This is a genomic window from Virgibacillus salarius (genome assembly GCF_039521925.1).
Lineage (GTDB): Bacteria > Bacillota > Bacilli > Bacillales > Amphibacillaceae > Virgibacillus > Virgibacillus salarius.
This window is the reverse complement of the sequence record NZ_BAAACY010000019.1, coordinates 1-57,355: the sequence shown is the minus strand read 5'-3', so window position 1 is coordinate 57,355 and position 57,355 is coordinate 1. Positions and strand designations below refer to the sequence as shown.

Genomic DNA, 57,355 nt, shown 5'->3' with positions numbered 1-57,355 from the left:
AATCCAGGAAAGCGCCCGTTAGCGAAAGATTATAAGTGTATTTCTAGCTGAAACTAAAGCCCCTTTACCAGAAGACTTGAGTTCAAGATAATCACAAAGTGTTATTTGATGGTCATAAAATACTTTGTTCTTTGTTAAGCAAAGCAAAAAGTGTGGGAATTGAATTATCATATTGTTTAAGTTCTGTTATTGTTTCCTTTACTTGAGTAGTTCCTAACTTTTGTTCTTCTTCATCTGAACATCCCATTCTCAAAGACCGTTTTAAATTGTATTCAAGCCACCCCAATTTACCTAAATACCCAGCTTCTAAGACCAGGATCCAATCTGCTTGAAGTTCCCCATAGTTATTTTTATAACCCTCTAAGAATGCCAAAAATCTATCTTCAATTATGTTTTGAGACCCATTATCAGACCAATATACTGCGGTTTCTATTAAGTCTTGCACGGGATTTATATAACCAGCTGACTCCCAATCAATTATCATTGGTCTACCTTGGTTCCACATAACATTCTTAGGATCTAAATTCCTGTGACTAATAACTGTTTCTTTTGATAAAATTTCAGTAGCTTTTTTTGACTTAGTATCCCATTCATAAAGTTTATCGATGTTTTCTTTCAATAACCCCACCCACTCAGAACTGGCTTCTTGACCTTCTTTCAAATAAATATACCAATCTTTCAAATGACCATTATTTATTCCACCATACTCAATATCAAGGTCTTCAAAGTTTGTTTTATGGATATTTGCAAGGATTGAGCCCATTTTTTTACTATGGATGGTCTTTAATCTCTATGGTGTTTAGACTCCGACCTTCAATCCAATCAAACACCATATAGAATTGATTATTTACTTCATTAACAAATTTACCATTAATAATATTGGCTGGGCGTGCAGGTATGTTGTTAGAAACACGATTCGTAATTTTTTCAGAGTTTATATAGTTCGTCATTGCACCAGGTCTTTTAATTATTTCGGGGTTCAATAATTTCACTGCATATTTTCCATTTGTTGTTTTTATTTGATACATCTTGTGTAAGAGTCCTCCAGAAATTGGTTCAGGAGGACTGACTATTTCCCCCAAGTTAGCATTATTACATATCCGTATAATTGGATGATCACTTTCACTACCACTCATCTTTTAATCCACCTTTTAAATGTCTACCAATAGAAAAGGACATCAGCCTATTATAGAAATGCGCCCTTTTGTGAAATAATTTAATTACGTTCTTGACGTTGATACCAAGCTACTGCGTTTCGTTCAATTTCTAATACTAGCTGTTCCTTCCCTTTTATGTATGATGCAATATCGTAGGGAAATTGTTGAGACAGTTCCTTTTTTAAGTCTCCGTATTCTTTCACAACATCTTGATTAGCCCGTAGATAATCTCTAAATGCTAGATGACGTTCAATTTCCGGATTGCCTAATTCATAAATGTGCACATGATGAGTTCGATTATCTCCTCCTTTTTGGAAGTATCGTCGTCCTGATATCCCGTTTTCCCCATTTGGTTCATAACCGATAGAGATCATTGCTGAATTATACTCATCGATCCGATGAATGTCTTTAACTACAGGCATCATATCAATTATAGGCTTTGCCTTTAGACCGTTTACAGCGGTACTGCCAATGTGATGAATTTTAATTATTTCAGGACCGAATATACCATGTAATTTTTTTGCTTCGTTTTCAAACATCGAATTCCAATACTCATCATATGGCTTTACTTCAATTTTTCTCATTCAGATCCTCCCTTTTGATTGCCTGTAAAATGGTTAATTATCATTGTAATAATCCATGAACAATGTGCATTTGTAATTTCTACTTTCTAAGTTTAATACCCCTTTTCTTCTTCTAGTGATAGGTAAGCTTTTGAAATTATCGCCGACTTTTCCCCCACTTCACACCGTACGTGTGACTTTCATCGCATACGGCGTTCCAACTAACCAATTCATTCAATATTTTTCTGATACGGAGAGTTGCTTTATATCTTCGATTGTTAGTCCATCATAACCAGCCGTCTTATTGCCAGTATTTCGTTTATTACGAAAAGCTAATCGAATGTTTTCATCAGATTGCATTAAATCTATTAGTCAATAAAAATTTTGACCATTAACACTTTGAGCATATAAAGCATCGAAATGGTATTGCATATTATAATATTCGTTGTGTCTCAGTTTCTTTCGCTTTAACAAGCGGTGGCTCCTTTAAGAGCTGAACCTCTATTAGTCTTACAAGAACCTTATTAATGATGAAGAACTGTCTTACATGGTTGAATAAACCTTTTATTAGTCTAGTGGCTATCCCTCCACGTTCGTTTCATCAAGAGTAAGCTCTCCACGTTATCAGCTTACAACGTTGAATTATGTCTATTCTAGGCCCGTACATTCAGAAGTTCGTCAGCAATATACTTTCTTATTATATTTCACTGCATTCTCACCATATCTGTTCAACCCAAGCACCATGATTTACACCACCCCATCGGGTAGGCTTTCGTCGGCTGGACTGTTACTGTAAATTCTTGCGCCTATTAACCGAGCTTATAACACACAATTTCTTACTAAACAGCGTGCTATTCGACGCAGGGGAAGCCTTTCAGAGCGTTACCTCCTCATTCGACTCCTCGACATAATCCTTCAGTAAAAAAAAAGTATAACTGCCTGACTTTATCGAAATTGTGTAACTACACTTCATTTGAGTCAGAAACGTTTCGCACTCGACAATATGGCCCAATTCTAGCACAACTTTGTTCCGTTATTGCGCCCAATTTCTTTATAAGCATTTTACAACCTGGTGCTATTCTTCCTCTTTCTCCGTTATTAATTGTGCAATAGCCTCACACTTTTTCATTGCCCACATGTAATGATTAGAGGTGTTTGCTGCAAAATAACTGTATAAATTGCTTGTTTTTGTCCACTTATAGTATTTTTTAGTCATGATTTCTTCATTGGTATGTAATTCAATTAATTTCATCACTCTCTTATGGCTTAACCTCAGCTTTTTTATAGCTTGATTTATTGTTACATCTTGGTAGTTTTCTTGAATTTGTGAGTTAAGGTGCCTGATATTTCGCCATTTATAACCAGGTGCAGGCATAAAAGGTATATCACCATCCATACCTTCTCGATACCATCTCTCAAGCATTGCATGCCATTCATACAAATGCATTAATACATCACGAAAATTCTTGTCTCTTTCCCCAGTTTCAACAGATATCTTCCTCTTTCTGCTAGGTACCGATTCAATAATATCTATCTAACAATAATTTAAAATTATTCTCACTGTTTAGTACAAGAATATCCTTTTCCTTTTTAGCTGCCATAGTAATTCCTCCCTTTGTATCTCTGAAATTTTAACTTTTACCAAAATAGTTGTTCAACATAATGGCCCTTATATATGACTCTGGCGCCAAATCCTTATTCCAGAAAGACACCCGTTAGTTGATTGAATTATTTTTATATTATAAAATCTATCCAATAATCATTAGACCAACCTCTGAGCCGAGACCTGTTTCCCAAAAAAATAAAAATATTACCATAAAGAGGAACCAAAAAATTCTCCAAGCCTTAGTGGGGCGTACAAATTGAATGAAATAAAAAATAACCCAGACGACAAACGAAAGCACCATTGCCAAATACATATAGGAAGGTATTCCCCCCTCACTCATTCCAGCCCCAAACGAGGCTAATGCATTAAGTGACATTAATAAGAGCAAAATAATAAAATTATATATATGAAATGCCTTCTTACCCAACCGTATCACTCCTAATAGCTAATTTTTTGTCCTTTTTCTATTTCTTATTCCACTAAAATGCCCAGTTAGCACAATATCTCTACCCTTCAATAATAATATAATATTCAAATTATTTTATTTAAGGTTCCCACAAAAAGCGATCAAATTTAATGGATCACCTTGTTTAACTAAAGCACCAGATAGTTGAATAGCGTAGAACCTATTGCATATTAAAAAGTGCTACTATTCAATTTAATTGTAGCATTAATCATCATTTTCCTTTTACTTATTTTAGTAATTCTTCTTTAAGACTTATATTTTCACTAACTAAATCAGTAAGCGTCAAATAATTCCCGTCTTCTTTTAGTTTAGTCAACGTTAAAGTAATTTACTAGCTCGCTAACTTGGTCGTGTATATTCTCTAATAAACGGTCTCCAAAATTGACATCTTTTTTAATTGTACTTTGAATGTCTAACATCATACGAGCGGCAAAAAGCAGCTTCAGACATCGAAAACTAAGGCCTCTCGGCGTGTGGTTAGCGTGGACGATGAAACTCTGGCGATCTTAAAGAAATGGTGTAGCAAGCAAATACAGCGCTATCTGACGTTAGAACTTACCACTCCTTTTCAATCTGATGATAAACAGCTCGTCTTTACGGTCTATAATCAGTTAAAACATGAAATGGATTACTGCCGACTGGCTTACTTGAATGAAAAGCTGAAGCGGATTTATCAAAAGAACCCGGAACTGCCACAAATAAAAATTCACGCCTTCCGGCAAACACATGCCAGTTTGTTGTTTGCAGCTGGTGCTTCTATCAAAGATGTACAATCCCGGATCGGCCACACCGATATTAAAACCACGATGGATATTTACACTCATGTGACCGATGAAGCGAAGGAGAAAACAGCAAAGAGGTTCCAGAAATACATGGTTTTAGCCTGGGTATTCAATTCCCAATTCGGACATGAAAAAGCCCTCTCTGCTTTATAAGAGCAAAGAGGGCAAACCCTTGGTATATAAGGTTTCTTAACGTTTTGAGAACTGAGGTGCACGACGTGCTTTTTTAAGACCGTATTTCTTACGCTCTTTCATACGAGCATCACGAGTTAGGTAGCCTTCTGTTTTAAGAGATCCACGATATTCTGGATCAGCTTCAAGAAGCGCACGTGCGATTCCGTGACGGATAGCACCAGCTTGACCAGTAAAACCTCCACCATGAACGTTAACAATAACGTCATAAGTACCTTGAGTTTCAGTAGCCACTAGCGGCTGATTTAAAATTAAAATTTGTGTTTCGTATGGGAAATAATCTGATGCGTTACGTCCGTTAATTGTAACATTACCTGTACCAGGTACTAAACGTACGCGTGCAGTTGATTTTTTACGACGACCTGTGCCATAGTATTGTACTTGTGCCAAAATGTTTACCTCCTTTTAGTTACCCACGAAGCTCGTAAACTTCCGGTTTTTGTGCTTGATGAGTGTGTTCAGATCCTCTGAATACGTGTAATTTTTTACCCATTTTACGTCCTAGAGAGCCTTTAGGAAGCATTCCTTTAACAGCAAGCTCTAGCATTTGCTCAGGATATTTCGTACGCATTTCGTATGCAGTACGCTCTTTAAGTCCACCAGGGTGGTTTGTATGGCGATAGTAAATTTTATCTGTAATTTTCTTACCACTTAATTCTACTTTTTCTGCGTTAATGATAATCACATGGTCACCAGTGTCTGCATGTGGTGTGTAAGTTGGCTTATGCTTTCCACGAAGGATCGCAGCAACTTCACTCGCTAAGCGTCCTAAACGCTTGCCTTCTGCATCAACAACTAGCCATTTGCGTTCAATATTATTTTCATTTGCCATGAAAGTTGTGCGCATGAATGTTTCCCTCCATATTTTAAAAAAATCAATTTCAATATTCATTCGTCTATTTCAACATAATTAGTTTCCGGGGCTAATCATGGTTTAGAAATAAAATGCCATAGATCATAATACACCAAATGATAGGATTTTGTCAAGAGCTGATGCATATGATTTGCATTTTCTCCGACAATCCGCTTACCTTTTTTCATCATACCTAACATTCCATAAATAGAGGCCTTCTGAGGGCACGGTTTCTCCAACAAGCCTTCTATCCCTCTTCGCCAATAAATCCATGATATCAGCCGGCTGACGCCTTCCTTGACCTATATCTAAAAGGACACCTACGATAATTCGGACCATATTATATAAAAAACCACTCCCGCGAAAGATAAACTCAATTTCCGAGCCTTTCTTTTCACAACTCACCTGATAAAGCGTCCGCTCTTTTGTTCCTTTGGTAGTAGCTTTAGCAGAGGAAAAAGTTGTAAAATCATGGGTCCCCTCTAGATAATCACAAGCCGCTTGAATGGACCTAATATCTAATTCATAAGGAAAATAATATGCATAATTCCGTTTAAATACATCCGGTTCACTTTCATGCCAAACATAATATCGATATTCTTTTTCAATTACATCATAGCGTGCATGAAATGAATCATCTGCATATTCGACTTCTTTAACATATAGATCATTCGGAAGTAAGGTATTTAAGGCCTGCTTCCAGTTATATAGAGGAATATCATAAGCTGAGTCAAAATGAATGATTTGACCCTTCGCATGAACACCTGTATCTGTTCTTCCAGAAGCTTGAATACGAATGTACTCCCCTTTATGCATTTTAGTTAAAGCTGTCTCTAACGCCCCTTGTACGGTTCGTTTCTTAGGCTGTATCTGAAAGCCTGAAAACTGTGATCCGTCATAATTAATAATGCACTTAAGTCTTACCATACTGTAGCAGCCTTCCTTTGAAAGATAGATATTATCGTAGTAACGGAAATTCTATCCTTCCAATTATAATAATTAATTTCGTGTAATAAATAATCCGATTATAATACAAAGAAATAAGATATAGATGAACACATCACGTTTCGCAATTTTTAATTCACGAAGCTTTGTGCGCCCCTCTCCACCTTGATATCCTCTTGCTTCCATAGCCATTGCCAGTTCTTCTGCGCGCTTGAAAGCACTGACAAATAATGGAACAAGCAAAGGTACGACAGCTTTTATCCTTTCTTTTACAGGTCCTGTTTTAAAATCAACACCTCTTGAAGCCTGCGCCTTCGATATCTTTTCTGTTTCCTGTAGTAGAGTGGGGATGAATCGTAGTGAAATAGACATCATTAATGCTAATTCATGCACAGGAAACTTCACTTTCTTTAAAGGACGTAGCATATCCTCAATCGCGTCCGTGATCTCAATTGGTGTCGTGGTTAGGGTTAATAGAGAGGTTACTAAAATAAGTAAAAAGAACCTCATCGATATCGCAAATCCTTGAATTAACCCACCAGTATAAATAGTAAGCGTAAATATTTCCAATACAGGCTTGCCCTCTTTCGTGACAATCATATGGAGAATAAACGTAAAGATAATAAGAAACCATACGGGCGTTAACCCTTTTAATATAAACTTAATCGGGACTTTGGATGAAATTAAACTAGCTAAGGCAAAAGCTGTTAATATCCCATAACTCCAAACATTATTGGCAAAAAACACAATGAAAACATAAATAAATATTATCGAAATCTTTGTCCGTGGATCTAACTTATGAATGATAGAATTTCCCGGGACATACTGACCAATAACCAAAGCATTATTCATGTAGGGTTCCCCCTTTTAACGAACGCTTCATTTGCAAACCAAGTTGTTGCACAGTTTGCCTAGTATAGGGGATATGGATACCAAATTTCTTTTCATAGTTATCAAGAAATTGTACCATTTCTGGAACGTCTAACTGTACATTCTGTAATGCCTCTTTTTGGACAAATACTTCCTCAGGCTTCCCTTCCATATATTTGGTTCCCTTATTAAGAATAATGACATGATCAGCGTATTTTACTGCATCCTCCATACTATGTGTTACTAAAATTGTCGTAAGTGCTTGCTCATGATGCCTGGTATAGAACATTTCCATGATTTCCTTCTGTCCACGTGGATCTAATCCAGCAGTAGGCTCGTCCAATACAAGTACTTCAGGCTTTGTTGCTAATACACCAGCTATTGCCACCCGCCTCATTTGGCCACCGCTTAAGTCAAACGGAGAACGGTTCAAGAAATCTTCCGTTAAACCAACAGCTGATAGAACTTCTGGAATTCTGTCTTGTATTTCTCTATCCCCAACACCAAAATTTCGCGGACCAAAGCCAATATCCTTCGCTACCGTTTCCTCAAATAGTTGATGCTCCGGATATTGAAATACAACACCTACACGACTTCTAAGCTCTTTCATTAATTTAGGTTTTTCTTCTGCGCTTAAATGATAATCTCCTATCCATACGTCACCTTCAGTTGGTCTGATTAGTCCATTTAAATGTTGGATTAATGTTGATTTTCCAGAACCAGTATGTCCGATAATTGCTACAAAAGAACCAGAAGGGATATGAAAATCTAAATGGTCAATTGCTTTATGTGCGAACGGTGTATGCTGTTGATATACGTAGCTTACGTTCTTGAATGTAATATCCATAAGTCCTCCAGCAGTTCTTCATGATTTAGTGGCTCCTGTGTAACGGGAATGGCCTCTGCTTTTAATACATCAGCTAACCTAGATACAAACGGAACATCCAATCCAATCTTACGCAATGCTTCCTTCTTTGAAAAAATTTCTCTCGGCACACCCTCCGCCCAAATCTGTCCATCATTCATTACAATGGCACGATCAGCTTGAATGACTTCTTGTAAGTCATGGGTGATCGTAAGTAATGTGACCTCTTTTACCTTCTGTACGCCAGCTATTGTCTTCATAATTTCGTTTCGCCCTTTTGGATCAAGCATTGCTGTCGCTTCATCTAAAATTATAACCTTTGGGGAAATGGCTAGAACACTTGCAATCGCTACACGCTGTTTTTGTCCACCAGATAATCGATGTGGTTCTGTAATTCGATAATCCTCCATACCTACAGCGCTTAAGACATCATCCAAGCGCTTAAGCATTTCTTCTCGAGGTAATCCTCTATTTTCCATGCCAAAGGCTACATCGTCCTGAACCGTCGTTCCCACAAACTGGTTATCTGGATTTTGAAAAACCATTCCAACATCTTTCCGTACATCCCATACAGATTCCGAATTTACCTGCTTGTCATCTATGAAAATTTCACCCTCTTGCGGAAACAATAAACCATTCATTAATTTAGCGATCGTGGATTTACCTGAACCATTATGACCAATTATGGCAACCCACTCATTTTCATAGATTGTAAACGAACAATTCTTTAGTACCCAAGGCTGCTCATCTCCATATCGAAAAGATACATTTCTAAACTCGATTAACTTCTTACTCATCATTGTTCCTCCATCTAAACTCACCCGGGGTGTATTCTTTCCTCTAATGAACATGTCTCAGCTTCGTTCTTTAGCTGATTGATTAAGGCTTTACGATGCAATTCGTATGTTAGACGAATGATCTTTCCTTTCCTTTTTCCTTCTACAAAAAAAGGGCTTGGATGCACCTCGTAGAAGAGATTCAGTCCTGCCCTTGTCGGATGTGGTTACATTAAACTAGTTCAATAATTGCCATTTCTGCTCCGTCACCTTGACGAGCACCCAATTTAAGAACACGAGTGTATCCACCTTGACGGTCTTCGTAACGTGGAGCCACATCATCGAAAAGTTTTTGAATCACATTTTCGTTTTCGTTAGCTTCCTTGTTATATAGAAATGATGCTGCTTGCCGGCGAGCATGAAGATCCCCACGCTTACCTAAAGTAATCATTTTTTCTACGATGGATCTTAGCTCCTTCGCTTTTGCTTCTGTTGTTTCAATCCGTTCATGAATAATTAAGTCAGAAGCAAGGTTACGAAGCAACGCCATACGATGATCGGTTGTACGACCTAATTTTCTAGCCATGGACTATCCCTCCCTTTCATGATGACTAATGACTTATTTAAAATACGATCAACTGAAAAAAGCTACGTCCAGATCATACTGCACTTTTGATTTTATCAGTCATCATCTCGTAAGCCTAGGCCAAGGTCATTAAGTTTTACTTTTACCTCTTCTAATGACTTGCGACCAAGATTACGTACTTTCATCATATCTTCTTCAGATTTATTTGAAAGCTCTTGAACTGTATTGATACCAGCACGTTTTAAGCAGTTATAAGATCGAACAGATAGATCAAGTTCTTCGATGGTCATTTCCATCACTTTTTCTTTTTGATCTTCTTCTTTTTCGACCATAATCTCTGCGTTCTGCGCTTCATCTGTTAAGCCTACAAAAATGTTTAGATGCTCCGTAAAGACTTTCGCGCCTAAAGAAACAGCTTCTTCAGGTCGAATACTTCCGTCAGTCCATACATCCATTGTTAATTTATCAAAATTAGCTACTTGCCCTACACGTGTATTCTCTACTTGATACGTAACACGTGACACTGGAGTAAAAATTGAATCAATTGGTATGATACCAATTGGTTGGTCATCTCTTTTGTTAGCATCAGCGGGACGATAGCCACGTCCACGTTCTGCTGTAATCTTCATATGCAAGCTGCCTTTGCTATTTAACGTTGCAATTGGCAAATCCGGATTTAATACTTCTACATCACTATCGAATGTTAGGTCTGCAGCCGTAACTTTTCCTTCTCCCTGCACATCAATCTCTAATGTTTTCTCTTCATCAGAGTAAATCTTTAGAGCTAGTTTCTTCAGATTCAAAATAATCGTTGTCACATCTTCAACAACACCTTCGATTGTTGAAAATTCATGTAGCGCTCCATCAATTTGAACTGATGTAACAGCAGCACCTGGAAGTGAGGATAGTAGGATACGACGCAAGGAGTTTCCTAGAGTGGTACCATATCCACGTTCGAGCGGTTCGACTACGAATTTTCCAAATGTAGCATCATCGCTGATTTCTACCGTTTCAATTTTTGGTTTTTCAATTTCGATCATTCAATAAAACCCTCCTTTAAAACGTCGAAACCCCGGTTAGACCAGCTGTCTAACCGAAATTCCTCAAATAGGCAGTTGGCGTTTCTGCACTACCTGTAGTTCTTTCGTATGTTCTTGTCTCTCGGATGCTGTTCGCTAAAGGAGATATACTCCTTTACACTTTTAGCTATCATAACCCATTATAGACAGGGTGACAAATTATATACGGTATAATTATACACGACGACGTTTTGGTGGGCGACAACCGTTGTGAGGAACTGGAGTTACGTCCTTAATTGCAGTAACTTCCAATCCTGCTGCTTGAAGTGAACGGATAGCTGCTTCACGGCCAGCTCCAGGTCCTTTAACCGTTACTTCAAGTGTTTTCATGCCATTGTCAATTGCAGACTTAGCAGCAGTTTCAGCTGCCATTTGTGCAGCAAAAGGTGTAGATTTACGTGAGCCTTTAAAGCCAAGTGCACCAGCTGAACTCCATCCAAGAGAGTTACCTTGTGTGTCCGTAATCGTTACAATTGTGTTGTTGAACGTTGAACGGATATGTGCAATACCTGACTCAATATTCTTTTTCACACGACGTTTACGTGTATTAGTTTTACGTGCCATAGATTATACCTCCTTTTCGTTATTTCTTCTTATTAGCGATCGTACGACGTGGTCCTTTACGTGTACGTGAATTATTTTTTGTTTTCTGTCCACGAACAGGAAGCCCACGACGATGACGGATACCGCGATAAGAGCCGATTTCGATTAGGCGTTTAATATTAAGGGATACTTCACGACGAAGGTCACCTTCAATTGTATATTCGTCCGTTGCTTTACGGATTCTTCCTAATTCATCCTCTGTAAGGTCGCGTACGCGTGTGTCTTCGGAAACGCCTGCTTCTTTAAGGATATTTTGTGCAGTGTTTTTTCCAATACCATAAATATAGGTTAGTGAAATAACTACACGTTTATCACGTGGAATATCAATACCTGCAATACGTGCCATAGCTTTCAAACACCTCCAATTTCTTAACCTTGTTTTTGCTTATGCTTCGGATTTTCACAAATTACCATTACTTTACCATTTCGTTTAATAACTTTACATTTTTCACAAATGGGTTTTACTGATGCTCTTACTTTCATCATCTTTACCTCCTTTAATGGAGCAGAGCTTATTTATAACGGTACGTAATTCGTCCTCTAGTTAAATCATACGGAGAAAGTTCAACCGTTACTTTATCGCCAGGAAGAATGCGAATAAAATGCATACGAATTTTACCAGAAACATGGGCTAATACTGTATGACCATTTTCCAATTCTACATTAAACATCGCATTTGGCAACGTTTCTGTTACGGTTCCTTCCACTTCAATTACATCGTCTTTCGCCATCGTGTTGATCTCCCTTCTTCAAATCAGTCACAACTTCATTGACAAATTTAGCTATGGCAAATCGTAATTTACCATTTGTGACACGACCAGTTTCTAGAAGGCTGTTTTGGACTTCTGGAGAAATATAATCCATTCTTTCAATATGATGCAGATTCTTTTTCTTTGGTCGATCATATTTACGTTTTTCCCCATCTGCAAGCAAGACATACTTTTCATCGATAATTTTAATTACTAATGCGTATTGACCCGCTTCACGTCCTTGCATAATACGAACAACTTGACCTATTAGCGGAATCGAATCATCTTCGTTCAACAACGATCACCTTCACTTAGGCTATAGTTTATATGGCTACCTTTTAGATGATGTCCCAAAGGTCCGGTAAAGACGTATTATCGAACTTCTTCGTACTCTTTATCCACCCTTAGAACAACTAAAAATAGGAAAAAGGTTTACTCACTTTTCATCCTGTGTCACTTTATTATGAAGTAATACACGTTTATGCGTATGTTACTCTCGACTAATTATAACTTTTAACAATTAGAATTGCATCCCTCGTGCGCTTAAATACAGTTAAGATGCTTATTTTTCAATTTTTGACTGAATATCTTGAAATACTTCATCAATATCCTTATCTCCATTGACAGTTACAAGATATCCTCTATCCTCGTAAAAATCCAATAACGGTTTGGTTTGCTCCATATTTACAGATAAACGAGTTTTCACCGTATCGGCTTTATCATCATCACGTTGGATTAATTGTGAACCATCCTTATCACAGACCCCATCTTCCTTAGGCGGGTTATAAACTACATGATAAGTTGCTCCGCATGTCGGACAAATTCTACGACCAGTTAGACGCTCCACTAATTTTTCTTCCGGTACATCTACATGAAGTACGTAATCAATGGATTGATCCATATCTTGCAATAAGTCCTGTAAGGCTTCTGCTTGAGCGATTGTCCTTGGAAAACCATCTAATAGAAAGCCATTCTTACAATCATCCTTACCCAAGCGTTCTCTGACAATCCCAATCGTAACTTCATCTGGAACAAGTTCGCCTTGATCCATATATTCTTTTGCTTTCTTTCCTAGGTCTGTTCCCTCTTTAATAGCTAAACGGAACATATCTCCTGTTGAAATATGAGGGATGTTATATTTTTCATTTATTTTCTCAGCCTGCGTACCTTTACCAGCACCTGGCAGACCCATTAAAATCAAGTTCAACAATTTTCCCCTCGCTCTCATTGTCAGCAAAAATTACTTTATAAACCCTTTGTAGTGACGCTTTACCAACTGACTTTCCAATTGTTTCATCGTTTGCAGGGCAACACCTACAACGATAAGTAAGCTTGTGCCGCCAATTTGTATAGACGCAGGTAGATCGGCTATTCCACCTAGGGCGATTGGTAGTACAGATACAGCTGCTAAAAACAGCGCGCCTACGAATGTTAAACGATATAAGACTCTTGTCAAATACGTTTCCGTATTCTTACCAGGACGAATGCCCGGAATGTAGCCACCTTGTTTTTGTAAATTCTCAGCCATTTGTTCAGGATTCACTTGAACAAATGTATAGAAATAAGTGAAAGCAATAATTAATGCTACATAAATAACCATACCTGTTGGCTGCGTATAATCGAATATACGTTGAATTGTTGCTGCAATCTGATTACCTTCAAAGAAACTGGCAACCGTACTAGGTGCCATGATAAATGCAATCGCGAAAATGACTGGAATTACCCCAGCAGCATTTACTTTTAACGGTAAATGTGTAGAGTGCCCGCCAACTGGAGAGCGATTTACAAGTTTTTTGGCATATTGTATAGGTATTTTTCGCAATGCCTGTTGAATGAAAATTACTCCAACTGTCACTGCTACAACTACCAAAGCAATTAAGGCAACAATAACAATGTTAATAAACAAATCATCACCAGGATTTATAAAATACTGGCTGTATAATTGTTTAATTCCATTCGGTACTGCTGCTACGATACCTGCAAAAATAATGATGGAAATTCCGTTACCTACTCCATTCGCAGTGATTTGTTCACCTAACCACATCAGGAATGCAGTTCCACTTGTTAACACAATAGCAATAACAAGAAACTTCATTATTCCAGGGTCAGCAATTAGCAAACCACCTGCCATCGCATTAAAGCCAATAGACATTGCAATTGCTTGGATAAACGCAAGGACAATCGTACCGTAACGCGTAACCTGCGCTAATTTCTTTCGGCCTGCATCCCCTTGCTTTTTCCATTCAGCAAATTTGGGTACAACATCCATCTGCAATAATTGCATAATAATTGATGCCGTAATATAAGGCATAATTCCCATGGCAAAAATGGAGAAGTTTTGTAAGGCTCCCCCACCAAATGTATTCAGAAATCCAAATACGTTTTGCTGGTTCATCAATTGATCGATTGCTAGCTTATCTGTAAATGGCACAGGAATAAATGTGCCTAGACGGAAGACAACCAACATCAATAATGTGAAAATTATTTTCCGCCTAATGTCACCTACGCGCATAAAATTGGAGATTGTACGGAACATTAAATCACCTCTGTTTTACCGCCCGCTGCCTCTATTGCTTCTTTCGCTGAAGCAGAGAACTTGTGAGCTTTTACTGTTAGTTTCTTTTCGATAGCACCATTGCCAAGTACTTTAATACCGGCTTTAAGTTTGCTTACGACACCTTCTTCCAGTAATAGCTCAGGTGTAATTTCTGTGCCGTCTTCAAAACGATTTAAAGTATCCAGGTTTACAATTGCAAATTCTTTACGGTGAATGTTTGTAAATCCTCGTTTTGGCAGACGTTGAAATAGTGGCATTTGACCACCTTCAAAGCCCGGACGAGTTCCACCGCCAGAACGTGCTTTTTGACCTTTATGTCCACGACCGGATGTTTTACCGTTACCTGATGACATACCACGACCTACACGATTACGATTTTTACGTGTACCTTCTGCAGCCTTCAATTCATGAAGTTTCATGCGAGCACCTCCTCTTTACGCTAATTTCGTATTTAAACTTCTTTAACCGCTATTAAATGAGATACTTTATTAACCATACCACGAAGAGCTGGCGTATCTTCATGAACAACAGATTGACGAATTTTTTTAAGTCCTAGTGCTTGAACAGTTTTCTTTTGACCTTCTGTTCCACCAATAACACTGCGCGTGAGGGTGATTTCTAGTTTTTTAGACATAACAGTTCCCTCCTTATCCTAACAGTTCTTCTACAGACTTCCCGCGTAGTTTTGCTACGTCTTCTGCACGCTTCAAGTTTGTTAGTCCATTCAATGTTGCACGAATCATATTAATTGGTGTATTTGAACCTAGTGATTTAGTTAGTATATCACCTACACCAGCAAGTTCCAAGATGGCACGAACTGGGCCACCAGAGATAACTCCTGTACCTTCTGCAGCTGGTTTTAATAATACATTACCAGAACCAAATTGACCATGAATTTCATGCGGAATTGTGGTTCCAACGATCGGTACTGTAATTAAATTTTTCTTAGCATCGTCAACTGCTTTTTTAATTGCTTCTGGTACCTCTTGCGCTTTTCCTGTACCAAAACCTACATGACCATTCTTATCTCCGACTACAACTAGAGCTGCGAAACGGAAACGACGTCCACCCTTTACAACTTTTGCAACACGGTTGACCGTAACAACGCGTTCTTCTAGATCTAATTTGTTCGGATCAATGTTTTTACTCATGTATGTCCCTCCTTTATCGATTAAAATTCAAGACCTGCTTCTCTTGCAGCGTCTGCTAAAGCCTTCACACGACCATGATAAAGGTAGCCTCCGCGATCAAATACAACCGATTTGTAACCTTTATCCTGAGCACGTTTAGCGATCATTTCTCCGACCTGCTTTGCTGCTTCTACATTACTTGTAGATTCAACATTAATTTCGTTGTCTTTCGTTGAAGCACTTGCAACAGTAGATCCATTGAGATCATCAATTAATTGTACATAGATGTGTTTATTTGAACGATATACGTTTAAACGAGGACGCTCCTGTGTACCAAAAAGACTCTTACGTACACGTGCATGTCTTCTTTTACGTATAACATTTTTGTCAGGTTTTGTAATCATTTAGGTCACTCCTTTCTGCTCCCTAACTATTCTTACTTAGCAGTTTTACCTTCTTTACGACGTACGTATTCACCTTCGTAACGAATACCTTTACCTTTATACGGTTCTGGCGGACGAATTGCTCTAATATTAGAAGCAACCGCTCCAACCAACTCTTTATCAATACCTTTAACAATAACTTGTGTGTTTTTTGGTACATCAATTTCGATACCGTCAACAGGGTCTAATTCAACAGGATGTGAGTAACCAGCGTTAATCACTACTTTGTTACCTTGTTTTTGCGCACGGTAACCAACCCCGATAATTTCAAGAGACTTCTCAAATCCTTTACTTACTCCTTCAACCATGTTGTTGATAAGGCTTCGAGTAGTACCGTGTAATGCGCGGTGGTCTTTGTGATCACTTGGACGCTCTAGCGTAATCACATTATCCTCCATATTAACTTTAATATCTGGATGTAGATTTCGTGTTAACTCACCTTTAGGTCCTTTAACTGAAACAACATTACCTTCCAGTTTAACTTCTACACCTTGGGGAATTTCAATCGGTTTAAGTCCTATACGAGACATTCCATGCACCTCCTCATCATTAAATAATCAATTACCAGACATATGCAAGTACTTCGCCACCAACTGCTTGAGAACGCGCTTCTTTGTCTGAAAGCACTCCTTTAGAAGTTGAAACGATAGCAATACCTAATCCGTTAAGTACACGTGGTACCTCATTAGCTTTTGCGTAAACACGTAAACCTGGTTTACTAATTCGTTTTATACCTGTAATAACTCGCTCTTCGTTTGTACCGTATTTAAGGAAAATACGCAGAACGCCTTGCTTGTTATCTTCAACAAGCTCATAGTCAGAAACAAAACCTTCACGTTTCAAGATATCAGCGATCTCTTTTTTGATTGTAGAAGCCGGAAGCTCTAACTTTTCATGTTTTACCATGTTAGCATTACGAATACGAGTTAGCATATCTGCGATTGGATCTGTCATAACCATTAATCATTACCTCCTTCCCGAATCGGGGTTTACCAGCTTGCTTTTTTGACACCAGGAATTTGACCTTTATAGGCAAGTTCACGGAAACAAATACGGCAAAGTTTAAATTTACGGATTACAGAATGTGGACGGCCACAACGTTCACAACGTGTATATTCACGTACTTGGTACTTTTGTGGACGTTTTTGTTTTGCAATCATTGATTTTTTAGCCACTATTTTCCCTCCTTGTATTAGCTCTTTCGTTTACTTTTGGAAAGGCATGCCTAGCTGAGCCAGAAGTTCACGAGCTTCTTCGTCAGTATTGGAGCTTGTTACGATAACAATATCCATACCACGTACTTTGTTAACTTTATCATAGTTAATTTCTGGGAAAATTAGTTGTTCTTTAACACCTAATGTGTAGTTTCCACGACCATCAAAAGCTTTTTTAGAAATACCACGGAAGTCACGTACACGTGGAAGTGATACTGCAATTAGCTTTTGAAGAAATTCGTACATACGCTCACCGCGAAGGGTTACTTTAGCACCGATTGGCATTCCTTCACGGAGACGGAAACCAGCGATAGATTTCTTTGCACGAGTTATCATTGGCTTTTGACCAGAAATTAATGAAAGCTCTTCGACAGCGTTATCCAAAGCTTTTGAGTTCTGTACTGCATCACCAACACCCATGTTGATGACAATCTTCTCGATTGCTGGTACTTGCATCACAGATTCATAGTTAAATTTATTCATCAAAGATGGTACTATTTCATCTTGGTATTTATTTTTAAGTTGATTCATCATGTCGCCCTCCTTTCGCTGAACCTATTTATCTAATGCTTCACCGGATTTTTTAGCGATGCGGACTTTCTTTCCATCACGTACTTCATGCCCAACACGAGTTGGTTCACCGGATTTAGGATCTATCGGCATTACGTTAGAAACATGGATTGGTGCTTCTTGATTAAGAATACCGCCCTGCGGGTTTTCTTGAGAAGGTTTGGCATGTTTTTTAATCATATTAATTCCTTCAACTAGCACACGATCCTTTTTCGGGTATGCTTCTAAGATAGTACCTTCTTTTCCACGGTCTTTGCCGGAAATTACTTTAACTTTATCACCTTTTTTTACATGCATGCTTAACGCACCTCCTAACAAGGCTAATTTTTAGCTTATAATACTTCTGGAGCAAGAGATACGATTTTCATGAATTTTGCATCACGTAATTCACGTGCGACTGGTCCGAAGATACGAGTTCCTCTTGGACTTTTATCATCACGGATGATTACCGCTGCATTTTCATCAAAACGAATATATGACCCATCTTTACGGCGTGCACCAGACTTCGAACGAACAATAACAGCTTTAACAACGTCACCTTTTTTGACAACGCCTCCTGGTGTTGCTTCTTTTACAGTACATACAATAACATCACCGATATTAGCTGTTTTACGTCCTGATCCACCCAATACTTTAATGGTTAGCAATTCACGAGCACCAGAGTTATCTGCGACTTTCAAACGAGTTTCTTGTTGAATCATATCGCTGTGACCTCCCTTCGGATCTTCCTTAGCGAACTATATTATATAATTACCGCTTCTTCAACAACTTCAACTAGACGAAAACGCTTAGTAGCTGATAGCGGACGAGTTTCCATGATACTTACAATGTCACCAGTTTTAGCCTGGTTATTTTCATCATGTGCTTTGAACTTTTTAGAGTATTTTACACGTTTGCCGTATAGCTTGTGGAACTTATACGTTTCAACTAAAACAGTAATTGTTTTATCCATTTTATCGGAAACAACACGGCCTGTGTATACTTTACGATTATTACGTTCAGTCATATCGAGGCTAACCTCCTCTTCAATTTTCTAGTTATTTACGCTTAATTCACGTTGACGTACTACAGTTTTCATACGTGCAATTGACTTTCTAACTTCACGAATGCGTGCAGTGTTTTCCAATTGGCCTGTTGCAAGTTGGAAGCGTAAATTAAATAGTTCTTCTTTTAACGATTTAACTTTTTGTTCAATTTCGGCAGTGGTTAGTTCTCTAATTTCATTAGCCTTCATTGCTTTCACCACCAATTTCTTCACGTTTTACAAACTTAGTTTTGATCGGAAGTTTATGAGAAGCAAGACGCAACGCTTCGCGAGCAACCTCTTCTGATACACCTGCGATTTCAAACATAATTTTCCCTGGCTTAACTACTGCTACCCATCCTTCAGGAGCACCTTTACCGGAACCCATTCGAACCTCTAGGGGTTTTGCAGTGTATGGTTTGTCTGGGAAGATTTTAATCCAAACCTTACCGCCACGTTTCATGTAACGAGTCATTGCAATACGAGCAGCCTCGATTTGACGGCTAGTAATCCATGAAGCTTCTGTTGCTTGCAGACCAAATTCACCGAAAGCTACTGTTGTGCCGCCTTTAGCTTGGCCTCTCATTTTACCACGATGTTGTCTACGATATTTCACACGTTTAGGCATTAACATAATGCATTGCCCCCTTCCTTATTTTTCTGATTTAGTTGGAAGGACTTCTCCACGGTAAATCCACACTTTTACACCTAATTTACCATAGGTTGTATCAGCTTCTGCTGTACCATAGTCTATATCAGCACGTAAAGTGTGTAGTGGTACTGTTCCTTCACTATAATGTTCCGCACGAGCGATATCTGCTCCGCCAAGACGTCCAGATACTTGTGTTTTAATCCCTTTTGCTCCAGCGCGCATTGCACGTTGAATGGTTTGTTTTTGAGCACGACGGAATGAAATACGGTTTTCTAATTGACGAGCAATATTTTCAGCAACTAATGTTGCATCGATATCGACTTTTTTGATTTCTACGATATTGATATGAACTCGTTTGCCTGTAAGGCTGTTCAATGATTTACGTAGTGCTTCTACTTCTGACCCGCCTTTACCAATTACCATACCTGGTTTACCAGTATGAATCGTAATGTTCACGCGGTTTGCTGCACGTTCTATTTCGATCGAAGAAACAGCAGCAATTTTTAAGCGGTTTTCAAGATATTCTCTAATTTTAATATCTTCGTGTAGTAAGTCTGCATAGTCCTTGCCTGCGTACCATTTAGACTCCCAGTCTTTAATAATACCGACGCGAAGACCTGTTGGATTTACTTTTTGACCCACTGACTATCCCTCCTTCTTTTCTGTTACCACAACTGTGATGTGGCTTGTGCGCTTGTTAATTCTGCTTGCACGTCCTTGTGCACGTGGACGGAAACGTTTCAACGTAGCACCTTCGTTTACGAATGCTTCCGAAACTACTAGATTGTCTGTATCCATTTCGTAGTTATGCTCTGCATTAGCGATCGCAGAGTTTAAAACTTTTTCTACGACTGGAGAAGCACCGCGCTGTGTATGGCGTAAAATCGCAATTGCTTCACCAACATTTTTTCCTCGAATAAGATCAACGACTAAACGTACTTTACGAGGAGCAATACGAACCGATTTCGCAACGGCTTTAGCTTGCATGTTGTGTGCCTCCTCTCATTAGCGTTTTGTTTTCTTATCATCGCCGGCATGCCCTTTGTAAGTGCGTGTTGGCGCGAATTCTCCTAATTTGTGTCCGACCATGTCTTCTGTAATATATACTGGAACATGTTTACGTCCGTCATAAACAGCAATCGTATGTCCGACAAAAGTAGGGAATATAGTAGAGCGACGAGACCAAGTCTTTACTACTTGTTTTTTATCGCCTTCATTTAAAACTTCAATCTTTTTCATCAGATGGTCATCTGCAAAAGGTCCTTTTTTCAAACTGCGACCCATGGATAAACCTCCTTTCGCACTTGAGAGACGGGTAATTTTTCCCGCCACAGTTTTCGTTTATTTTTTACGCTTACGAACGATATATTTATCAGACGGCTTGTTGCGTTTACGTGTTTTATATCCAAGGGTTGGTTTACCCCAAGGTGACATTGGTGATTTACGTCCGATTGGCGCACGTCCTTCACCACCACCGTGTGGGTGATCATTCGGGTTCATAACAGATCCACGTACAGTTGGGCGCTTGCCTAACCAACGAGAACGTCCTGCTTTACCAACACGAACAAGCTCATGTTCGATGTTACCAACTTGACCTACAGTAGCACGACAAGTAGATAATACTAAACGAACTTCCCCTGATGCTAAACGAACCAATGTGTACTTCTCTTCACGTCCAAGGATTTGAGCTTCAGCACCAGCTGAACGAGCAAGCTGTCCGCCGCGTCCTGGCTTTAATTCAACATTGTGAATGATCGTACCAACTGGAATATTTGCTAGTGGTAGAGCATTTCCTAATTTAATATCAGCACCTTCGCCAGATTCAATTTCCTGACCTACTTTGATTCCTTTTGGTGCTAGAATATAACGTTTTTCACCATCAGCATAATGAATTAATGCAATATTAGCTGAACGGTTCGGATCATATTCAACAGTAGCAACGCGTCCTGGTATACCATCTTTATCACGTTTGAAATCGATGATACGGTATTGACGCTTATGGCCGCCACCTTGATGACGAACAGTTAATTTCCCTTGATTATTACGACCACCACGTTTGTAAAGCGGGCTTAAAAGGGATTTTTCTGGCGTATCTGTGGTGATTTCTGCAAAATCAGATACGGACATATTACGTCTACCATTTGACGTCGGTTTGAACTTTTTAATCGCCATCTTGTTTTCCCTCCTTCACAAAATTCTTTTGTTATGCTTCAAAGAAGTCTAGTTCTTTACTATCTTCTGAAAGCTGTACGATAGCTTTTTTGCGGTCTGAACGATACCCACCGTAACGTCCCATTCGCTTGAATTTACCTTTTAAGTTCATTGTGTTTACTTTTTCTACTTTCACTCCAAAAACTAGTTCAACAGCGTTTTTAATTTCTGTTTTGTTAGCTTTAGGGCTTACTTCAAACGTGTATTTCTTTTCTGCCATTAAATCAGCTGAGTTCTCAGTGATGACAGGGCGCTTAATAATATCACGTGGATCTTTCATTATGCAAGCACCTCCCCTGCTTTTTCAGCTGCATCCTTCGTTAGGATCAGCTTGTCATGTCCAAGCAAGTCTAGAATATTTAGCTCTTCTACAGTTAGAACATTAACAGATTGCAAGTTGTTTGCTGAGCGGATAACTGACTCATCTTTTTCAGAAACTACAATCAATGCTTTTGTATCAACATTCAATGCATCTAGCATCTTAACTATTTCTTTCGTTTTTGGAGTATCCATTACGATACTTTCCAAAACTACAAGGTTATCTTCGTTTACCTTTGAAGATAGTGCAGATTTTAGCGCTAGACGACGGACTTTCTTTGGTAATTTGTAGCTGTAACTGCGCGGTGTTGGTCCGAATACAGTTCCACCGCCAACCCATTGTGGAGAACGAATAGAACCTTGACGTGCACGACCAGTTCCTTTTTGACGCCATGGTTTACGACCACCACCACGTACTTCAGAACGGTTTTTTACCGCATGCGTACCTTGACGTAAAGACGCACGTTGCATTACTACTGCTTCATGTAAAACATGTGTGTTTGGTTCAATGCCGAATACAGAATCATTTAATTCCATATCACCAGCTTTTGTACCGTCTTGTTTTAATAGTGCTACTTTAGGCATGACATATCCTCCCTTCGTGTGTATGATTAGTTAGCCTTAATTGCACTCGTGATTTTTACGAATGATTTTTTTGCACCTGGAACATTACCTTTGACTAAAAGTAGATTGCGTTCTTCATCTACATTGACAATTTCTAGGTTTTGAATCGTTACTTGATCGCCACCCATACGCCCTGGAAGTGGTCTTCCTTTAAATACACGCATTGGGTCAACAGCACCAAGAGAACCCGGGCTTCTGTGGTAATGAGATCCATGGGACATTGGGCCACGTTGTTGGTTGTGACGCTTAATGGAACCTTGGAATCCTTTCCCTTTTGTTGTACCAGTTACATCGATTTTATCTCCAGCTTCAAAAACATTAACGCTGATTTCTTGACCTACTTCATATTCATCAAGATTTGCGTTACGGATTTCACGAACGTAGCGCTTAGGGGTTGTGTTTGCTTTTTCAGCATGACCTTTTTCCGCTTTGTTAGTACGTGATTCCTTCGCATCAGCAAAACCGAGTTGTAGCGCTTCGTAACCATCATTCTCTAACGTTCTTTTTTGCAATACCACATTTGGCTCAGCTTGAATAACTGTAACAGGGATTAACTCTCCAGTTTCAGAAAATAGCTGAGTCATGCCGATTTTACGACCTAAGATTCCTTTCGTCATCCGTTACACCTCCTATTTAAAACAAAAATTATAGTTTGATTTCGATATCTACACCAGATGGTAAGTCAAGACGCATTAGTGAATCAACTGTTTGTGGTGTAGGATTAACAATGTCGATTAGACGCTTATGTGTACGCATTTCGAATTGTTCACGTGAATCCTTATATTTATGAACCGCACGTAGTACAGTGTAAACTGATTTTTCTGTAGGTAGCGGAATTGGACCAGACACATTTGCACCTGAACGCTTCGCAGTATCTACAATTTTCTCAGCTGATTGATCTAGAATACGGTGATCATAAGCTTTTAAACGGATTCTGATTTTTTCTTTTGCCATTATTTTCCCTCCTTTTTCGCCCATATTTGTATAGACATACTCCACGGAAATTTCTTAACAACCAGCCATGGCAAAGGGGCCGGGTGTGCCAACAACCTTCCGTTTCATCGCCTCTGATGACCAACATTCTTATTATATAGAAAAAAACTGGTCAATGCAACCCTTTATACATAAATTCTAGGGAATTGCACATCTATGTATTATACGTGTTCTAGCTAGTGATTTCAAGGGATTATACTAAAATAAAACTGGAAAATCGTAGAAATTCTAGCTATTACAGTTTAAAATATTATAAGATTCATCTATTTCATTATTATTAGATTTACTATTTAACGGTTCATCATATAAAAAAACAAAGCACAGATAGCGTCGTCACGCCAGCTGTGCTTTATATTATAGCATTAATTATTTTTCAATTGAAGTTACAACACCAGATCCAACAGTACGTCCGCCTTCACGGATAGAGAAGCGAGTACCATCTTCAATAGCGATTGGTGAAATAAGCTCAACACTCATTTCGATGTTATCTCCAGGCATAACCATTTCAGTACCCTCTGGAAGTGTAATAACACCTGTTACGTCAGTAGTACGGAAATAGAATTGTGGACGATAGTTTGCGAAGAATGGCGTATGACGTCCACCTTCTTCTTTAGATAGAACATAAACTTCTGATTTAAATTTAGTGTGTGGAGTAATAGAGCCTGGTTTAGCAAGCACCTGTCCACGATTGATTTCTTCACGAGCAACACCACGTAGAAGTGCACCAATGTTGTCTCCAGCTTCAGCATAGTCAAGAAGCTTACGGAACATTTCCACACCAGTTACAGTAGTTTTTTCAGCTTTTTCGTTTAGACCGATGATTTCAACCTCATCACCAACACGTACTTCACCACGTTCAACACGACCAGTGGCAACTGTACCGCGTCCAGTGATAGAGAATACGTCCTCAACAGGCATCATGAATGGTTTGTCTTTGTCACGATCTGGAGTTGGGATATACTCGTCAACAGCATTCATTAGTTCAACGATTTTTTCTTCGTATTCTGCATCTCCTTCAATTGCTTTAAGAGCAGAACCTTTGATTACTGGTACATCATCACCAGGGAAATCGTATTCTGTTAATAGATCACGAACTTCCATTTCTACAAGTTCTAGTAATTCTTCATCGTCTACCATATCTGTTTTGTTAAGGAATACAACGATTGAAGGTACTCCAACGTTTTTAGAAAGTAAGATATGCTCACGAGTTTGTGGCATTGGACCATCTGCAGCAGATACTACTAGGATAGCTCCGTCCATTTGAGCAGCACCAGTGATCATGTTTTTAACATAGTCAGCGTGACCTGGGCAGTCAACGTGTGCGTAGTGACGAGTATCTGTTTCATATTCTACGTGGGAAGTTGCAATTGTGATTCCACGTTCTTTTTCTTCTGGTGCGTTATCGATTTGGTCATAAGCCATTTCCGTACCTTTACCAGATTTTTTATGCATTACAATTGTAATTGCAGCAGTTAATGTAGTTTTACCATGGTCAACGTGTCCAATTGTACCAACGTTTACGTGACTTTTAGAGCGATCGAACTTTTCTTTAGCCATTTATAGTTCCTCCTTTAAATAAGTAAAAGTGTTTTTTGTAATTTTATGATGTGCAAAGAAACAATGATAGACATCATTTCTTTGCCTTCAATACAAGTTATACTTTAGATTTATCAAAAAATCAATTATTCACCAGCATTTTTCTTAATAATTTCTTCAGAAATACTCTTCGGTACTTCTTCATAATGGTCAAAATGCATAGTGAATGTTCCGCGTCCTTGTGTGTTCGAACGTAACGCAGTTGCGTAACCGAACATTTCAGATAGAGGCACAAATCCTCTCACAACTTGAAGAGGTCCACGTGCTTCCATTCCTTCCACACGACCACGACGAGAGGTAACATCTCCCATAATATCTCCCATGTATTCTTCTGGGATAACAATTTCAACCTTAGCAATTGGCTCTAGTAAAACAGGGTTACATTTGTTCTTAGCTGCTTTCAAAGCCATGGATGCCGCAATCTTAAATGCCATTTCGTTAGAGTCAACGTCATGGTAGCTTCCATCATATAATGTAGCTTTTATATCAATTAGTGGGTAACCGGCTAATACACCATTTTCCATTGATTCTTCAATTCCAGCTTCAACAGAAGGGATGTATTCACGTGGTACAACACCACCAACAATTTTGTTTTCAAATTCGAATCCAGCGCCTTCTTCGTTTGGTTCGAATTTAACCCATACGTGACCATATTGACCGCGTCCACCAGACTGACGTACGAATTTACCTTCGACTTCAGCAGATGCACGGAACGTTTCACGGTAAGCAACCTGAGGGGCACCAACATTTGCTTCTACTTTAAACTCACGCTTTAATCGGTCAACAATGATATCTAGGTGAAGCTCACCCATACCTGAAATAATTGTTTGGCCGGTTTCTTCGTTTGTTTCCGTTTTAAACGTTGGATCCTCTTCAGCAAGCTTAGCTAAAGCAATACCCATTTTATCTTGGTCTGCTTTTGTCTTCGGTTCAATAGCTACGCCAATTACTGGTGTTGGGAAGTCCATTGACTCAAGAATAACTAAATCCTTTTCATCACATAGAGTGTCACCAGTAGTTGTGTCTTTCAAACCAACAGCTGCTGCGATCTCACCAGAGTATACGCGAGAAATCTCTTCACGGGAATTTGCGTGCATTTGCAGGATACGTCCTACACGTTCACGCTTATCCTTTACAGAGTTTTTCACATAGGAACCTGAATCTAATGTTCCAGAATATACGCGGAAGAAAGTAAGCTTACCAACATAAGGGTCTGTCATTACTTTAAATGCTAAAGCAGAGAACGGTGCATTATCATCAGAAGGACGAGTTACCTTCTCTTCTGTTCGAGGAACGATACCCTCAATTGCAGCAACGTCTGTTGGAGCAGGTAGATAATCAAGTACACCATCAAGCATTAACTGAACACCTTTGTTTTTGAAAGCTGAACCAGCATATACTGGGTAAAATTCTACATTCAATGTAGCTTGACGAATTGCTGCTTTCAGTTCATCGTTAGAGATTTCTTCTCCTTCTAGATACTTCATCATCAATTCTTCATCAAGCTCAGATACAGCTTCGATCAAGCTGCCGCGTAGCTCTTCTGCTTTTTCTTTATACTCATCAGGAATGTCACGAGCCTCAGCACGAGTTCCCAAATCATCCTCATAAAAGAATGCTTCCATCGTGATTAGGTCAATGATTCCTTCAAAGTTATCTTCAGCACCGATTGGTAACTGAACAGGATGTGCATTTGCACCTAAACGCTCTTTTAGCGTACCTGTTGAGTAAAGGAAATCTGCACCAATTTTATCCATTTTATTAATGAATACGATTCTTGGTACACCATAGGTTGTTGCTTGACGCCATACTGTTTCAGTTTGTGGCTCAACACCAGATTGAGCATCAAGTACTGTTACTGCTCCGTCAAGCACGCGTAGGGAACGTTCAACCTCTACAGTGAAGTCTACGTGACCCGGTGTATCAATAATATTGATACGATGTTCTTTCCATGCAGCAGTTGTTGCAGCGGAAGTAATTGTAATTCCACGCTCTTGCTCCTGCTCCATCCAGTCCATTTGCGAAGCACCTTCGTGTGTTTCACCAATTTTATGAATACGTCCTGTATAGAAAAGAATACGCTCAGTAGTAGTGGTCTTACCTGCATCAATGTGTGCCATAATACCAATATTACGCGTCTTTTCCAAGGAGAACTCTCTAGCCATGTATTCTTCTCCTTCCTAGCTTGGGTTTGTTTTATCTTACCAGCGATAGTGAGCGAATGCTTTGTTCGCTTCTGCCATTTTGTGCATTTCTTCGCGTTTTTTAACGGAAGCACCTGTATTATTAGAAGCATCTAAGATTTCATTTGCTAGTCGTTCTTCCATTGTTTTCTCTCCGCGTAGACGAGAGTAGTTTACAATATAACGAAGTCCTAATGCTTGACGACGTTCTGGGCGTACTTCCATCGGTACTTGGTAGTTTGAACCACCAACACGACGAGCACGTACTTCTAGCACCGGCATTACATTCTTCATTGCCTGTTCAAAAACTTCCATTGCATTTTGTCCGCTTCTTTCAGAAACTAATTCAAATGCATTGTAAAGAATTTTTTGCGCTTTACCTCTTTTTCCGTCAATCATGATCTGGTTGATTAAACGAGTCACTAGTTTGGATTTATAAAGTGGATCTGGCAAGACATCGCGTTTAGGTACTGGTCCTTTACGTGGCATATGTCCTTCCTCCTTTCTTCTATTTGAATGAGTTAATCAGTTACTTATTGCTTCGGTTTTTTGGTACCGTATTTAGAACGACCTTGTTGACGTCCTTCAACACCCGCAGTGTCTAGCGCACCACGAACAATGTGATAGCGAACACCAGGTAAGTCTTTAACACGACCTCCACGTAGAAGTACAACACTGTGCTCCTGAAGGTTGTGACCAATTCCAGGGATATATGCAGTTACTTCCATATTGTTAGATAGACGTACACGAGCATATTTACGAAGTGCTGAGTTCGGCTTCTTAGGTGTTAGTGTACCAACACGAGTACATACCCCACGTTTTTGTGGTGAGTTTTGGTCCGTTAGTTTCTTCTTAAAACTATTGTACCCTTTGTTAAGTGCTGGAGAGTCAGACTTCTTTGGTTTGCTTACGCGTCCTTTGCGTACAAGCTGGTTAATAGTAGGCATTGTATTTTCCTCCCTTCATAATCTATATCATCTGTTTAGCTAATGTTTTGCGCGGGGTTTGTAATCCCACACATCCAGGTGGTTCATCTTTTGGCAAAAAACAAAGCTTCAACGAAAGATTCGCTAAAACTATTCATGCTTTACTGCTGCGGTTGATGCACCTACCTCTATGCCACATGCAACCCCAAGTTTTTTCTTGGAATCTACATACTGACAAGGGATGCCAAGCTCCTTAGCCAAACTTACGACTTTTTGTGTCATATGTTGATCAGCATCATCAGCAATAAACACTTCACTTATTTCACCATTTTTCATGGCTTTAAGTGTCTGCTTTGTTCCGATAATTATTCGTGATTGAACTTGCATTACTTTTTCATAAGACATTTCATATCCTCCAAAGTAACAAGTATAATCGGAAGCACCTTGAATATTCTATCACTCACATTTTTTAATGTCAATATCAAATAGATATTTTTGCACTTCCGATTTAAGATCACTTGTCCTATTGAATACTGTATAAGCTTGGCTTTCACATCAAAACAACAGTTCAGTTAAAATGTGAAAGCCTGTTTATTTATTGTACAGTTTCTGTTTCTTCTACTTCTTCCACTTCAATTGGCTCATCTAAGCCAGGCTTTACTCTTCGGTAGCGTTGCATTCCTGTACCAGCAGGAACAAGCTTACCGATAATGACATTCTCTTTCAGACCCAATAACTCATCACGCTTACCTTTGATTGCTGCATCTGTAAGTACCCTAGTGGTTTCTTGGAAAGATGCTGCAGATAAGAACGAATCTGTTTCAAGAGAGGCTTTTGTAATACCAAGTAATACAGGTTTACCAATAGCTGGCTGGTAGCCCTCTTTAAGCACTGTATGGTTGGCGTCTCTGAACTGATGGATTTCTAATAAAGAACCTGGTAACACATCGGTGTCTCCGGAATCCACCACTCGGATTTTGCGAAGCATTTGACGTACCATAACTTCCACGTGCTTGTCACCGATTTCTACCCCTTGCATTCGGTATACTCGTTGAACTTCACGTAGCAAGTAATCTTGTACGCCTTCCACTCCTCGAATGCGCAATAAATCTTTCGGATCAATAGAACCCTCTGTAAGCTCTTGACCAGCGGCAATTTCGTCCCCAACCGTTACCTTCATTCGAGCATTATAAGGAACAGCGTAGGAACGTTGTTCTACATCACCTTGAATAACGATCTCTTGCTTATCTTTCACTTCTTTAACTTCTAGAACGGTTCCGAATATCTCACTGATGACCGCTTGCCCTTTCGGATTACGCGCTTCAAATAATTCTTGAATACGTGGTAAACCTTGTGTAATATCGTCTCCGGCAACCCCACCCGTATGGAATGTACGCATCGTTAACTGGGTTCCTGGCTCACCAATAGACTGGGCAGCAATAATTCCAACAGCTTCTCCGACTTCTACATCGGCACCTGTTGCTAGGTTACGTCCATAACATTTTTGACAGACACCATGTTTCGTGTTACATGTAAACGCACTGCGAATCGTTACTTCTTCGATTCCAGCTTCCGTTATTTGTTTTGCTTGATCCTCTGAAATTAAATGATCAGCTTCAACAATTACTTCGTTGGTTTCAGGATGTTTTACTGAATAGAAAGCTGTACGTCCGATTAATCGATCAATTAATGGCTCGATCATTTCGGTTCCATCTGTTAAAGCAGCTACTTTTAAGCCGCGATCTGTACCACAGTCTGCCTCACGTACAATAACATCCTGCGCCACATCCACAAGACGACGAGTTAGGTAACCAGAGTCAGCTGTTTTCAGCGCTGTATCCGCTAGACCTTTACGTGCACCGTGTGTAGAAATAAAGTATTCTAGAACGGTTAAGCCTTCACGGAAGCTTGACTTGATCGGTAATTCAATAATCTTACCAGCTGGGTTGGCCATTAGTCCACGCATACCCGCCAGCTGCGTAAAGTTAGAAGCATTACCCCTTGCACCAGAATCACTCATCATAAAGATAGGGTTTCTGTTACTTAGTGAGTGCATCAGCTTATCCTGAATGGTGTCTTTTGCTTGTGACCAAACGGCAATGACGCGATCATATCTTTCATCTTCCGTAATAAGACCTCTGCGGAATTGTTTCAAGACATTATCAACTTTTTTCTGTGCCTCATCTAAGATTTCCTCTTTTTCTGGAAGTACAACAATATCTGAAATACCAACTGTCATACCAGCTTTCGTTGAATAACTAAAACCAAGATCCTTCATTCGATCTAACATCTTTGAAGTTTCACTAATCTTAAACCGTTTAAAGACTTCTGCGATAATATCGCCAAGGAAGCCTTTCTTAAATGGCTTAATGATATCTCGAGATTGAATTACTTCCTTTACATTAGTTCCACGTTCTACAAAGTACATTTCTGGGGTGCGATCCTCTAGATTCACCTTTGTAGGTTCATTAATATACGGGAACGAATCAGGTAAAATTTCATTAAAGATTAATTTACCAACGGTTGTAATTAATAACTGTGACTTCTGTTCTTCAGAGAATGTTACGTTATTTAAATTGGATGCGTGTACCGCAACTCTTGTATGCAAATGTACATACCCGTTTTGGTAAGATAATAAAGCTTCATTCAGATCATTAAATATCGTACCTTCTCCGACTGCATTTTCACGTTCCAGCGTAAGATAATAGTTTCCTAATACCATATCTTGTGATGGTGTAACTACCGGTTTTCCATCTTTAGGGTTTAAAATATTTTGCGCTGCAAGCATCAAAATACGAGCCTCTGCTTGCGCTTCAGCAGATAATGGTACGTGAACAGCCATTTGGTCCCCATCAAAGTCGGCGTTATAAGCTGTACATACTAATGGATGTAATCGGATCGCACGACCTTCAACCAGTGTTGGTTCAAATGCTTGAATACCTAATCTGTGGAGCGTAGGTGCACGGTTTAGAAGTACAGGGTGTTCCTTGATTACTTCTTCTAAGACATCCCAAACTTCAGGGTGTACACGCTCAATTTTGCGTTTTGCAGATTTAATATTATGCGCAATTCCTTTTGCTACAAGCTCTTTCATAATAAATGGCTTGAACAATTCCAATGCCATTTCTTTCGGAAGTCCACATTGATACATTTTCAAATGTGGTCCAACAACGATTACAGAACGTCCGGAATAGTCCACACGTTTTCCTAATAGATTTTGACGGAAACGACCTTGCTTCCCTTTCAACATATGAGAAAGAGATTTTAGTGGTCTGTTACCTGGTCCTGTAACAGGACGACCGCGTCGACCATTATCGATCAATGCATCAACTGCTTCCTGCAACATGCGCTTTTCATTTTGCACAATGATACTTGGAGCGCCAAGATCCAGCAAGCGTTTAAGACGATTGTTTCGATTAATAACGCGTCGATAAAGATCGTTTAAATCTGATGTCGCAAAACGTCCACCATCTAACTGAACCATCGGGCGAATTTCCGGTGGAATGACTGGTAAAACATCTAAAATCATCCAAGATGCTTCATTGCCAGAATGACGGAAAGACTCTAGTACCTCTAATCGTTTAATAGCACGAGTTCTACGTTGTCCCTGTGCTGTCTTAAGCTCTTCTTTTAACGCATCTACTTCTTTCTCTAAATCAATATCCTGCAATAATTTACGGATTGCTTCGGCGCCCATCTGAGCTTTGAATGACTTTCCGTATTTATCGTAATAAGCCCGGTATTCTTTCTCAGACAGTAATTGTTTCTTTTCTAAAGGTGTATTACCTGTTTCTGTCACAATATATGCAGCAAAGTAAATAACTTCTTCTAACGCACGTGGTGACATATCTAAAACAAGACCCATTCTACTTGGAATTCCTTTAAAATACCAAATATGGGATACAGGTGCTGCGAGTTCGATGTGACCCATGCGCTCACGACGAACCTTAGCTTTTGTAACTTCTACGCCACAGCGGTCACAAACTACGCCCTTATAGCGAACACGTTTATACTTTCCGCAATGACATTCCCAATCTTTTTGTGGCCCGAAAATACGTTCACAAAACAATCCATCTTTTTCAGGCTTTAGTGTACGGTAATTAATCGTTTCCGGCTTCTTCACTTCACCATATGACCATGAACGAATTTTTTCTGGTGAAGCTAAACCAATTTTCATATACTCAAAATTATTTACATCTAGCAAGGGGCCAACCTCCCTTTTAGTGTCCGATTTTACCAAGCTACCTATGAATATATTTAATCTAAAGCTAGGGGCTGGCTCTATTGAGAGCCAACCTTACCTTTTGCTTTAGTTCTCTTCTACTTCTATATTGAGCTTACTTGCTTGCTGTGTTTCTTCTTCTTCCAATTCACGCATGTCGATTTCTTCTTCGTCACTTGAAAGCATTTTGACATCCATACCAAGACTTTGCAATTCTTTAATCAATACCTTGAAGGATTCTGGTACACCAGGTTCTGGTACATTATCACCTTTTACAATCGCTTCATATGTTTTAACACGACCGACAATATCATCTGATTTCACTGTTAAAATCTCCTGCAAGGTGTATGCCGCACCATAAGCTTCCAATGCCCAAACCTCCATCTCACCAAAGCGCTGACCACCAAATTGTGCTTTACCACCAAGTGGTTGCTGTGTAACAAGTGAATAAGGGCCTGTAGAACGAGCATGCAGCTTATCATCAACCATGTGCGCAAGCTTAATCATGTACATAACACCTACAGATACACGGTTGTCAAATGGTTCTCCTGATCTTCCATCATAAAGGATAGTCTTAGCATCTCTTGGCATACCTGCTTCTTCAAGCGTTTCCCACACATCTTCTTCTGTCGCACCATCAAATACCGGAGAAGCAACATGAATTCCTAGCTGTCTTGCAGCCATACCTAAATGTAATTCAAAAACCTGTCCGATATTCATTCGTGATGGTACCCCTAGTGGGTTAAGCATGATATCAATTGGTGTACCGTCTGGCAAGAATGGCATATCTTCTTCAGGTAAAATTTTGGATATAACACCTTTGTTACCGTGACGCCCGGCCATTTTATCTCCTTCGTGTATTTTACGTTTTTGAACGATATATACACGAACTAATTCGTTCACCCCAGGAGGTAACTCATCGCCATCTTCCCGATTAAAGATTTTAACATCCAACACAATTCCGCCAGCTCCATGTGGAACTCGTAAGGATGTATCACGAACTTCACGAGCTTTTTCACCAAAAATAGCGTGAAGTAAACGCTCTTCAGCGGATAATTCAGTAACCCCTTTAGGCGTCACTTTACCCACAAGTATATCACCGTCAGAAACTTCTGCACCGATACGAATAATTCCATATTCGTTAAGGTTCTTTAACGCTTCTTCCCCTACATTAGGAATATCACGTGTAATTTCTTCCGGTCCGAGCTTCGTATCACGTGCTTCCGATTCATACTCTTCAATATGAATAGATGTATACACGTCATCTTTTACGAGTCTTTCGCTCATGATAATCGCATCTTCATAGTTATAACCTTCCCAAGTCATAAATCCAACTAGAACATTACGGCCAAGCGCAAGCTCTCCGTCTTCCATGGAAGGACCGTCAGCAAGAATTTCACCTTTAGTTACGCGATTTCCTTCACTTACGATTGGGCGTTGGTTATAACATGTACCTTGGTTAGAGCGAATATATTTTTGTAGTTTGTAACGATCTAAATCGCCTTCTACTTCTTTTCCGTCCACAATAGAAATTCGACGAACATGAACTTCCTTCGCTTCAACACGTTCTACAATTCCTTCATGGCGGCAGATAATAGCGGCTCCAGAATCTTTTCCGTTTACATATTCCATACCAGTACCAACAATTGGCGCTTCAGGCTGCATTAATGGTACAGCTTGACGTTGCATGTTCGCACCCATTAACGCTCGGTTCGAGTCATCATTTTCTAAGAATGGAATACAAGCTGTTGCAGCTGAAACCACCTGTTTCGGAGAAACGTCCATGTAATCAATTTGATCACGAGGTACGATTGTGTTTTCACCACGGAAACGAGCAATAACTTCCTCATCCACAAAATGCCCCTCATCTGTTAACTTTGCATTTGCTTGGGCAACAACATAGTTATCCTCTTCATCTGCTGTTAGATAATCAATATGAGCTGTGACTCTACCCGTATCTGGATCCACACGACGGTACGGCGTTTCAATAAATCCAAATTTATTTACTTTAGCGAAACTCGATAATGAGTTAATTAAGCCGATATTCGGACCCTCAGGCGTCTCAATCGGGCACATTCGACCGTAGTGTGAATAGTGAACGTCTCGTACTTCGAAACCAGCTCGTTCACGAGTTAAACCACCAGGTCCTAACGCAGATAAACGACGTTTATGTGTTAGTTCTGCTAATGGGTTTGTTTGATCCATAAATTGAGACAACTGTGAGCTTCCAAAAAATTCTTTAATCGAAGCGATCACAGGACGAATATTAATCAGCTGTTGCGGCGTAATACTTGATGTGTCTTGAATAGACATTCGTTCACGCACAACACGCTCCATCCGAGATAACCCGATTCGGAACTGATTCTGTAATAACTCTCCAACAGAACGAAGACGACGGTTACCTAAATGGTCAATATCATCTGTATCGCCTACTTGATGAAGCAAGTTAAAGAAATAGCTAATTGCTGATAAAATATCCGCAGGCGTAATATTTTTAACACTTGTTTCAATTCCAGCATTTCCAATTACGTTAAGCTCTTTCTCACCACTTGGGTCAGTAGGATCAACTATTTTAATCGATTGAAGCAAAATTTGGTCGTCAAGCACACCGTCTTTAGGCTCAAGTGTTTTTTCACCAAGCTTCTCTTCTTCACGTTCCAAGTATGGAATTAATTTATTTAGTAGTTTTCTCTCTAGCTTATCGCCTTTCTCTGCTAGTACTTCGCCAGTCTCCTGATCAACAATTGTTTCGGCTAGTACTTGATTAAATAAACGATTTTTTATATGCAGCTTTTTGTTCATCTTGTAACGACCTACATGAGCAAGATCGTAACGTTTTGGATCAAAAAAGCGAGAGATTAATAAACTTTTTGCATTTTCAACAGTAGGTGGTTCTCCAGGACGTAACCGCTCATAGATTTCTAGCAACGCCTTTTCCGTTGTTTCTGTGTTATCCTTTTCAAGCGTATTTTTCAGGTACTCATTGTCTCCCAATAAGTCGATAATCTCCTGATCTGTACCAAAACCAAGTGCTCGTAGCAATACAGTTATCGGTAATTTACGCGTACGATCAATACGAACATGGACAACATCTTTTGCATCTGTTTCAAACTCCAACCATGCACCACGGTTCGGAATGACAGTTGCAGCTACGCCACGCTTTCCGTTTTTATCAATCTTTTCATTGTAGTAAACACTAGGTGATCGCACAAGCTGAGAAACGATTACACGTTCTGCGCCATTAATAACAAATGTTCCAGTGTCAGTCATTAATGGAAAATCACCCATAAATACTTCCTGCTCTTTCACTTCTCCGGTTTCATTATTAATTAATCGAACCTTCACACGAAGTGGAGCATTATACGTAACATCTCTTTCCTTTGATTCTCCTACAGGATATTTAGGCTCGCCTAAACTGTAGTCAACAAATTCCAGTGATAGATTGCCTGTAAAGTCCTCGATCGGCGAAATGTCTTGAAACATTTCTCGGAGACCCTCTTCTAAAAACCAATCATAAGAAGCGGTTTGGATCTCGATTAAATTCGGCAACTCTAATACTTCGCTGATACGTGCATAGCTTCTGCGCTGGCGGTGCCGTCCATACTGAACTAGTTGTCCTGTCAACTGCTTCACCCCTTAAATCATACATTTTTTCGTAGATTGTAATTCTACTCCAAATTTAATATAATTAGAAAAACCAATACAGAAGCAATTACTTCTTTTCGGCTTTTCGAATATTGGCTAACTGTGATTGTGCGAATAGCGTACAAAACATGCCTAACAAACTTGTAACAGATAATTACAAGTATATTATTTGGATCCTCTCAGCAATAGAATTCCAAAACAAACCACATGAAGCATATTTCAAAAATAAACGAAAAGCACATTGTATATACCAAATCTTTCCGATTTTACCAGTGTTTCCGAACTTTTATGAAATATACCTTATTATGTTATGAAATATCCTCTTGACATAAGAATCGCCATGTTAGCATTTTCCTATCTTATCATAAGTGAAGATACGGGTCAAACATTAATTGCCCGCATAATATAGTACCCTTTATTTTTAGCTACCACTTCCACTTCACGGAATAAAGCTTCTAATTTTTCTTTAGCGGAAGGAGCCCCTTGTTTCTTTTGAATAACCACCCATAGTTCTCCTTGCTTTAACAGCGCTCGCTGTGCTTCTTCAAACATTTGGTGTACAATCTTTTTTCCCGCACGAATCGGCGGATTAGTAAGAATCCCGGCAAATTGACGACTTGTGAATGCAGACATCCGATCACTCTGTACACACTCGATATTAGTAACCTCATTTTTTAAAGCATTTTCCTTCGCTAATGCAACAGCTCTTTCATTTATATCAGCCATTACAATTTTTCGATCCTTATATCGATCTGCTATTGCGATCCCAATTGGTCCATAGCCACAACCCAGATCCAAAAAATCCCCCGCAATTACCGGTTCATTAAATTGTTCAATTAATAGCCGACTTCCAAAATCAACTTCATTTTTAGAAAATACACCTACGTCACTTGTAAATGTATAGGATTTTCCATTCAATTGATAATTCCATGTCTTTGGTGAACTTTTAGTTTGGGGTTTTGGTGAAAAGTAATGCTCTGTCATATGGCACCTACTTTTATTAAAATATTGAAGGTAGTTATAGCAAGGTGCTTGAAGTAGAAGCATCTGCTCAAGTCTTAGCTTAAATGATATGATATATAGAGAGCCCGCCGTAATGGTTACGACGAGCTCCGTTGATGAAATTAATTACTTAACCTCTACACTTGCGCCTGCTTCTTCTAGCTTACCTTTAACTTCTTCAGCATCTTCTTTAGATACTGCTTCTTTAACTGCTTTCGGAGCGTTATCAACTAAGTCTTTTGCATCTTTTAGTCCAAGACCTGTGATTTCGCGTACAGCTTTAACAACTTTGATCTTAGAAGCACCAGCATCTGTAAGCACTACATCAAATTCAGTTTTCTCTTCAGCAGCATCTCCGCCGCCAGCTCCACCTGCTACTGCCACAGGTGCTGCAGCTGTTACTCCAAATTCTTCTTCAATTGCTTTAACTAAATCATTAAGTTCTAATACTGACATTTCTTTAACCGCTTCAATGATTTGTTCTTTAGTCATGATTAATTTCCTCCTAATTAAAATTAAATTTTGTTTTTATACCGTTAAAGCACAGATTATGCGCCTTGTTCTTCTTTTTGATCCGCAATTGCTTTTGTAGCATATGCAAGGTTGCGAATTGGTGCTTGAAGTACGCTAAGAAGCATAGAAACCATACCTTCGTAGTTTGGAAGATCTGCAAGTTCCTTAATTTGCTCAAGAGAAGCAACGCTTCCTTGAATTACTCCACCTTTGATTTCAAGCGCTTCATGTTGTTTAGCAAAATCATTGATAATTCTTGCTGGCGCTACTACATCATCATTACTGAATGCGATCGCAGACGGACCAACAAGCGTCTCACTAAGATCATTCAACTCAGCAGCTTCTACCGCACGACGAGTCATCGTGTTTTTGTAAACCTTGAATTCAATTCCTGCTTCACGTAATTGTTTACGTAATTCAGTAACCTCTGCTACATCAAGCCCACGATAGTCAACTACAACAGCTGTTTCGCTCGCTAGAAATTTATCTTTAATTTCTTCAACAAGTTGTTTCTTTTGCTCGATAATATTAGACATTCTTCCACCTCCTAAAAAATGATCATTATACCGTATACCCCACTCTGTTCGGAGCCATTAAAAAAAGCTCCCACGTAGACATGGGAGCTTATTATTACATTGGAATTCAATCGCTAATTACCAATTTTTATAAACACCTCGGCAGGATGATTAAGCAAATGCATGCCCCTGCTGTCTACGGTACAACGTATTCTTTTATCAACGTGAATCATTATAACTAATGTCGACAAAAACGTCAACTATTAATTATCGACGGACAAAGCCAGAAACGTCAACGCGGATTCCAGGTCCCATTGTAGAGGCCACAGAAGCATTCTTCATATACGTTCCTTTTGAAGCCTGAGGCTTAGCTTTAACTAAAGTGTCTGTAATTGCTTTGAAGTTTTCAATTAACTTTTCATTATCGAAAGAAATCTTACCAATCGGAACATGAATGTTAGCAGATTTATCAACGCGGTATTCTACTTTACCAGCTTTAATATCTTGAACTGCTTTCTCAACTTCAAACGTAACTGTTCCCGTTTTAGGATTCGGCATTAAGCCTTTTGGTCCTAACACACGTCCAAGTTTACCAACTTCAGCCATCATATCTGGAGTTGCAACAATGACATCAAACTCAAACCAACCTTGGTTGATTTTGTTAATGTAATCACTTTCTCCAACATAATCAGCGCCAGCAGCTTCTGCTTCTTTAGCTTTGTCACCTTTAGCAAAAACTAAAACACGCTGTGTTTTACCAGTTCCATGTGGAAGCACCATCGCTCCACGAATTTGTTGATCTGCTTTTTTAGGATCTACACCTAAACGAAAAGCAGCCTCTACTGTTTCGTCGAAGTTTGCTTTAGCTGTTTCTTTAACTAATGCAATCGCTTCGGCTACTTCATATGATTTCGTACGATCAACAAGCTTCAAAGCTTCTTGATGTTTTTTTCCTTTTTTAGCCATTTTATTTCCTCCTCAAATGTGGTTATAACGGTAATACCTCCCACTTATAAAAGCACGGTCGGCTTTTATAAAGCTCAAGAGGATAATTTGGTTCGAAATACCGAATTATCATCTTCACGAAAAAGGTTGCGAGAGGTAATCCAACCGCAACCTATACCGTATCAAGTAAAACAACCCAATCTGCATCGATTGGCTTCACAACCAAAAGACACTTCACCGCAAACGATATACCCCGCACATAGCAACGCTATGTCTAAGGAATCGATTACTAGTCCTCGATTGTGATACCCATGCTGCGCGCAGTTCCTTCAACCATGCGCATCGCTGCTTCTACATTAGCAGCATTTAAATCAGGCATTTTTGTTTCTGCGATTTCTTTTACTTTGTCGCGTTTTAATGTTGCGACTTTATTACGATTAGGCTCACCTGACGCAGTTTCAATACCAGCTGCTTTTTTCAACAGCACAGCTGCCGGTGGAGTTTTTGTAATAAATGTAAATGAACGGTCTTCAAACACCGTAATTTCAACAGGGATAATCATACCCGCTTGATCTTGCGTACGTGCGTTGAATTCTTTACAGAACCCCATGATATTAACACCTGCTTGACCTAATGCTGGTCCAACCGGCGGTGCTGGATTTGCTTTACCAGCTGGGATTTGTAATTTTACAAGCTTAATTACTTTTTTAGCCACGAGACACACCTCCTTAAAGTCCGTGATGTGGTAATAGGGTTCCAGTCGGTCCCCTCCCACTCCAATTTGCTCTATCCATCAGTAGGATAGATGCATGAATAACAAAAGAATTTTAGCATGAATAACAAAAAAATGCAAGGTATTGTCTAATATTCTCTATGAACTACGATAGTTTTTCAATTTGAGAGAAATCTAATTCTACCGGAGTCTCCCTACCAAACATATTTACATGAACCTTCACCTTCTGCTTATCCATATCGATATGCTCAATAGATCCTGTGAAATCTGTAAACGGTCCATCCGTTACACGAACATTTTCTTTTAATTCGAATTCAAACTGTACAACTGCCTCTGTAACACCCATACGCTTTAATACACTTTCCACTTCTTCAGGTAAAAGCGGGGTAGGCTTTGTCCCCCCACCACTAGATCCTATGAAACCAGTAACACCCGGTGTGTTTCTAACAACGTACCACGAATCATCCGTCATGATCATTTCAGTTAATACATAACCAGGGAAAAACTTCTTTTTGGATACTTTTTTCTTCCCATTCTTTATTTCCGTCTCTTCATCTTCTGGTACAATTACGCGGAAAATTTTATCTTCCATTCCCATTGATTGAACTCGCTTCTCTAAGTTCATTTTGACTTTATTCTCATAGCCAGAATACGTATGTACCACATACCAATTTTTCTCCATGTTTATCAGGACAACTTTATTTGTCCTTCCCTCCCTTTATTTGTAATTAGGTTTATATATGGACACAGGAGCATGGGCACCCCTATTAATACAACTCTGAGTTGAATTTTTCTAACAAACAGGTACCAATTCTTTTCCAATTTAAAAAACCCGACGTTGACCGGGTTTTCAAATGACTCATATTATTTATCATTATAGCATATTTGTAAAATAAATATTCAAGTATATTATAGCAAATTCAAAATTTGTGTGATTCCAAGATCAATTAAAAAGAAAAACAACGCTACAAACGCTACTGTAGTAATTACAGTAATGGTATAACTAGTTAACTCTTTGCCTTTTGGCCAGCTAACTTTTTTCATTTCTCTTGAAACGTTTTTAAAAAAACGAAACATGTTCGTACCCCCTAGACCTGAAAATCTTGGCTTTTTCGTGTTTATTTATTAGTAAAGCCATAAATTTATATAAAACCCCATTTACTATATCGTTCCATCGGAGTCTATTTCGTCTCACGGTGCAACGTGTGTCTGCCACAAGTTTTACAATATTTTTTCACTTCTAGCCGCGCAGGCTGAGTGGATACATTTTTATGCGTTGTATAGTTTCTGCTTGAACATTCTGCACATGCCAAAGTTATTTTTTTATTCATTATATCACCTCTATTGAGGGATTTTTCTATATTAACTCTAGCATGGTTACAAAAATGTGTCAATGCATCCTATTGTGATACCTCGCTACCTTCCATGAGCTGCTCCAACTTCCGCTTGACACGTTGGAGTGCATTATCAATAGATTTGACATGCCGCTTAAGCTCGACAGATATCTCCTGATATGTCCTCCCATCTAAATACAGATGTAGAACCTTCTTTTCTAATTCGCTCAATAATTCAGATAATTTTATTTCCATATCACCATATTTCTCTCTATTAACCAAAAGTTCTTGTGGATCTATGGCTTTTGAACCTGCAATGACATCTAATAATGTACGGTCAGTTTCTTCATCATAAATTGGCTTGTCCAAAGATACATAGGAGTTGAGTGGAATATGCTTTTGTCGAGTAGCAGTTTTGATTGCGGTTATAATTTGCCTTGTCACACACAATTCTGCAAAGGCTTTAAACGATGATAGCTTGTCCCCATCATAATCGCGAACAGCTTTATAAAGGCCAATCATCCCCTCTTGGATAATATCTTCTTTATCCGCACCAATTAAGAAATACGTGCGAGCCTTAGCTCGGACGAAATTTCTGTACTTATGTATTAAGTAATCAAGCGCTTGGCTATTTCCTCGATGAATAAGCTCTACAATCCCCTCATCATCCAGCATACTTAAGCTCTTATTGTCAAAATCTAATTGGTTGGCACTCACCAAGTATGACCCCCTGACTACACCGCAGTCACTTTAAAGCTTATTATACAGGAAGCGCTTTACAATAGTCAACAGAGCATAGACCCAGACAGGCGCGGTTTAATCTGAGTTTTACATTTCTCCCCTGCGCCATCTTTCAAATTTTTCCAGAACATCTCGATTAAGTTTTATTTTAGACGATGCTTGTTTTTTATGGTGCGTTTCTATTGTTTCTTCAATTTCTCTTTCTATATTTTGAGACTCAATTAATAATTCTCGTGCCGATTTACGTAAAGCTCCGCTGCCAAATATCGTCCTTTGTTCTGCATAATCAGATGTTGCAACATAAACCTGTGTCTGGATATTCATTAATTCTTTAACTAGCTTTTCAATACATTCGTCGGCCGTTTCTTTTTCCTTTGTAAATATAATCTCTATATTATATAAATTTGTTTTATTAGCAATACCTCGAACATAATAAGCATCAAACACAATAATGACTCTATATCCCGAATAAGCCTGGTATTCAGCCAATAATTCAATAAGTCGATCACGTGCTTGTCCAATATCATGTTCTTTCAATTTTTGCAATTCTTCCCAAGCGCCAATTATATTATAACCATCAACTACCACAACAATCATCGCTATTCACCAACAGGGTACCTTTTGCGATAAACCTCATATAGCAATAAACTACAAGCCACAGAAGCATTCAACGAAGAAACCTGCCCTATCATGGGAAGACCTACCGTCCAATCACATTTTTTTCGCACAAGACGGCTCATCCCTTTCCCTTCATTACCAATTACAAGGACGATAGGTAATGCACCCTCAAGCTTACGATAATCTTCTGTAGCATTTGCTTCTGTGCCAACCACCCAAACATTACGCTCCTTTAGTTCATCGATGGTACTGGCGATATTGGTAACTCTAGCTACTGGCACATGCTCTATTGCTCCCGCAGCCGTTTTCGCCACCGTAGCAGTTAAACCTACAGAACGCCGTTTCGGTATAATTACTCCATGAGCTCCCACCGCATCAGCAGTACGTAATATCGAGCCTAGGTTATGCGGATCTTCTAATTCATCTAAGATAATAAAAAAGGCAGCCTCCGCTTTTTGGTCTGCACGTAGAAATAAATCGTCCACCGTAGCATAAGGATAAGAGGCAACGTAAGCTATTATTCCTTGATGATTTCCATTCGATAATTGATCTAGTTTAGCCTTTGGGACCTTTTGTACGATTGTCCCAGCGGACTTGCCAAGTTGAAATAATTTTCCTTGTGCAGAAGCGTTTAAATGCTCTGAAATAAGTACTTTATTAACAGAACGTCCGGACTTCAATGCCTCTATCACTGGATTTTTCCCAATAATTATTTCTTGTTCCAAGGCTTTTCACTCCTTTCTGTAAATTCAACCGCTTCCCTCATGAGGTGCTTCAACCGCTCGTCGTTTTTTTGTAAATAATGGTATCCTATCAATGCCTCAAAAGCTGTGCTATATCGATAGGTTTGGACACTAATATTTTTAGGAATAGACCCTGACTTAGCATTACGACCTCTGGAGACAATTTTTACTTCCTCTTCCGTTAAATAATCTTGTTCCAGCCAATATAATACAACATTTGCTTGAGCCTTTCCTGACACAAAATTAACTGCTTTTTGATGTAATTGCTGTGGTTTCACCTGCCCAAGCTGCAGGAGATGCTCCCTTATATACACTTCGTAGACAGCATCCCCCATATAGGCAAGGGCAAGACTCTTCATTTGTTTAACATCCAAATTCATAACTAGCCTCTTTTCCAACGAACCCCTTGAGGCGTATCTTCTAAAATAATATTTTTATCCTTTAGCATATCTCTAATTTCATCCGCTCGAGCAAAATCACGATGCTTCCTTGCTTCGTTTCTTTCTTCAATCAATGATTCAATGTCCTCATCGAGTAAATCCTCTTCTACTTTCAGCTCTATTCCCAATACATAAAGGAATGATCGGATTGTTTCCTGAAATTCTTCAATAACATCACTAGACGTTTGTTTAGCTTGCAAGTAAACATTAGCATCCTTGGCCACATCAAACAATACAGAAATAGCATTTGCTGTATTAAAATCATCATCCATGTCAGCCTCAAATTGTTGTTTCCACACCGTAATTTTCTGCATCCATTCGTCCTGGTGGTCCACTAAATTCACACTCGATGATTTCCGGTGTTCCAGATTAAAATAAGCCGTTTTAATTCGGTCTAGGCTATTCTTGGCACTTTCCAATAACTCCTCAGTGAAATTAATCGGATGACGATAATGTACACTTAACATAAAGAAACGAAGTACCTGCGGATCATGCTTATTAATTAAATCTCTTGTTAACACAAAATTCCCTAATGATTTAGACATCTTCTCATTGTCTATATTAATATACCCATTGTGCATCCAATAGTTCGCAAAGGTTTTTCCATTCCTAGCCTCTGATTGAGCGATTTCGTTCTCATGGTGAGGGAAAGCTAGATCCTGCCCGCCAGCATGAATATCAATGGTATCACCTAAATATTTTTTGACCATTGCAGAGCATTCTATATGCCACCCCGGCCGACCTCTACCCCATGGTGAATCCCAAGATATTTCCCCATCCTTCACATGTTTCCATAGCGCAAAATCTAAAGGATCCTGTTTCTTCTCTCCCACTTGAATACGCGCACCTGAGCGTAACTCATCAATGGATTGATGAGATAGTTTGCCGTATCCATCAAACGTACGCGGTTTAAAATAGACGTCTCCCGCCGCCTCATAAGCGAATCCTTTATCTATAAGCACTTGTATAAACGCGATAATATCATCCATTGTTTCTGTTACACGCGGATTATGGGTTGCTTCTTTCACACCTAGAGCATCAACATCTTCTAAATATGCGGTAATAAACTTACTGGCCACATCTGGCACTTCCTGGCCTAACTCATTCGCAGCCTTAATTAACTTGTCATCAACGTCTGTAAAGTTTAAAACATAATCTACTTTATACCCTTTGTATTCAAAGTATCGACGAACCGTATCAAAAACAATCGCTGGTCTAGCATTTCCGATATGAATGTAGTTATATACAGTAGGCCCGCAAACATAGATACTTACGGCACCCTCTTTTAACGGGATAAAGGTTTCTTTCTGTCGAGTAAGTGTATTAAAAATCTGAATCGTCATTCTACTTCCCTTCCTTCAATTTAGCAATTTCGTCCTTTAATGCATCTATTTCATTTTGTAAATGCTCACAACGACTAGCAACTGGATCAGGCATCTTGTGATGATCGAGATCCCTTCTCATTTTTTCACCATTTTGCTTTACTACTTTCCCAGGAACTCCAACGACCGTGGAATGATCGGGTACATCACGAAGTACGACAGATCCACCACCAACTTTTGCATTCTCTCCTATTGTAATTGAGCCAAGTACCTTGGCTCCTGTCGCAATTAATGCATTATTTTTTACAGTCGGGTGACGTTTTCCTTTTTCTTTACCAGTCCCCCCTAATGTTACACCTTGAAAAATGGTTACATTATCACCTATTTCACAAGTTTCCCCAATAACGACTCCCATACCGTGATCAATGAATAAACGACGGCCAATTCGAGCACCTGGATGAATTTCAATCCCTGTAAAGAATCGGCTCACTTGTGATATGCAACGTGCAATGAAAAACATTCTTCGCTTATAAAATGCATGTGCAATGCGGTGAGACCAAACAGCATGCAGCCCTGAATACGTTAAAAATACCTCAATATATGTTCGAGCTGCTGGATCTTGTTCAAACACAACATCCATATCTTCCTTCAATCGTCTCCATATCCCCACTTCATTAACCTCCTCACCCCAAGAAAAATATGCCATGATTATATTCAAATCCACCGCTTTTATAATAGAACAAAAGCGCAAACGCTCAATTAGAAACGTAGCGACTACAGCGAGTCAACAGAGATAAAGGAATCACGGTAAGCTTGCGAGCCGATGTTGACTTAGATTAGGGTGATTCTTGTAGTCGCCTAGCTTCTGGGCGCTGGAACTGGACGTGGCTCAAACACGCCCATATTTATCTACATGGGCAAATTTTATCATTTCCTTAGACTATAAAAAACGCCTCTGTGTATGATTACTCAGAGACGCTTTTGCGCGGTTCCACTCTGTTTGAAGGCTAAAATTATCCTTCCAACTTCACCCTTATAACGGTAGAGTTCCGCCGTTATGTACTCATTTCCATAACGGACTCAAAGGGGCACTTCAAAAACGGATCTTAGAACCACTCACAGCCAAGGTGGATCTCTCTGAATAAGCCTCACGTTTCCTACTTTTCCTTGTCATCGTTCAATATTGTAGTAATACTATATTACATTTTATGCAGAATGTGAATTATTAAGCTTCTAATTTGTTTAACACCTTATCTAAGCGCGACAGAACAGCCGCTTTCCCTAGTAATTCAATCGCCATAGGAAGCTCAGGGCCATGTGTCTGACCGGTTGTAGCTACTCTAATTGGCATAAACAACTTTTTGCCACGATGTCCAGTTTCCTTTTGCGTGGCTTTGATTTGAGCCTTAATAGAATCTTTCGTAAAGTCATCCAAATGAATTAACTTATCTGTAAATACTTGTAGTACTTCTGGAACCTGCTCCTCTTGAAGCACATCCATTGCACCTTCATCAAGCGACAATTCCTCATTAAAGAAAAGATCTGTTAACTCTACAATCTCTGCTCCATATCTTAATTGTTCTTTGTATAGAGCAATCACCTGTTCAGCCCACTGTTTCTTTTCATCACTTATTTGCTGTGGTAATTTCCCAGCTTCCACCAAATGCGGCATTGCAAGCTCAATGACATCCTTTAAATCTGCCGCTTTAATATATTCATTATTCATCCATTTTAATTTATGACGATCAAAAATCGCAGCTGAAGTAGACAATCGTTCAGGATCAAAGATATCAATTAATGTATCTTTATCAAAAATTTCTTCCTCTCCAACAGGCGACCATCCTAATAAAGCAATGAAGTTAAAAAGCGTCTCTGGTAAATAACCAAGGTTATAGTACTGCTCAATAAATTGCAAAATGTGCTGGTCTCGCTTGCTCAGCTTTTTCCGTTCTTCATTTAAAATAAGCGTCATATGTCCAAATTGCGGTGCGTCCCAATCAAACGCATTGTAAACCATCATTTGCTTCGGCGTATTGGAAATATGTTCCTCTCCTCGAAGTACATGCGTTATTTCCATTAAGTGATCATCAATAGCAACAGCAAAATTATACGTAGGTATACCATTTTTCTTCACAATAACCCAATCACCAAAATCACTGGATTCAAACGTAATTTCGCCTCTAACGATGTCATTAAATGTATATGTTTCATTTTCCGGAACTCTCATACGAATACTTGGTTGACGTCCTTCTTTTTCAAATGCTGTGATTTGTTCTTCGCTTAAATCACGATGCGCACCCGAATACTTAGGTACTTGCCCACTCGCACGTTGCTGTTCTCTTTCTGCCTCAAGCTCTTCTTCCGTCATATAGCATTTATAAGCCAAGCCTCTTTCTAATAGCTCGTCCACATATTTTTGATATAAATCAAGACGCTCCATTTGACGGTAGGGACCGTATTCGCCGCCTATATCTGCTCCTTCATCCCATTCGACACCTAGCCATTGAAGAAACTTCAGCTGACTCTCTTCACCACCAGCCACATTTCGTTTATCATCTGTGTCTTCAATACGAATAACCATTTTCCCGTTAAAATGTTTCGCATATAAATAGTTAAATAATGCTGTACGTGCGTTTCCGATATGCAAATGACCTGTTGGGCTTGGTGCATAACGTACACGAACCTGGTTTGTCATGGTTCTGCCCCTTTCTATTCTTCAAACATAATGTAAATTGAATCACTAATCTTTTTGAGCCAAAATAGTATATATATAGTATAACAAAAGTGATAACAATGACATGTTATCACTTTTTTCTATCCTCTATAAGTTATACCCTTTTTATAGTGCTTTTTCAAGTAATTTTGGCTTGGCAAATATCATTCTACCGGCAGATGTTTGCAACACACTGGTAATTAAAACTTCAATTGTTTTTCCAATATAATCTCTACCTTCTTCCACAACAATCATCGTTCCGTCGTCAAGGTAGGCAATTCCTTGGTTATGTTCTTTACCATCTTTAATCACTTGAACAACAAGCTCTTCGCCAGGTAGTACAACTGGCTTCACAGCATTTGCCAGATCATTAATATTTAAGACAGGAACACCTTGTAGATCACAGACCTTATTTAAATTAAAATCATTGGTAACAACAATTCCATCAATTACCTTTGCTAATTTAATAAGCTTACTATCCACTTCATGGATATCCTCAAAATCACCTTCATAAATTTCCACTTTTACAGGTAATTCTTTTTGAATTCGATTTAATACATCGAGCCCTCTTCGACCTCTGTTCCTTTTTAACACATCAGAAGAGTCTGCAATATGTTGCAACTCACCAAGTACAAATTGCGGAATAACAATTGTCCCTTCAAGAAAACTCGTTTGGCAAATATCCGCTACACGACCATCAATAATGACACTTGTATCCAGTATTTTAGCTTTAGGTTGAATCGTTTGTGTATACTCCGTATCAGACGGTTTGCGTTTCTCTCGTTCTTTTTTATTAATGTTTAATAAATTTACAAATTCATCTCTACGTCTAAACCCGACTTGAAAACCAAAATACCCCAATAATATTGTGATAAATAGCGGTAAAACTTGAGATACTAGTTCAATATTGATATCTGTTAACGGTATATTTATTAGAAAAGCAATAACTAATCCTACCATTAACCCTAAACTTCCAAAAAACAAATCACCAACAGGCAATTTTATAAGTGCTTCTTCTACCCACTTTAAAAACCCTACAATATAATCCCCAAGCCAATATGAAATGAGAAAGAAAATAATTGCACCGATTATTGTTCCTGCATATGGTGATGATACCCAGTTTGCATTAGTAATATCCAATAAGTTTACAATATCCGGGATATATAAATACCCAACGGTACCACCCATGATAACAAAAAATAAATGAACTATTTTTTTCAGCACCACTGCCACCTCCTACCTTATATTATTGCCTACGATAGAAAAAAATAATCCTTCAAAAGTAATAAAATAAGCTATTATATCAACTAAATCATAGCACAGCTAAAATTAACATTCAAATATATAAAAATAAAATTATATCATATAAGTAATCCAATAGCAATGAATTTAGGAGCAAAAGTGCAAGCACCCGATTTGAAACGTACCGACTGGAGCGAGTCAACGGAGATAAAGGAAGCACGGTGAGCTTGCGAGCCAATAATGACTTATCCTAGGGTCATTCGTGATGTCGCTTCGTTTCTGGGCGCTGGAGCTGGACGCGGCTCAACATGCGCCTATTTATCCATAAGGGAAAATTTTATTATTTCCAAGACTTAACTACCTGCTGACTCCAATATTTAATGCTTGTTGAACGGATTCTACACCGATAACCTCAATACTATCTGGAACTGTCCAACCGTCCAAATTATTTTTTGGACAAATAACGCGCTTAAAACCTAGCTTTGCCGCTTCTTGAACTCGTTGTTCGATACGAGATACACGTCTAATCTCTCCCGTTAATCCAACTTCTCCAACAAAAATATCATCAGGCTTTGTTGGTTGATCACGAAAACTCGATGCAATACTTACTGCTATTGCTAAATCAATCGCGGGTTCATCCAATTTTACGCCACCTGCTACTTTTATATAGGCGTCCTGATTCTGTAACATAAGTCCAACACGCTTCTCCAGCACTGCCATAAGCAGCGGAACACGATTATGATCAATCCCTGTTGCCATCCTCCGTGGGTTCCCAAAGGCTGAAGGTGAAATCAACGCTTGAATTTCAACAAGCACAGGCCTTGTTCCTTCCATAGAAGCAACAACAGTTGACCCAGCAGCTCCTTGTGAGCGCTCTTCTAGGAAGATTTCAGAAGGATTCATTACTTCCCTTAGTCCTTCTTCTTTCATTTCAAATATCCCCATCTCATTCGTACTACCGAAACGATTTTTCACCCCACGTAAAATACGATACGTATGATGCCGCTCTCCTTCAAAATAAAGAACCGCATCAACCATGTGCTCTAACAGCCTGGGACCAGCTATAGCCCCTTCCTTTGTTACATGTCCCACAATAAAAATAGGAATGCCATTTGATTTTGCCAGCTTCATCAGCTCTGCCGTGCATTCGCGAACCTGTGAAACACTTCCCGGTGCACTTGAAACCTCTTCCCGAAAAATCGTCTGGATAGAATCAATAACAACAAAAGAAGGCTTAATGGCTTCTACTTGATTGGATATATCTAATAAATTTGTTTCCGCTAATACATAAAGTAAATCCGCTTTAACACCTAAACGGTCTGCTCGTAGCTTCGTTTGCCTTGTAGATTCCTCTCCAGATATATAAAGGACAGGTAATTGCTTATCCGCTAATTGCGCTGAGATCTGTAAAAGTAATGTAGACTTTCCAATACCCGGATCGCCACCAATCAACACCAATGACCCTGGTACGATTCCGCCTCCTAATACGCGGTTAAATTCCTTCATAGAGGTTGTTACACGTGGTTCCTCTTCTGATTCGATAGAAGTGATTTTCTCTGGCTTGCCGACGGTAGATCTAGCACCTGTTTGAAAAGCCTGCTTATGTCGACCTCCAGTTATCTCTACTTCCTCTACAAAGGTATTCCAATTGTGACATCCAGGACATTTCCCCATCCATTTAGGGGATTCATAGCCACATTCCTGACAAACATATTTCGTTTTTCGCTTTGCCAATTTTCTCTACCCCTTCACTTATCTATTATATACGATTATTGCAATGATAAAGTTACAGGTTCCTATCAATTTAATCAATAATTTCCATAGTCTTGCCACAAATTCCTGCTTCCCTTATAAGAATCGTTCCTTATTACTAAAAAACATGAATACCTTATTCATTTACGCTATACTCCTAAGTGACTTTTTCCCCACAAACAAAAGAATATGCATGGCCTCGAGTACCTATACAGTATTTATGTTAGCTAATCGTTTAAGAAAAGGATTAGTCTCACACTTATTTATATAAAGAAAACTGGAATATACAAGACTCCTGCAGAAAGAGAAACAGTTTGCAGACCTAACATGAGTGTTGTACCCACAATAGGAGGCTGAACCATTTCATGCAAGAAGCGAGTATATTCCAGTTATGTAGGTACAGGCTACTTTTTGGATAGCCCCTTTCCCTACTTTTTTGCTTATCATCGTCTATGGAAGAATAATAAATTCACCTTTATTATTCAGGCCAATTTTCACTTTTTGACCTTTTTGGATTGTCTCCTTAAGTAATTCTTCTGATAAGAGATCTTCGATATTTTTTTGAATCGAACGGCGTAACGGTCGTGCTCCGTATTCGGGATCAAAACCTTCATTAGCAATTTTATCTAACGCTTTATCTGTTAACGAAAAATCAATATCCTGTTCTTTAAGCCGTTGCTGTAACTGTTCAATCATTAACGTTACAATATTCTTCATATGTTTTTTCTCTAATGAATGGAATACGATGGTCTCATCAATACGGTTCAAGAATTCTGGACGAAATGCCTTTTTCAATTCTTCTGTAACCTTAGATTTCATATCTTTATAATCTTGACCATTTTCCTCCAAATTAAAGCCGACATATTTATTACGTTTTAACTCATTTGCACCAACATTAGATGTCATAATTAATACCGTGTTGCGGAAATCAACTACGCGACCTTTCGAGTCAGTTAAACGGCCATCCTCTAGTACTTGTAATAGAATATTAAATACTTCTGGGTGTGCCTTCTCCACTTCATCAAGTAATACAACAGAATATGGCTTTCTACGAACCTTTTCTGTAAGCTGACCACCTTCATCATAGCCAACATAACCAGGAGGTGAACCTACCAAACGAGACGTAGCATGTTTTTCCATATACTCTGACATGTCAATACGAATCATAGCATCCTCATCAGCAAACATTGCTTCGGCTAGTGCTCGAGCAAGTTCCGTTTTCCCTACACCTGTTGGTCCTAAGAAGATAAAAGAACCTATCGGACGTTTTGGATCTTTTAAGCCTGCACGAGCTCTTCTGATAGCTTTCGAAATTGCATTCACAGCTTCTTCTTGACCAATCACACGATTATGAAGCGTATCTTCCATATTCAGCAATCGTTCGCTTTCATCCTTTGTCAATTTAGAAACCGGTACACCAGTCCATGTAGAAACGACACTAGCAATATCTTCTATAGTTACTTCCGAATCGGTTTGTCCTTGCTTTTCTTTCCACTCATTCTTTGTTTCTTCTAATTCTTCACGAAGTCGTTGTTCAGAATCACGAAGCGATGCTGCTTTTTCAAATTCCTGACTTTGTACAGCCGCATCCTTTTCTTTTCTTACTTCTTCCAGCTTTTGTTCTAGTTCCTTTAAATTAGGTGGTACCGTGTAGGAGCGTAAGCGTACCTTCGATCCAGCCTCGTCAATCAAGTCGATAGCTTTATCTGGTAAAAAGCGGTCTGTAATATAACGATCAGATAGACTTGCAGCTGCTTCAATCGCTTCATCGGTTATCGTCACGCGATGATGTGCTTCATAACGATCACGTAAACCATTTAAAATTTGGACGGTTTCCTCTAACGTCGGTTCATCTACCTGTATAGGTTGAAATCTACGTTCTAGCGCTGCATCTTTTTCAATATATTTACGGTACTCGTCAAGCGTTGTAGCTCCAATACACTGAAGCTCCCCACGGGCTAATGAGGGTTTTAGAATATTTGATGCATCAATCGCACCTTCAGCCCCTCCTGCGCCAATTAATGTATGCAACTCATCAATAAACAGTATAATATTTCCAGCCTGGCGAATCTCTTCCATAACCTTCTTTAATCGATCTTCAAATTCTCCACGATATTTTGTTCCCGCTACAACTGTACCCATATCCAGTGTCATCACTCGTTTGTCTCGTAATGTCTCTGGCACTTCGTTATTAATAATTTGCTGTGCAAGCCCTTCGGCTACGGCAGTCTTACCTACACCTGGTTCACCAATTAAAACTGGATTATTCTTAGTTCTACGACTTAACACTTGAATAACGCGCTCAATTTCTTTGCTACGGCCAATAACGGGGTCAATATTACCTTCTTTCGCACTTACCGTTAAATCACGAGCAAGTGAATCAAGCGTCGGCGTGTTTGCATTAGATTGTTGACCGCGCCCCTGTCTGTTAGCCTGGGATTCATTACTTCCAAGCAATTGTAGCACTTGTTGTCTAGCTTTATTTAGGCTAACACCTAAATTATTTAATACACGAGCAGCAACACCTTCTCCTTCACGAATAAGACCAAGCAATATATGCTCTGTACCTACATAGGAGTGGCCAAGCTTTCTTGCTTCATCCTGAGATAGCTCCACAACCTTTTTGGCACGGGGTGTATAATGTATTGACTGCATCGGTTGTTTGCCAACACCAATTAGCTTTTCAACCTCTTCTTGTATTTTTGAAATTTCCAGCCCTAAAGATTGCAATGCTTTTGCCGCAATCCCCTCTCCTTCACGTACAAGTCCAAGGAGGATATGTTCTGTACCAATATTATTATGGCCTAATCGTACGGCTTCTTCTTGAGATAAAGCTAACACCTTTTGTGCTCTTTCTGTAAAACGTCCAAACATCATATAAAAAATTCCTCCTATCTATTTCTCTAATTGTAAACGTTGGCGAATAAGTGATGCTCGTAATATATCACGTTCATTCGCTGTCAATGTCTTTTTGGCATATTGTTGTAGGAATCCTGGCTGAGTAAGTATCATTAATTCATTGAGGATATTTCGTGAAACATTTTTCACAAGGCCTAAATCAATTCCTAGGCGTACATTAGATAAGCATTTAGCAGCTTCTTTCGACTCCATGATCCTAGCATATTCCAAAACACCAAAGGAACGATAAATTCTATCCTCCATTTTGTCACTTGATTGCTCCATTAATTGTTTTCTAGCATATCTTTCATGCTCTATGAGCTGTTTTACGACACTTTGTAAATCCTCCACAATATCTTCTTCTGATTTTCCAAGTGTAATTTGATTAGATATTTGAAAAATATTACCTTGCGCTTCACTACCTTCTCCATAAATACCGCGGACTACAAGCCCTAACTGATTAATGGCAGGTATCATACGATTTATTTGTTTTGTTAAAACAAGAGCTGGTAGATGCATCATGACAGATGCACGCATCCCAGTACCTACATTAGTAGGGCAGCTCGTAAGGTATCCTCTTGTTTCATCAAAGGCATAATTAATTTTTTCTTCTAACCAATCATCAAATTCAAATGCCTTTTGCAACGCCTTAGATAATTGAAATCCTGGAAAGTACAGTTGCAAACGAATATGATCTTCCTCGTTGATCATCAAGGACACCTGTTCATTCTCAGAAATAAGTGTTGCAGCTGACTCTGAGTGCTTTGCCAATAATGGGCTGATTAAATGTTTTTCTACTAGTACGCGTTTCTCAACTGCTGATAAGTCCCGGATAGAAATAAAGGAAATATTCTTATACTCGCTAAATGACTGATTTTCATATTTCTCTTTAAAGAAATTCCTTATTTCTTCTAATTGATTTGGCTCAGCAAGAATTGGATAAGCAATATTTGCAAAGTTCCTTGCAAGGCGAATACGACTACTTAGTACAATATCGCTATCTGGTCCTTCCTCCCTCATCCAAGGGCTAATAGCCTTATTCATAAATTGCTGTAGTGTCATGTATGATCACCTGCTCCCGAATCATCTTGCGCATGATTTAACGCTTTAATTTTATCTCTTATTTTAGCAGCCTCTTCAAATTCCTCATTCTCCACCAGCGTTTTTAGTTTTACTTTTAATTCTTCTGCTTGCTTCTTCTTATGCAAATCCCCACCTTGGCGTTTAGGGATTTTTCCGCTATGCTTTGTATTACCAGCATGTACTCGTCGGAAAATAGGGTCCAGACGATGATTAAACGTTTCGTAGCAAAGCGCACATCCAAATTTCCCTATTTGTTTGAATTCCGAGAAGGTCATTTCACATTTAGGACACTGTAGCTCTTTTACTTGCTGATAGGCTGACCCTTGAGGTCCCGCCATATTTGATGTATCAAAGTTAAAGAGCCCAGAAAGTAAATTATGCAATGAATATCCATCTTCTGGATATGTCAAATATCCTTTTTCTTTTGCACAAACTTTACATACATGCACTTCCATCTTTTGTCCCTGAATCAATTGTGTAAAGTGCAGTGTAGCAGGTCGTTCATGACATTCCTGGCATTCCATTTGCATTCCCCCCTACTTATTCAAATACTTTAGCGTATTCAGCATCGTTGTAAGTATGCGCGCACGAATTTCATCTCGTAAAGGCAATTGAAATGCGAGTGTATTTCTATCAATAGCACTCAGCATAATTTTTGCTTCGCGTTCTGTAATAAGATTTTCTTCCAATAGCCTTTCTAACACATCGACAGATTTTTGTTGAGAAACTGTTGGATTAATCATTTCAATTATTTCATTGATTAATTCTGATTTATCTTGATGAATTACTCGCATAATACGAATATATCCACCACCACCACGTTTACTCTCCACTATATATCCTTTTTCCACAGTAAAGCGCGTATTAATCACATAATTTATCTGTGAGGGGACACATTGAAATTGATCAGCGATCTCGCTTCGTTTAATTTCAATCACATTTTTTCCTTTAGCCTGAAGTATCTGTTTTAAATAATTTTCTATCACATCTGAAATATTACTCATATGCCCACCCCCTTTTTAGCTGCATCCTTTGACTTTGACTATCTTTGACTTTACCTTTATTATACGTCAAAATCGAGAAGATGCAAATACCTTGTTCTATGTTTATTCTAGACAAAAATCACCATTACGAAACCTATGAATGAACGAGATCTCTATCATTTCTTCTATTAAAAAAAGAACCTTACACCATATTATATGTTGTAAAGTTCTTCTAGCAGCCCCATTTACTTAAGCTCAGATATATTTTTCACATGATCTACTTTAGAAATTTCCTCAAATAAAGAAATTCGATCTAGATCTGGCTTTCTTTCTATTTTAATAAAAATATTTCGCAAGTCGTTTTCTATTTTAATAATCTCTACTTTTTTTATGGTTAAATCGAATTTTTCCAACGCTGAAACAAGCTCATTCACCTTTAGATCGGGTAAGGTGACAATCTCAATTAAGTGGGAAGTCCCCCCTTTGTAAATAGTCGCTCAAAATTATTAAGAAAAATTAAACTTAGTAAAATGATAAATGTCGTAAAAACAGCAGCTGCGTACATGCCGGCACCAACCACAAGCCCTATACCAGCAACTGTCCATATGGAAGCAGCAGTTGTTAAACCGCGAATTGCGCCACCATAAACAATAATTGTTCCTGCTCCCAGAAAACCTATCCCGCTTATTACATAGGATGGTATTCTCGCAGGATCGAATCGAACGTTATCATACTCCATAAATGACTCAAATCCAAATAAGGAAAGTAGCATCATTAAACAGGCTCCGACCCCAACTAAGATATGTGTGCGAAAACCGGCTGAATGATTCTTTACTTCTCTTTCAAATCCAATTAACCCAGAAAGAACTAACGCAATTAATACACGTAACATAATAAGATAAAAATGATCACCCAATAATTCGTCTAAAAAAGCTTGCAATTTTCGCACCCCCCTGTCCATTTTTCCCTTCATTTTACATGAATCTAAATAAAAGGTATAGTGGCATCTTTTTATATTTTTCTCTTATATATATGATTAAACCTTGCTATTTATCATAATACTACTGGCCAAATATTTTACATAAGAACAAATGGAGCGAGTCAACGGAGGTAAAGGAATCACGGTGAGCTTGCGAGCCGATGATGACTTAGATTAGGGTTATTCGTGAAGTTACCTTGTTTCTGGGTGCTAGAGCCGGGTGGACGCGGCTCAACACGCCCATATTTATACACAGGATCAAATTTAATTAATTCCTAGACTACAAAAAAGACTGAGTAAAAAAATTCACTCAGTCTTCCTTCTTGTTCGCCTGGCGGCGTCCTACTCTTGCAGGGGCAAAGCCCCAACTACCATCGGCGCTGGAGAGCTTAACTTCTG

General features: G+C 39.0%; 69 protein-coding genes, 3 pseudogenes and 2 other annotated features. Of the genes and pseudogenes, 1 reads left to right on the top strand and 71 read right to left on the bottom strand.

Features of this window, described 5'->3' with window-relative positions; genetic code table 11:
- Positions 1-112 precede the first annotated feature (112 nt).
- The 6 genes and pseudogenes from ABDZ84_RS03545 to ABDZ84_RS03520 all read right to left on the bottom strand — a co-directional run bounded on the left by ABDZ84_RS03545 (position 113) and on the right by ABDZ84_RS03520 (position 3,753).
- Positions 113-763 carry a phosphotransferase gene (locus tag ABDZ84_RS03545; RefSeq protein ID WP_309299798.1) on the bottom strand — a complete coding sequence of 217 codons (651 nt, stop codon included), beginning with the start codon at positions 761-763 and terminating at the stop codon, positions 113-115.
- Positions 764-770: 7 nt separating this feature from the next.
- Positions 771-1,136 (bottom strand): protein kinase family protein, encoded by a 366-nt coding sequence (locus tag ABDZ84_RS03540; protein WP_309299797.1) that lies wholly within the window; start codon positions 1,134-1,136, stop codon positions 771-773.
- Between the two features lie 80 nt (positions 1,137-1,216).
- A complete protein-coding gene (locus tag ABDZ84_RS03535; RefSeq protein ID WP_026680278.1) occupies positions 1,217-1,741 on the bottom strand; it encodes a GrpB family protein in 525 nt (174 codons plus the stop codon).
- Positions 1,742-1,963: 222 nt separating this feature from the next.
- Positions 1,964-2,194: pseudogene (locus ABDZ84_RS03530) on the bottom strand (group II intron reverse transcriptase/maturase); the annotation flags it as partial.
- Positions 2,195-2,795: 601 nt separating this feature from the next.
- On the bottom strand, positions 2,796-3,215 hold the full coding sequence (locus tag ABDZ84_RS03525) for a ClbS/DfsB family four-helix bundle protein (RefSeq protein WP_258469490.1): 420 nt from the start codon (positions 3,213-3,215) through the stop codon (positions 2,796-2,798).
- Positions 3,216-3,468: 253 nt separating this feature from the next.
- On the bottom strand, positions 3,469-3,753 hold the full coding sequence (locus ABDZ84_RS03520; RefSeq protein WP_034678586.1) for a hypothetical protein: 285 nt from the start codon (positions 3,751-3,753) through the stop codon (positions 3,469-3,471).
- A 497-nt stretch (positions 3,754-4,250) separates the two neighbouring features.
- Here ABDZ84_RS03520 and ABDZ84_RS03515 point away from each other — a divergent pair.
- Positions 4,251-4,727, top strand: a pseudogene (locus ABDZ84_RS03515) (tyrosine-type recombinase/integrase); the annotation flags it as partial.
- 36 nt (positions 4,728-4,763) lie between these two features.
- Here the strand turns inward: ABDZ84_RS03515 and rpsI are convergent.
- From rpsI to ABDZ84_RS03190, 65 genes and pseudogenes are all read right to left on the bottom strand, one after another.
- Complete coding sequence (gene rpsI, locus ABDZ84_RS03510) at positions 4,764-5,156, bottom strand: 30S ribosomal protein S9 (RefSeq protein WP_026680264.1); 393 nt, start codon at positions 5,154-5,156, stop codon at positions 4,764-4,766.
- A 19-nt stretch (positions 5,157-5,175) separates the two neighbouring features.
- Positions 5,176-5,613, bottom strand: coding sequence for a 50S ribosomal protein L13 (gene rplM, locus ABDZ84_RS03505; protein ID WP_026680263.1), 438 nt, complete (start codon positions 5,611-5,613; stop codon positions 5,176-5,178).
- Positions 5,614-5,793: 180 nt separating this feature from the next.
- Positions 5,794-6,546 carry a tRNA pseudouridine(38-40) synthase TruA gene (gene truA / locus ABDZ84_RS03500; RefSeq protein ID WP_343780081.1) on the bottom strand — a complete coding sequence of 251 codons (753 nt, stop codon included), beginning with the start codon at positions 6,544-6,546 and terminating at the stop codon, positions 5,794-5,796.
- Between the two features lie 72 nt (positions 6,547-6,618).
- Entirely contained in the window at positions 6,619-7,416 is a 798-nt protein-coding gene (locus ABDZ84_RS03495) for an energy-coupling factor transporter transmembrane component T family protein (RefSeq protein WP_026680261.1), read from the bottom strand.
- Positions 7,409-8,281: an energy-coupling factor ABC transporter ATP-binding protein gene (locus ABDZ84_RS03490; protein WP_026680260.1), complete on the bottom strand. Its 873-nt coding sequence runs from the start codon at positions 8,279-8,281 to the stop codon at positions 7,409-7,411. Before ABDZ84_RS03490 ends, ABDZ84_RS03495 begins: the two co-directional genes overlap by 8 nt.
- Positions 8,257-9,096: an energy-coupling factor ABC transporter ATP-binding protein gene (locus ABDZ84_RS03485; protein WP_026680259.1), complete on the bottom strand. Its 840-nt coding sequence runs from the start codon at positions 9,094-9,096 to the stop codon at positions 8,257-8,259. The genes ABDZ84_RS03490 and ABDZ84_RS03485 overlap by 25 nt, the downstream gene beginning before the upstream one ends.
- Positions 9,097-9,307: 211 nt before the next feature.
- Positions 9,308-9,661: a 50S ribosomal protein L17 gene (rplQ, locus tag ABDZ84_RS03480; protein ID WP_026680258.1), complete on the bottom strand. Its 354-nt coding sequence runs from the start codon at positions 9,659-9,661 to the stop codon at positions 9,308-9,310.
- Between the two features lie 95 nt (positions 9,662-9,756).
- On the bottom strand, positions 9,757-10,701 hold the full coding sequence (locus ABDZ84_RS03475; RefSeq protein WP_026680257.1) for a DNA-directed RNA polymerase subunit alpha: 945 nt from the start codon (positions 10,699-10,701) through the stop codon (positions 9,757-9,759).
- A 213-nt stretch (positions 10,702-10,914) separates the two neighbouring features.
- Positions 10,915-11,304: a 30S ribosomal protein S11 gene (gene rpsK, locus ABDZ84_RS03470; RefSeq protein WP_026680256.1), complete on the bottom strand. Its 390-nt coding sequence runs from the start codon at positions 11,302-11,304 to the stop codon at positions 10,915-10,917.
- A 19-nt stretch (positions 11,305-11,323) separates the two neighbouring features.
- Entirely contained in the window at positions 11,324-11,689 is a 366-nt protein-coding gene (rpsM, locus tag ABDZ84_RS03465; RefSeq protein WP_026680255.1) for a 30S ribosomal protein S13, read from the bottom strand.
- Between the two features lie 23 nt (positions 11,690-11,712).
- The gene (rpmJ, locus tag ABDZ84_RS03460; protein ID WP_005999442.1) at positions 11,713-11,826 is read right to left on the bottom strand and encodes a 50S ribosomal protein L36; all 114 of its coding nucleotides are present in this window, start codon (positions 11,824-11,826) and stop codon (positions 11,713-11,715) included.
- A gap of 29 nt (positions 11,827-11,855) precedes the next feature.
- Positions 11,856-12,074, bottom strand: a complete 219-nt coding sequence (gene infA, locus ABDZ84_RS03455; RefSeq protein ID WP_010095735.1) for a translation initiation factor IF-1 — start codon at positions 12,072-12,074, stop codon at positions 11,856-11,858.
- Positions 12,052-12,387 carry a KOW domain-containing RNA-binding protein gene (locus ABDZ84_RS03450; protein ID WP_026680254.1) on the bottom strand — a complete coding sequence of 112 codons (336 nt, stop codon included), beginning with the start codon at positions 12,385-12,387 and terminating at the stop codon, positions 12,052-12,054. The genes infA and ABDZ84_RS03450 overlap by 23 nt, the downstream gene beginning before the upstream one ends.
- A 267-nt stretch (positions 12,388-12,654) precedes the next feature.
- Positions 12,655-13,299 carry an adenylate kinase gene (locus ABDZ84_RS03445; RefSeq protein WP_026680253.1) on the bottom strand — a complete coding sequence of 215 codons (645 nt, stop codon included), beginning with the start codon at positions 13,297-13,299 and terminating at the stop codon, positions 12,655-12,657.
- A gap of 33 nt (positions 13,300-13,332) precedes the next feature.
- Positions 13,333-14,628, bottom strand: coding sequence for a preprotein translocase subunit SecY (gene secY / locus ABDZ84_RS03440; RefSeq protein WP_026680252.1), 1,296 nt, complete (start codon positions 14,626-14,628; stop codon positions 13,333-13,335).
- The gene (rplO, locus tag ABDZ84_RS03435) at positions 14,628-15,068 is read right to left on the bottom strand and encodes a 50S ribosomal protein L15 (RefSeq protein WP_026680251.1); all 441 of its coding nucleotides are present in this window, start codon (positions 15,066-15,068) and stop codon (positions 14,628-14,630) included. The genes secY and rplO overlap by 1 nt, the downstream gene beginning before the upstream one ends.
- A 32-nt stretch (positions 15,069-15,100) precedes the next feature.
- Positions 15,101-15,283 carry a 50S ribosomal protein L30 gene (rpmD, locus tag ABDZ84_RS03430; protein ID WP_026680250.1) on the bottom strand — a complete coding sequence of 61 codons (183 nt, stop codon included), beginning with the start codon at positions 15,281-15,283 and terminating at the stop codon, positions 15,101-15,103.
- Between the two features lie 13 nt (positions 15,284-15,296).
- The gene (gene rpsE / locus ABDZ84_RS03425; protein WP_026680249.1) at positions 15,297-15,800 is read right to left on the bottom strand and encodes a 30S ribosomal protein S5; all 504 of its coding nucleotides are present in this window, start codon (positions 15,798-15,800) and stop codon (positions 15,297-15,299) included.
- Positions 15,801-15,820: 20 nt separating this feature from the next.
- Positions 15,821-16,183 (bottom strand): 50S ribosomal protein L18, encoded by a 363-nt coding sequence (gene rplR / locus ABDZ84_RS03420; protein WP_026680248.1) that lies wholly within the window; start codon positions 16,181-16,183, stop codon positions 15,821-15,823.
- A 32-nt stretch (positions 16,184-16,215) separates the two neighbouring features.
- Positions 16,216-16,752, bottom strand: coding sequence for a 50S ribosomal protein L6 (gene rplF, locus ABDZ84_RS03415; RefSeq protein ID WP_026680247.1), 537 nt, complete (start codon positions 16,750-16,752; stop codon positions 16,216-16,218).
- A gap of 31 nt (positions 16,753-16,783) precedes the next feature.
- The gene (gene rpsH / locus ABDZ84_RS03410; RefSeq protein ID WP_026680246.1) at positions 16,784-17,182 is read right to left on the bottom strand and encodes a 30S ribosomal protein S8; all 399 of its coding nucleotides are present in this window, start codon (positions 17,180-17,182) and stop codon (positions 16,784-16,786) included.
- Between the two features lie 29 nt (positions 17,183-17,211).
- Complete coding sequence (locus ABDZ84_RS03405; protein ID WP_019375521.1) at positions 17,212-17,397, bottom strand: type Z 30S ribosomal protein S14; 186 nt, start codon at positions 17,395-17,397, stop codon at positions 17,212-17,214.
- A gap of 30 nt (positions 17,398-17,427) precedes the next feature.
- Positions 17,428-17,967, bottom strand: a complete 540-nt coding sequence (gene rplE / locus ABDZ84_RS03400; protein ID WP_026680245.1) for a 50S ribosomal protein L5 — start codon at positions 17,965-17,967, stop codon at positions 17,428-17,430.
- Between the two features lie 24 nt (positions 17,968-17,991).
- Positions 17,992-18,303 (bottom strand): 50S ribosomal protein L24, encoded by a 312-nt coding sequence (gene rplX / locus ABDZ84_RS03395; protein ID WP_026680244.1) that lies wholly within the window; start codon positions 18,301-18,303, stop codon positions 17,992-17,994.
- A 35-nt stretch (positions 18,304-18,338) separates the two neighbouring features.
- Positions 18,339-18,707 carry a 50S ribosomal protein L14 gene (gene rplN, locus ABDZ84_RS03390; protein ID WP_026680243.1) on the bottom strand — a complete coding sequence of 123 codons (369 nt, stop codon included), beginning with the start codon at positions 18,705-18,707 and terminating at the stop codon, positions 18,339-18,341.
- A gap of 41 nt (positions 18,708-18,748) precedes the next feature.
- A complete protein-coding gene (gene rpsQ, locus ABDZ84_RS03385) occupies positions 18,749-19,012 on the bottom strand; it encodes a 30S ribosomal protein S17 (RefSeq protein ID WP_026680242.1) in 264 nt (87 codons plus the stop codon).
- Positions 19,013-19,039: 27 nt separating this feature from the next.
- The gene (gene rpmC / locus ABDZ84_RS03380) at positions 19,040-19,240 is read right to left on the bottom strand and encodes a 50S ribosomal protein L29 (protein WP_026680241.1); all 201 of its coding nucleotides are present in this window, start codon (positions 19,238-19,240) and stop codon (positions 19,040-19,042) included.
- Positions 19,230-19,664 carry a 50S ribosomal protein L16 gene (gene rplP / locus ABDZ84_RS03375; RefSeq protein ID WP_026680240.1) on the bottom strand — a complete coding sequence of 145 codons (435 nt, stop codon included), beginning with the start codon at positions 19,662-19,664 and terminating at the stop codon, positions 19,230-19,232. Before rplP ends, rpmC begins: the two co-directional genes overlap by 11 nt.
- An 18-nt stretch (positions 19,665-19,682) precedes the next feature.
- Positions 19,683-20,324 carry a 30S ribosomal protein S3 gene (gene rpsC / locus ABDZ84_RS03370; protein ID WP_026680239.1) on the bottom strand — a complete coding sequence of 214 codons (642 nt, stop codon included), beginning with the start codon at positions 20,322-20,324 and terminating at the stop codon, positions 19,683-19,685.
- Between the two features lie 3 nt (positions 20,325-20,327).
- Complete coding sequence (gene rplV, locus ABDZ84_RS03365) at positions 20,328-20,669, bottom strand: 50S ribosomal protein L22 (protein WP_026680238.1); 342 nt, start codon at positions 20,667-20,669, stop codon at positions 20,328-20,330.
- An 18-nt stretch (positions 20,670-20,687) separates the two neighbouring features.
- Positions 20,688-20,966, bottom strand: a complete 279-nt coding sequence (gene rpsS / locus ABDZ84_RS03360) for a 30S ribosomal protein S19 (protein WP_026680237.1) — start codon at positions 20,964-20,966, stop codon at positions 20,688-20,690.
- Positions 20,967-21,023: 57 nt separating this feature from the next.
- Positions 21,024-21,854 (bottom strand): 50S ribosomal protein L2, encoded by an 831-nt coding sequence (rplB, locus tag ABDZ84_RS03355; RefSeq protein WP_026680236.1) that lies wholly within the window; start codon positions 21,852-21,854, stop codon positions 21,024-21,026.
- A 31-nt stretch (positions 21,855-21,885) separates the two neighbouring features.
- A complete protein-coding gene (gene rplW, locus ABDZ84_RS03350; protein ID WP_026680235.1) occupies positions 21,886-22,173 on the bottom strand; it encodes a 50S ribosomal protein L23 in 288 nt (95 codons plus the stop codon).
- Positions 22,173-22,796, bottom strand: a complete 624-nt coding sequence (rplD, locus tag ABDZ84_RS03345; protein WP_026680234.1) for a 50S ribosomal protein L4 — start codon at positions 22,794-22,796, stop codon at positions 22,173-22,175. Before rplD ends, rplW begins: the two co-directional genes overlap by 1 nt.
- A 26-nt stretch (positions 22,797-22,822) precedes the next feature.
- Positions 22,823-23,452, bottom strand: coding sequence for a 50S ribosomal protein L3 (gene rplC / locus ABDZ84_RS03340; protein ID WP_026680233.1), 630 nt, complete (start codon positions 23,450-23,452; stop codon positions 22,823-22,825).
- Between the two features lie 28 nt (positions 23,453-23,480).
- Entirely contained in the window at positions 23,481-23,789 is a 309-nt protein-coding gene (rpsJ, locus tag ABDZ84_RS03335; RefSeq protein WP_021292712.1) for a 30S ribosomal protein S10, read from the bottom strand.
- A 405-nt stretch (positions 23,790-24,194) separates the two neighbouring features.
- On the bottom strand, positions 24,195-25,385 hold the full coding sequence (gene tuf, locus ABDZ84_RS03330; protein WP_026680232.1) for an elongation factor Tu: 1,191 nt from the start codon (positions 25,383-25,385) through the stop codon (positions 24,195-24,197).
- 125 nt (positions 25,386-25,510) lie between these two features.
- Positions 25,511-27,589, bottom strand: a complete 2,079-nt coding sequence (gene fusA / locus ABDZ84_RS03325; protein ID WP_026680231.1) for an elongation factor G — start codon at positions 27,587-27,589, stop codon at positions 25,511-25,513.
- A 36-nt stretch (positions 27,590-27,625) separates the two neighbouring features.
- Entirely contained in the window at positions 27,626-28,096 is a 471-nt protein-coding gene (gene rpsG, locus ABDZ84_RS03320; RefSeq protein ID WP_026680230.1) for a 30S ribosomal protein S7, read from the bottom strand.
- 44 nt (positions 28,097-28,140) lie between these two features.
- Entirely contained in the window at positions 28,141-28,554 is a 414-nt protein-coding gene (gene rpsL, locus ABDZ84_RS03315; RefSeq protein ID WP_026680229.1) for a 30S ribosomal protein S12, read from the bottom strand.
- Between the two features lie 129 nt (positions 28,555-28,683).
- Entirely contained in the window at positions 28,684-28,938 is a 255-nt protein-coding gene (locus ABDZ84_RS03310) for a 50S ribosomal protein L7ae-like protein (protein ID WP_026680228.1), read from the bottom strand.
- 190 nt (positions 28,939-29,128) lie between these two features.
- Complete coding sequence (gene rpoC / locus ABDZ84_RS03305; protein WP_026680227.1) at positions 29,129-32,737, bottom strand: DNA-directed RNA polymerase subunit beta'; 3,609 nt, start codon at positions 32,735-32,737, stop codon at positions 29,129-29,131.
- Positions 32,738-32,842: 105 nt separating this feature from the next.
- Complete coding sequence (gene rpoB / locus ABDZ84_RS03300) at positions 32,843-36,379, bottom strand: DNA-directed RNA polymerase subunit beta (protein WP_026680226.1); 3,537 nt, start codon at positions 36,377-36,379, stop codon at positions 32,843-32,845.
- Positions 36,380-36,781: 402 nt separating this feature from the next.
- On the bottom strand, positions 36,782-37,384 hold the full coding sequence (locus tag ABDZ84_RS03295; protein ID WP_026680225.1) for a class I SAM-dependent methyltransferase: 603 nt from the start codon (positions 37,382-37,384) through the stop codon (positions 36,782-36,784).
- A gap of 144 nt (positions 37,385-37,528) precedes the next feature.
- Entirely contained in the window at positions 37,529-37,894 is a 366-nt protein-coding gene (rplL, locus tag ABDZ84_RS03290) for a 50S ribosomal protein L7/L12 (RefSeq protein ID WP_026680224.1), read from the bottom strand.
- Positions 37,895-37,950: 56 nt separating this feature from the next.
- Complete coding sequence (gene rplJ, locus ABDZ84_RS03285) at positions 37,951-38,451, bottom strand: 50S ribosomal protein L10 (RefSeq protein ID WP_026680223.1); 501 nt, start codon at positions 38,449-38,451, stop codon at positions 37,951-37,953.
- A 51-nt stretch (positions 38,452-38,502) separates the two neighbouring features.
- Positions 38,503-38,650: a sequence feature (ribosomal protein L10 leader region), on the bottom strand.
- Between the two features lie 47 nt (positions 38,651-38,697).
- The gene (gene rplA, locus ABDZ84_RS03280; RefSeq protein ID WP_026680222.1) at positions 38,698-39,396 is read right to left on the bottom strand and encodes a 50S ribosomal protein L1; all 699 of its coding nucleotides are present in this window, start codon (positions 39,394-39,396) and stop codon (positions 38,698-38,700) included.
- Positions 39,397-39,664: 268 nt separating this feature from the next.
- Positions 39,665-40,090: a 50S ribosomal protein L11 gene (gene rplK / locus ABDZ84_RS03275; RefSeq protein ID WP_026680221.1), complete on the bottom strand. Its 426-nt coding sequence runs from the start codon at positions 40,088-40,090 to the stop codon at positions 39,665-39,667.
- A gap of 163 nt (positions 40,091-40,253) precedes the next feature.
- Complete coding sequence (gene nusG, locus ABDZ84_RS03270; protein ID WP_026680220.1) at positions 40,254-40,790, bottom strand: transcription termination/antitermination protein NusG; 537 nt, start codon at positions 40,788-40,790, stop codon at positions 40,254-40,256.
- Between the two features lie 227 nt (positions 40,791-41,017).
- Positions 41,018-41,185, bottom strand: coding sequence for a preprotein translocase subunit SecE (gene secE / locus ABDZ84_RS03265; RefSeq protein ID WP_026680219.1), 168 nt, complete (start codon positions 41,183-41,185; stop codon positions 41,018-41,020).
- Positions 41,186-41,289: 104 nt separating this feature from the next.
- Positions 41,290-41,439 (bottom strand): 50S ribosomal protein L33, encoded by a 150-nt coding sequence (rpmG, locus tag ABDZ84_RS03260; RefSeq protein ID WP_080668626.1) that lies wholly within the window; start codon positions 41,437-41,439, stop codon positions 41,290-41,292.
- 69 nt (positions 41,440-41,508) lie between these two features.
- Positions 41,509-42,159: an RNA polymerase sporulation sigma factor SigH gene (sigH, locus tag ABDZ84_RS03255; RefSeq protein ID WP_318279744.1), complete on the bottom strand. Its 651-nt coding sequence runs from the start codon at positions 42,157-42,159 to the stop codon at positions 41,509-41,511.
- 111 nt (positions 42,160-42,270) lie between these two features.
- Positions 42,271-42,780 carry an NYN domain-containing protein gene (locus tag ABDZ84_RS03250; protein ID WP_026680217.1) on the bottom strand — a complete coding sequence of 170 codons (510 nt, stop codon included), beginning with the start codon at positions 42,778-42,780 and terminating at the stop codon, positions 42,271-42,273.
- A 2-nt stretch (positions 42,781-42,782) separates the two neighbouring features.
- Entirely contained in the window at positions 42,783-43,526 is a 744-nt protein-coding gene (gene rlmB / locus ABDZ84_RS03245) for a 23S rRNA (guanosine(2251)-2'-O)-methyltransferase RlmB (RefSeq protein WP_026680216.1), read from the bottom strand.
- A complete protein-coding gene (locus tag ABDZ84_RS03240) occupies positions 43,511-43,924 on the bottom strand; it encodes a Mini-ribonuclease 3 (protein WP_026680215.1) in 414 nt (137 codons plus the stop codon). The genes rlmB and ABDZ84_RS03240 overlap by 16 nt, the downstream gene beginning before the upstream one ends.
- Before the next feature lie 2 nt (positions 43,925-43,926).
- Positions 43,927-45,327 carry a cysteine--tRNA ligase gene (gene cysS / locus ABDZ84_RS03235; RefSeq protein ID WP_026680214.1) on the bottom strand — a complete coding sequence of 467 codons (1,401 nt, stop codon included), beginning with the start codon at positions 45,325-45,327 and terminating at the stop codon, positions 43,927-43,929.
- Between the two features lies 1 nt (position 45,328).
- Complete coding sequence (gene cysE / locus ABDZ84_RS03230) at positions 45,329-45,970, bottom strand: serine O-acetyltransferase (protein WP_034678611.1); 642 nt, start codon at positions 45,968-45,970, stop codon at positions 45,329-45,331.
- A 304-nt stretch (positions 45,971-46,274) separates the two neighbouring features.
- Positions 46,275-46,489 (bottom strand) — a binding site (T-box leader).
- 42 nt (positions 46,490-46,531) lie between these two features.
- Positions 46,532-48,001, bottom strand: a complete 1,470-nt coding sequence (gene gltX, locus ABDZ84_RS03225; protein WP_026680212.1) for a glutamate--tRNA ligase — start codon at positions 47,999-48,001, stop codon at positions 46,532-46,534.
- Between the two features lie 144 nt (positions 48,002-48,145).
- Complete coding sequence (locus ABDZ84_RS03220) at positions 48,146-49,243, bottom strand: PIN/TRAM domain-containing protein (protein ID WP_026680211.1); 1,098 nt, start codon at positions 49,241-49,243, stop codon at positions 48,146-48,148.
- A gap of 375 nt (positions 49,244-49,618) precedes the next feature.
- Entirely contained in the window at positions 49,619-50,995 is a 1,377-nt protein-coding gene (gene radA, locus ABDZ84_RS03215) for a DNA repair protein RadA (RefSeq protein WP_026680210.1), read from the bottom strand.
- A gap of 468 nt (positions 50,996-51,463) precedes the next feature.
- Complete coding sequence (clpC, locus tag ABDZ84_RS03210) at positions 51,464-53,890, bottom strand: ATP-dependent protease ATP-binding subunit ClpC (RefSeq protein WP_026680209.1); 2,427 nt, start codon at positions 53,888-53,890, stop codon at positions 51,464-51,466.
- Positions 53,891-53,908: 18 nt separating this feature from the next.
- The gene (mcsB, locus tag ABDZ84_RS03205) at positions 53,909-54,973 is read right to left on the bottom strand and encodes a protein-arginine kinase McsB (RefSeq protein ID WP_121604285.1); all 1,065 of its coding nucleotides are present in this window, start codon (positions 54,971-54,973) and stop codon (positions 53,909-53,911) included.
- Positions 54,970-55,518 carry a protein-arginine kinase activator protein McsA gene (gene mcsA / locus ABDZ84_RS03200; protein WP_026680207.1) on the bottom strand — a complete coding sequence of 183 codons (549 nt, stop codon included), beginning with the start codon at positions 55,516-55,518 and terminating at the stop codon, positions 54,970-54,972. The genes mcsB and mcsA overlap by 4 nt, the downstream gene beginning before the upstream one ends.
- A 12-nt stretch (positions 55,519-55,530) precedes the next feature.
- Positions 55,531-55,998, bottom strand: coding sequence for a CtsR family transcriptional regulator (locus ABDZ84_RS03195; protein WP_026680206.1), 468 nt, complete (start codon positions 55,996-55,998; stop codon positions 55,531-55,533).
- Positions 55,999-56,222: 224 nt separating this feature from the next.
- Positions 56,223-56,869, bottom strand: a pseudogene (locus ABDZ84_RS03190) (MgtC/SapB family protein).
- Positions 56,870-57,355 lie beyond the last annotated feature (486 nt).

Bases quoted from the DNA above. Each gene is read 5' to 3' on its own strand.
- rpsJ (WP_021292712.1), bottom strand. From the start codon at position 23,789: ATGGCAAAAGAAAAAATCAGAATCCGTTTAAAAGCTTATGATCACCGT.
- rpsM (WP_026680255.1), bottom strand. From the start codon at position 11,689: ATGGCACGTATTGCAGGTATTGATATTCCACGTGATAAACGTGTAGTT.
- cysS (WP_026680214.1), bottom strand. From the start codon at position 45,327: ATGACGATTCAGATTTTTAATACACTTACTCGACAGAAAGAAACCTTT.
- rpmJ (WP_005999442.1), bottom strand. From the start codon at position 11,826: ATGAAAGTAAGAGCATCAGTAAAACCCATTTGTGAAAAATGTAAAGTT.
- rpsG (WP_026680230.1), bottom strand. From the start codon at position 28,096: ATGCCACGTAAAGGACCAGTACCTAAACGCGATGTCTTGCCAGATCCA.
- ABDZ84_RS03475 (WP_026680257.1), bottom strand. From the start codon at position 10,701: ATGATCGAAATTGAAAAACCAAAAATTGAAACGGTAGAAATCAGCGAT.
- ABDZ84_RS03485 (WP_026680259.1), bottom strand. From the start codon at position 9,096: ATGAGTAAGAAGTTAATCGAGTTTAGAAATGTATCTTTTCGATATGGA.
- rpsQ (WP_026680242.1), bottom strand. From the start codon at position 19,012: ATGACTGAACGTAATAATCGTAAAGTATACACAGGCCGTGTTGTTTCC.
- rpsS (WP_026680237.1), bottom strand. From the start codon at position 20,966: ATGGGTCGCAGTTTGAAAAAAGGACCTTTTGCAGATGACCATCTGATG.
- rplP (WP_026680240.1), bottom strand. From the start codon at position 19,664: ATGTTAATGCCTAAACGTGTGAAATATCGTAGACAACATCGTGGTAAA.
- ABDZ84_RS03240 (WP_026680215.1), bottom strand. From the start codon at position 43,924: ATGAATTTGGATGTTAAACAAATGAAGAGTCTTGCCCTTGCCTATATG.
- ABDZ84_RS03310 (WP_026680228.1), bottom strand. From the start codon at position 28,938: ATGTCTTATGAAAAAGTAATGCAAGTTCAATCACGAATAATTATCGGA.
- rplM (WP_026680263.1), bottom strand. From the start codon at position 5,613: ATGCGCACAACTTTCATGGCAAATGAAAATAATATTGAACGCAAATGG.
- rplN (WP_026680243.1), bottom strand. From the start codon at position 18,707: ATGATTCAACAAGAAACTCGTTTGAAAGTCGCAGATAACTCTGGTGCT.
- rplF (WP_026680247.1), bottom strand. From the start codon at position 16,752: ATGTCTCGTATAGGACTTAAACCGATTGAAATTCCCCAAGGTGTAGAA.
- rplO (WP_026680251.1), bottom strand. From the start codon at position 15,068: ATGAAACTTCATGAATTGAAGGCTGCAGAAGGTACACGTAAAAATCGT.
- rplD (WP_026680234.1), bottom strand. From the start codon at position 22,796: ATGCCTAAAGTAGCACTATTAAAACAAGACGGTACAAAAGCTGGTGAT.
- tuf (WP_026680232.1), bottom strand. From the start codon at position 25,385: ATGGCTAAAGAAAAGTTCGATCGCTCTAAAAGTCACGTAAACGTTGGT.
- rplV (WP_026680238.1), bottom strand. From the start codon at position 20,669: ATGCAAGCTAAAGCCGTTGCGAAATCGGTTCGTATTGCTCCTCGTAAA.
- rpsH (WP_026680246.1), bottom strand. From the start codon at position 17,182: ATGGTTATGACAGATCCAATCGCAGATATGCTAACTCGTATTCGTAAT.
- secE (WP_026680219.1), bottom strand. From the start codon at position 41,185: ATGTTTCGTTTTTTTAAAAACGTTTCAAGAGAAATGAAAAAAGTTAGC.
- ABDZ84_RS03295 (WP_026680225.1), bottom strand. From the start codon at position 37,384: ATGACAGAGCATTACTTTTCACCAAAACCCCAAACTAAAAGTTCACCA.
- ABDZ84_RS03250 (WP_026680217.1), bottom strand. From the start codon at position 42,780: ATGATTGTTGTGGTAGTTGATGGTTATAATATAATTGGCGCTTGGGAA.
- clpC (WP_026680209.1), bottom strand. From the start codon at position 53,890: ATGATGTTTGGACGTTTTACAGAAAGAGCACAAAAGGTGTTAGCTTTA.
- ABDZ84_RS03545 (WP_309299798.1), bottom strand. From the start codon at position 763: ATGGGCTCAATCCTTGCAAATATCCATAAAACAAACTTTGAAGACCTT.
- rpsL (WP_026680229.1), bottom strand. From the start codon at position 28,554: ATGCCTACTATTAACCAGCTTGTACGCAAAGGACGCGTAAGCAAACCA.
- fusA (WP_026680231.1), bottom strand. From the start codon at position 27,589: ATGGCTAGAGAGTTCTCCTTGGAAAAGACGCGTAATATTGGTATTATG.
- ABDZ84_RS03195 (WP_026680206.1), bottom strand. From the start codon at position 55,998: ATGAGTAATATTTCAGATGTGATAGAAAATTATTTAAAACAGATACTT.
- rplC (WP_026680233.1), bottom strand. From the start codon at position 23,452: ATGACGAAAGGAATCTTAGGTCGTAAAATCGGCATGACTCAGCTATTT.
- rpsE (WP_026680249.1), bottom strand. From the start codon at position 15,800: ATGAGTAAAAACATTGATCCGAACAAATTAGATCTAGAAGAACGCGTT.
- rplX (WP_026680244.1), bottom strand. From the start codon at position 18,303: ATGCATGTAAAAAAAGGTGATAAAGTTAAAGTAATTTCCGGCAAAGAC.
- ABDZ84_RS03490 (WP_026680260.1), bottom strand. From the start codon at position 8,281: ATGGATATTACATTCAAGAACGTAAGCTACGTATATCAACAGCATACA.
- rplR (WP_026680248.1), bottom strand. From the start codon at position 16,183: ATGATTACAAAACCTGACAAAAATGTTATACGTAAAAGAAGACATGCA.
- rplJ (WP_026680223.1), bottom strand. From the start codon at position 38,451: ATGTCTAATATTATCGAGCAAAAGAAACAACTTGTTGAAGAAATTAAA.
- rpmD (WP_026680250.1), bottom strand. From the start codon at position 15,283: ATGTCTAAAAAACTAGAAATCACCCTCACGCGCAGTGTTATTGGTGGA.
- truA (WP_343780081.1), bottom strand. From the start codon at position 6,546: ATGGTAAGACTTAAGTGCATTATTAATTATGACGGATCACAGTTTTCA.
- rpmC (WP_026680241.1), bottom strand. From the start codon at position 19,240: ATGAAGGCTAATGAAATTAGAGAACTAACCACTGCCGAAATTGAACAA.
- rplQ (WP_026680258.1), bottom strand. From the start codon at position 9,661: ATGGCTAGAAAATTAGGTCGTACAACCGATCATCGTATGGCGTTGCTT.
- ABDZ84_RS03535 (WP_026680278.1), bottom strand. From the start codon at position 1,741: ATGAGAAAAATTGAAGTAAAGCCATATGATGAGTATTGGAATTCGATG.
- rplW (WP_026680235.1), bottom strand. From the start codon at position 22,173: ATGAAAGATCCACGTGATATTATTAAGCGCCCTGTCATCACTGAGAAC.
- gltX (WP_026680212.1), bottom strand. From the start codon at position 48,001: ATGACAAACCAGGTTCGTGTACGTTATGCACCAAGCCCAACAGGTCAT.
- mcsA (WP_026680207.1), bottom strand. From the start codon at position 55,518: ATGGAATGCCAGGAATGTCATGAACGACCTGCTACACTGCACTTTACA.
- ABDZ84_RS03540 (WP_309299797.1), bottom strand. From the start codon at position 1,136: ATGAGTGGTAGTGAAAGTGATCATCCAATTATACGGATATGTAATAAT.
- secY (WP_026680252.1), bottom strand. From the start codon at position 14,628: ATGTTCCGTACAATCTCCAATTTTATGCGCGTAGGTGACATTAGGCGG.
- rplL (WP_026680224.1), bottom strand. From the start codon at position 37,894: ATGACTAAAGAACAAATCATTGAAGCGGTTAAAGAAATGTCAGTATTA.
- rplE (WP_026680245.1), bottom strand. From the start codon at position 17,967: ATGAATCAACTTAAAAATAAATACCAAGATGAAATAGTACCATCTTTG.
- rplA (WP_026680222.1), bottom strand. From the start codon at position 39,396: ATGGCTAAAAAAGGAAAAAAACATCAAGAAGCTTTGAAGCTTGTTGAT.
- rpmG (WP_080668626.1), bottom strand. From the start codon at position 41,439: ATGAATAAAAAAATAACTTTGGCATGTGCAGAATGTTCAAGCAGAAAC.
- nusG (WP_026680220.1), bottom strand. From the start codon at position 40,790: ATGGAGAAAAATTGGTATGTGGTACATACGTATTCTGGCTATGAGAAT.
- rplB (WP_026680236.1), bottom strand. From the start codon at position 21,854: ATGGCGATTAAAAAGTTCAAACCGACGTCAAATGGTAGACGTAATATG.
- infA (WP_010095735.1), bottom strand. From the start codon at position 12,074: ATGGCGAAAGACGATGTAATTGAAGTGGAAGGAACCGTAACAGAAACG.
- ABDZ84_RS03495 (WP_026680261.1), bottom strand. From the start codon at position 7,416: ATGAATAATGCTTTGGTTATTGGTCAGTATGTCCCGGGAAATTCTATC.
- rpsK (WP_026680256.1), bottom strand. From the start codon at position 11,304: ATGGCACGTAAAACTAATACACGTAAACGTCGTGTGAAAAAGAATATT.
- mcsB (WP_121604285.1), bottom strand. From the start codon at position 54,973: ATGACACTACAGCAATTTATGAATAAGGCTATTAGCCCTTGGATGAGG.